Genomic DNA, 57,671 nt, shown 5'->3' on the forward strand with positions numbered 1-57,671 from the left:
AGTGATAAAGTGCTGATGGCGCACATTATGTTGAGTTGTGCTATTAAAACTATTGTCAAAATCACTTCTGCTCAGAGTCACAATGATGGCATCGGTTAATTTATTGTGTAGCTCATTGAAGTAGGCTTTTGCGATATCACTGCTTGCGCCAGATAAAATAATTAGTTGCATTTTTAGCTCAATTCTAAATTTTTTAAAAAATATTTTTTCTCGTTCAACATAAAAAAGTCGCTTAAGAATGGGCCGTTTTTTATTCTTAAACTAAAAAGACAGACATAATTCAACATCTAAAAGCCTTACCAACTGTTTTTTGAACACGCCTTTATTTACACGGATTTTGCCTAAAATATTGGTAAGTCCATTTTACCAATTGAATGGATGAAACATGGTTTGTTAAGGCTAAGCTGCATAATTATTACGCTTTTATGTTTATATATTGGTTATTCTTTTTTACGAACATGTTAGAAAATTCGATCTATTAAATTGACGCTGACAATGATATTAATAGAAAGGATCAGTATTTTGTAGGCGTTTTGCTTAGCAAAATACTGTGCAGTAAGTACTTTCAACTTAGTAAAAGAAAGGAGTATGAGAATGAGTGAACAATACGCTGCACTTCGCGGTAATGTTAGCATGCTTGGACAAATGTTGGGTCAAACGATTAAAGATGCACAAGGACAAGCCATTTTAGATAAAGTAGAAGAAATTCGCGCTTTATCTAAATCGTCACGTAGTGGTAATGAAGCCGACAGACAGGCCCTTATTGATGTACTACACGCTCTCACAGACGAAGAACTATTACCGGTTGCACGCTCATTTAATCATTTTTTGAACCTTGCTAATGTTGCCGAACAATTTCACACTGTGTCACGCTTTAATGATGTTGGCTTTTGCCAACTTAATCCTCTCACTCAAACATTAAAAGCGTTAGCAACTGCGGCAAATCAAGGCCACATTGATGTTAATCATTTAGCCGAAACTCTCTCAAAACTCCACATTAATTTAGTGCTCACCGCGCACCCTACAGAGGTGACGCGTCGTACTATGATTAACAAACACGTTGAGTTAAGTGATTGCTTAGCGTCATTAGAGCGCAAGGACAATCTACCTACAGAGCGTGCAGAACTTCTTAACCGTATAGAGCAGCTAATAAGCCAAGCATGGCATACGGATGATATTCGACGTTCACGCCCGACCCCTATTGATGAAGCAAAATGGGGCTTTGCCGTGATCGAAAACAGTCTATGGCATGCTGTGCCACGTTTTCTGCGTGAATTTACTGATGAGGTTAAATCTGAACTCGATTTAAGCTTACCAATTGATTACAGCCCGATAGAGTTTACATCGTGGATGGGCGGCGACCGTGACGGAAATCCATTTGTCACCGCTGAAGTGACGCAACAAGTGCTTGACCACGGTCGTTGGATGGCCCTCGATTTATATTCTCGTGATATTGAAACCCTGAGTAACGAACTATCAATGTCAGATGCAAGTGATGAGCTTATTGCGCTGGCAGGTCAAGAATTCGAACCATACCGTGCGGTGCTGAAGAACTTAAAAAATCAGATTGCTGAAACAGTTACGCACCTTGGTGCAAAAATTAAGCGTAAACGTACAGATTCTGAGGATTTAATTACCGACATAGCACAAATAAAACATCCCATTGAAGTGTGTTATCGCTCGTTAATTAAAACCAACATGCGAGTGGTTGCTGACGGTTTATTACTTGATGTGTTACGACGCATAAATAGCTTTGGTTTACGCCTAGCTAAGCTAGATGTACGTCAAGATTCGTCGCGCCACAGTGATGTGTTTTCTGAGTTAACACGCTATTTGGGCTTGGGCGATTATCACCAATGGCAAGAGGACGATAAGCAAGCTTTCTTACTTGCTGAGTTAAATTCGCGCAGACCGCTTATTCCTAAGCATTGGAAACCGAGTCCCGATGTTCAAGAAGTGCTAGATACCTTTGATGTTATTGCTGCACAAGATGCGCACACCTTCGGTTTATATATCATTTCTATGGCACGCACTGCGTCTGATGTATTAGCTGTGCAACTGCTTCTAAAAGAAAGTGGTTGTAAGTTTAAATTACCCGTGGCTCCTTTATTCGAAACGTTGGATGACTTAAATGCGGGTAAAGATGTTATCGAATGCCTACTTGATAACACTTGGTATCGTGGTCATATACAAAACCAACAAAATGTTATGATTGGCTATTCAGATTCTGCGAAAGATGCGGGCATGATGGCTGCTGGCTGGGCGCAGTACGAAGCCATGGATAAACTTGTTCAACTTGCTGAGCAACGTGGCATTGAGTTGGTATTGTTCCATGGACGAGGTGGCACCGTGGGACGCGGAGGCGCTCCTGCCGCGCAAGCACTGCGTTCTCAACCACCGGGTTCATTAAAAGGGGGACTGCGTGTTACTGAACAAGGCGAGATGATCCGCTTTAAGTTTGGTCTGCCTGCCGTTGCGCTACAAAGTCTTAATATTTATGCTGGTGCAGTGCTTGAAAGTAATTTGTTACCGCCTCCTGAGCCTAAGAGTGAATGGCGTGATGTGATGCAGCTTATTAGCGCCGAGTCATGTGAGCATTACCGCGATGTGGTTCGTCATGATGAAAACTTTGTTCCCTATTTTAGAATGGCGACGCCAGAGCAAGAGCTTTCAAAATTGCCATTGGGTTCACGCCCTGCGAAACGAAACCCACATGGCGGGGTAGAAAGTTTGCGTGCAATCCCATGGATTTTTGCATGGAGCCAAAACCGCCTAATGTTACCGGCTTGGCTTGGCGCATTAAGAGGTTTACAAGCTGCACTAGATAAGTACGGTATTGAAACCTTGCATGAAATGAGTTTGCAATGGCCATTTTTCCGTGCGCGTTTAGAAATGCTAGAAATGGTATTTAGTAAGGCGGATAGCTGGTTAAGTGCACACTATGATGATGCGTTAGTGACAGATCAATATAAACCGCTCGGTGTGAAGTTACGCCAAGAACTTAATGAAGCAATTGAATTGGTTCAATCATTGAGTCCACAAAAAAGTTTACTTGCTGATCAACCGTGGATCAAAGAGTCTATTGCTTTGCGTAACCCGTACACCGATCCACTCAACTTGTTACAAGTCGAATTACTACGTCGCTCGCGTGAAGCAGATGCTAGTTCAGCGGGTGATATTGATAATGCACTCATGATCACCATGACAGGGATTGCTGCGGGTATGCGTAATACCGGTTAATCACTCTTCATCTACTAATCGTACGTCGATTGGTAAGGTAATTATAAACCGTGCGCCGTGATCAGATGACTCGGCGCATATTTTCCCTTTTAAGTTATACTGCACTGCGTTAAAAACAACATTTAAACCCAGCCCCAAATGCTGGCTACCCATATTGGATGTGTAAAAGGGGGTGAAAATTTCTTTAAGAATTCCGTCTTCAATTCCTACGCCGTTATCTTGATAGATAATATCAACACACTGCGCATTCTGCTTAATTACAATGTCTACTTTGCCTTCATCACGGTCAATAAACCCATGTTCGCAGGAGTTAATCACTAGTGTTTTTAAAACATCACCTAAAATAGAGGGGTAAGACATAATCGTGACATCATCACCACTCACTTCGTAATAAATATGTTTTCCTAGATAGATACTCAGCGGTTCGAGTCGGTCGTGCATATACTCAAGAAGCACAATATTTGACATCGGTTTATCAAGATTAATAGAGACATTGAGCGATTTAAATTCTTCAACAATGCTGGCGAGTCTATTAACACTACTGATCACCAACTCTTTTGCACTGCTGGTATCATTTATAAACTCGTGGAAATGCTTGCTGGTTAAATTCCGGTTTTCAAACTTATCAGATAAGCCCGTTAAGTATTTATCTATTAGCGAGCTGGCTGTCACAATGGTGCCTATCGGGGTATTTAATTGATGCGCCATGCCTGAGACTAATGACGTAAGCGACGCTATTTTTTCGATTTCTATAAGATGGCTTTGCGTATCGTGGAGGCGTTTGAGCGTGGCTGCGAGCTTATGTTTTTGTCTGTTAATACTTCGTATGGCTATAAATGAGCCGATAATAATCAAGAATAGACACATCGAGATGGCAATTGTTAAATCTTGGAATGCTTTTGCTTTGGTTGCTTTTATTTGCTCTGTTTTGGTTAGTTCAGAAATTCTCACTTCTTTTGCAGCTAAATCAGCTTCGGCTAAGGCTTTGGTTAAATTAACACTTGCCTGACGTTTCAAAGCGACCGTTTGTATGTCGTTGTACTGTTTATAAGCTATCAGTGCATTTTGATAATTGTCTTGTTTTTCATAGAGACTTGCCGTGAATTTTGCGACTTCTAGCTGTGTTTCAAAATGCGTATATTTATCAGAATTGAGATCGATTGATGTGATCAAACTAATTGCGAGTTCAATTTTACCTTGTGCTTCATATGTCGCTGTAAGCGCTAAAATAGCACTCATGTATTCACTGCTTACATCATGCTCTTTTATTAAATCAACGGCGTTTAATAACACATTTTCAGAGGCTTCTAAGTCACCTAACAGTCGAAGAATTTTGCCTTTCAGGACTAAACTTATACTTTGGTGTGTGATGTAGTCATGCTTTTCTTGCAAAATGAGTAGCGCATCTAAAACTGCCATCGCTTCATCGTATTTTTTAAGCCCAACCAGTGCAGTCGCAATATTCATTGATGCAAACGATTCGTTGAGTGTTTGATTATTTGTTTGTGCGTAGAGTTTGTAATTTTCAAATGTGGTTAATGCTTCTTTAAAGCGTTCTAATTCTAAGTAGATAAGCGCTATATTGTTTTCGACTTGATAAACAAGAAGTTGATTTCGTTGTCTCGCAAAGGGAATTGCATCGTTGTAGTAGTTGAGGGCTTCTTCGTAAAGGCCAAGTCGTGAATAGATTCCACCAGAAAGGTTGTAATACCCATACATTAAACTCTTTTCACTCAGTCGAGAGACCATGCTTTTGTATTCTACCACTGACTGCATCGCATCTTCGAACTGATTGTTTTCAAATAAAAACCAGGTTTTGTAGTTGGTAATCATAACTCTTTGTTCGAGTGAAAAGTCATCTGTTTCGAGTAAAGAGTTGACTAAATTGAGCCCTTCGGTTGGGGAGTGTGCGTAGCTTTCCCTGATTGTATTGCGTATTTTTTCAAACTCATCTGCTGTTTTAACGTTAGCTTGACCCGCAACGGGGAAGCTAAACACCAGCAGACTAAACAAAAATGTAATGAGTACTCTGGCCATGCATGAACTCAATAGATAAAAAATAAAGTATTAATACCAGAATAGTTCATACGGTCGATTTCGTTCAGGTACAAACTGTATATTTTATTAGTAATGTGAATTATCAGAAAAAACGTATTGTTGGTTAGGAAAAATTACAGGTATCTAACAAGTAAACACAACGTGAAAAATCGCTACAGATATTTAATTATTAGCTAGCACTAAATTATTATTTACTTATCTGGTCTGACCTATTTTATTGCTAGGTGTTGACTCAGTTGTAGATATCAATAAAATAGCGCGGCTTTCTCATTCAGCCTAGATTAAGCCCATTTAAAAATTACCCACAGACTTTTAGAGTAACTTTATGACCAATGTGTCTACTTGCATCACATATGATGCATCGACGTCGCTTGTAATGATGACGTTAAGAGGGATGGCAAGTGCACAGGATGTGATAAATTTTTACCAAATAGCCCATCAATACTCTTTATTGTATGGATCAGATAAAATTTTGGTCGATGTATCCGAGTTAACCCATAACTTTGAGCCTGCAGACTTATTTACCATTATGCCCGTTGTTGCAAACACTTTAAAGCGAGCTGTAATCGCAATTGTGGTCAGTTTTGATGGGTTTATGCATGACCTGTTTGTGCAAAAGGCCAAGCGTTATAACGTGCATGCAGAAAATTTCGAATGTTTTCAAACAGCAAAAAATTGGCTTATAGAACAGTAATCTCAAAATGTGACATACACACCCGGTTTTAATTTAAAGCTGCGACTAATTAGCCTATTAAATCGGGACATAATTGAGCTTTGCACGCCTTAGAGTCTAGTAATTACGGGCATAACCTTTTACACTGTATAGCCAATTAATAATTATAATTTGTTATGACAGCAAGTAGTAAAGAACTGAGCCAAGAAGCGCTAAATTTAGCGTCATTTAGTTTTTCTTTAGAGCAAAAAACAGCGCTTTTTACTCAGTTAAAGCAGCAGCGCGGTATTCTATTTCAGCGCGATATTATTGGTCTGTGTAATGAGCATAAACTCACAGAAACACAGTTACTTAAAGCGTGTGTACCCGTTGCGAGTTTATTTTCTGTTGCGCCTATATCGCAATTTTATGTCGGTGCAATTGCACTGGGTATTAATCAGCAAGGCGAAACTCAGTTCTATTTTGGTGCGAATGTTGAGTTTACCCATCAAGCATTAAGTTTAGTTGTTCATGCAGAGCAGTCAGCGATAAATAATGCCTGGCTAAATGGGGCAAAATCAGTCATTAAAATTGCAATTAGTGATGCGCCGTGTGGTTATTGCCGCCAGTTCATGAATGAGCTAGATACAGCCGATTCGCTTGAGATACTCCTACCAGAAAAGCACTTTAGTTTGCATGACTTACTGCCTAATGCGTTTGGTCCTAAAGACTTAGGTAATGAAATAAGTCTTATGTCGCAGTCAGCGAGTACGCATCAATTTTCAGGTATTTGTAACGCGTGTGATGAAACACTCATTAAAACAGCATTAAATGCCTACGTGCCTTACACGGGGAACTTTAGCGCCGTTAAAATTAGTACGTACCACGATGGTGATTTTTATGGCAGTTACGCAGAAAATGCGGCATATAGCCCCAGTTTGTCACCTTTACAAAGTGCGTTGAGCCAGTTTTATCTTAGTGGATTAAATTTTGACGATCAGACGGTTAAGTCAATCACTTTACTTGAGACAGAGGACGCGAAAAATCAATTAGAGGTGTCGAAAGCAGTGCTGGCAAGCTTTGAAAACCCACCAGCATTTGAATACATTACAGCGGCTTTAATTAAGTAACAGTTTGGCCGCTTCTATGACGACGGCGACCGACTTTTTCTCGATCTCGCCGTGGTCTACATTAGGGATTTCTTGCTTAGTTCTATTTACTAATACGCCAGCTACACAGGCTGCTCTGAGGCCTAAAGCAGCACACATAGTAAAGAGTGTTGCCGATTCCATTTCATAATTCATGACACCAAGTTTTTGCCACTCTTCACAACTACCTTGCAAAGCTCGTGGTACATAACCTGAATAAGTATCGTAGCGTTCTTGTCCAGGATAAAATGTATCACTCGATGCCGTAATACCAATATGATAATTGATGGCTAAGTTATCGCAGGCATTAACCATTGCTTGTGTGGCAAAAAAATCAGAAACCGCAGGGTAACTTAACGGGGCAAAGTGTTGGCTTGCTCCATCTAAACGCACAGACGCTTGGCTAATTAAAATGTCACCTTCGTTAATATGTGGTTGAATGGCTCCGGTTGTCCCAATGCGTAAAAAAGTATCAACACCCAGTTGTGCTAATTCTTCTACAGCGATTGATGTCGAAGGTCCACCAATGCCAGTCGAACATACCACAACGCTGTGGCCATTTAGTTCACCACGATAAACATGAAATTCACGGGTTTTTGCTAAGCATTCAGGGTTATCAAGAAAGGTTGAAATACGCGCTGAGCGGTCAGGATCGCCAGGAACAATTGCCAGAGTGGCACCTTTTAAGTTGTCACGTGAGAGTCCTAAGTGAAATACCTTTTCCATTTTTGAACCTTATTTTTATCTAAAGCGTAATACTTAAATCATCTGCTTGTAAAGTACAGGACAGATGTCCTATTTAAGGTGAAGGTTGCAAGAATCGAACAGATAACCTAAACCTAAAGATGTAATGATAAAAGAGGATATATTATGCCTGCGTCATCTTCTATGAGTAAACATCAACAATTTGCCCGCTGCTTAGAGAGTTCACACGTATCAGCCTCGGCGCCTTTTCACTGGTTGTCTTTGGCGTTTAAAGATATCGCTAATGCACCCATATTAAGTTTAGTTTATGGTTTAGTGTTCACCCTAATACCCGCTACGATTATGTACTTTGTGTATCAATTTGATACCCATCTTGTGATTTTACCGGCTGTTGTTGCCTTTGCATTAATTGGTCCTGCATTTGCGGCAGGCCTATATGATGTTGCTTGGGAGCTTGAAAAAGGGCATAAACCAACTTTATTTCATAGCTTAAAATCAATGTTTAGAAATCCTGCCGGTGAATGGGGATTTGCTTTTTTACTTATGGTGATAATGATTGTGTGGATGCGATTAGCAGCACTTATCCATGCCTTGTATCCAAACGTTGTAAACCCAAGCTTTGAGCAATTGTCGGCATTTTTAACCCTAGGTACGATTGTCGGTGGTATTTTACTAGTCACTGTGTTTGCCATTTCGGCCTTTACGCCGCAAATTATGATGGAGCGTCGTGTGGACTTAATGACAGCGGTCATCTCTTCTATTAACGCCGTTAAAACAAACGCGGCAGCAATGATTGTGTGGGCTGGGTTAATACTTTGCTTGGTATTTGTCGGGTTTATCACTGGCACGGCCGGTTTTATTGTCATTATGCCTTTACTTAGCTATGCAAGCTGGCATGCGTATATTGCGGTGATCAAGACTAAGAAACCGCGAGGTTACGAATAATGAGTATTCACTCTGCATGAATATAAATCTAGTGCAGTAATCTCACCGATTGCTGCACTATTTGACTTTAACTTAACGCATGTTATACCTGCCTCATTAGATTGTTTATTTAATTCATAAGCAAATTCAACTTTTCTGTTTGAGAAAATAAATCTATTAAATTCAATGAGTTGTTTTTTCTAATTTTCATACGCTGTTTAATACTAGGCTTATCTAGTTTTGAACTTTGTGCTAAATGCATAAATTTTTGTTAGCGCATGATTATGCAGATAATTATCAGCGGAGTAGATATGAGTAACACACAAAAAGCATTCCACGAAAAATTAAGTCACTGCCTTTGTCCACCAGGAGACGGTGTTTTTACGGTTAATACAGCTAAAGAGCGTAAAGATGCACTTCGTACCAAGCTTTATGGTCAAACAGAAAATGTTGATGTGCTGTGGAAAGAATCACTCGAGACATTAGCAGACTCTGAGCATAAAGCCGTTATTTTAGGGATTAGTTCAGATTGTGGCGGTGGTATTTTACGTGGGGCCAATTGGGGACCGCTATTTTTACGTTCGACATTAATTGATCAACAGCCTCAAGCACGTGCTTTTGATTTAGGTGATGTGCGTGTTATTCCACATTTATTGCATGATAAATATTTGAACGATGCAACGATTAGTAACTGTCAAAAAGCGTTGTATGCTGACGAAAATAGTGAATATCATGTTTCACCACTTTCTATTACAGAAGACGTATGTGATGGCTTTTATGCACACTACCCAGAAAAAGGGATTTTTGGAATAGGGGGTGACCATTCAATTAGTTACCCGTTAACCAAAGCGTATTTAAAAGCAAAACGCGATGCAGGTAAACGCACTGCTATTATTCATTTTGATGCGCACACCGACCTATTAGTTGAACGACTAGGGATTGATTTGTGTTTTGGTTCGTGGTGCACACATATTCTTGAGTATTTACCCGCTCCGCGTAATTTGATCCAATTTGGTATTCGTTCAAGTGGCAAACCAAAAGCGCATTGGGAATCAACATTCGGTGTGAAACAGCATTGGGCGCATGAAATAATCGAACGCGGCGCAAAAGCGGTTGCAGATGAGGTTATTGCACAACTTAAAGCAGACAATATTGATGAGCTATACGTGAGCTTCGATATAGATGCGCTTGATGAAAGTTTCGCTTCGGCTACCGGTACGCCAGAAGCGGGGGGATTAACCCCTCAGCATGCTCTGGATATTTTGGTGGCGTTAGCCGATGAGTTTCCAATCACAGGGGCTGACATGATGGAAATTGCCCCCTTTACGGACAGTTCGTTGATTGGTCAAACAAGTTCAGAAACAACGTTGAGAGAGGGTGCAAAAATCTCAGCATTTTTAATCGGTGCAATGAATAAATAATACGTTAATAATGCAAGGGCCTGTGTATTAGGCCCTTGTTCTGGTCACAATTGTTAATTCTATTTCAATAATGGCTACATCACGCTATATTGATAGTTAATAATCATATTGTGGTGTTGTTGCTGTATGCGCAATTTACTAATTTTGTCTTTGTTGCTTTTAATATTTCCTTGTTTTGCAGCAATTACAATAGTGACTGAGAACTTACCAAATTTTCACTATCAAAATGAAAAAGGCGAACTTGTTGGTACTGTCGTTGATAAAGTAAAGGCAGCATTAACGCGCAGCGGCGTTAACTACACACTATCGGTTAATCCTTGGTCTGTTTCATACAATGCAGCACTGCGTGACAGTAACACCTGTATCTTCTCTATGGCGAGGCTTCCAGTCAGAGAAGCGCATTTTAAATGGATTTCCAAGCTGTCTAACTTTACCGTCTCGTTTTATAGCTTCAAGCCTGAGCATATCAATATTGCAAATCTGGGTGATGCGAAACGATACCGTATTGCCGTTTTAAAAGACAATTACAGTCATATTTATTTAGCAGAACATGGTTTTAATGAAAAAAACCAACTCATCTTATTAAATAGTTTTGACAACATATACGATATATTAAAAAGCCGTCGTAATAGTATCGATTTAGTGGTGCTCAGCGATGAACAATTTAACTTCGCGCTCCAGCAAGACCCCTCACTCTCGTCATTAAAACCTGTTTATGAAATCCCAGTGGGAAGCCAAGAATTGTATTTTGCATGCAATAAAAATATCAACAATTCAACCTTGGAAAAATTAACCAACGCCTTTGCATTTGACGATAAAAAATAGCACTTGTTGATTGCATTAAAGTCGCTATAATCAGCTGCTTTTTGACCATTCTTGCAAAAGTGTAACGTCTAAAAAGTACTGTGTATTCAAAAGATTGAATGCGATTCTATATTTAGGAGCTGCAATGAGTGATTTACTCATTATTATGTTATTAATTTTGATTAGTGCTTTATTTGCGATGAGTGAGATAGCCATCGCTGCATCACGCAAGATCAAATTGCGCGTTATGGTTGATGAAGGTAGTAAAAAAGCGCAGGCGGTTTTAACACTGCAAGAGCAACCAGGTGCATTTTTTGCGATGATTCAAATTGCGCTGAACGCCATCGCGATTTTAGGCGGGATAGTGGGTGAGCAAGCCTTATCACCTTACATTGAACAAATTTTGGTCATGGTATACCAAGGGCCGTTGCTTAGTCAGATAAGCTTTTTAATCTCGTTTTTTTGTATTACGTCGCTCTTTATCTTATTTGCAGACTTGCTACCCAAACGTTTGGCGATGATCATGCCGGAAGTGGTCGCAGTGAATGTCGTTTCAATCATGCGCTGGGTAACTTTTGCGCTAACACCGTTTGTGATGTTTTTTAATGGCACCACTAATTTTATTCTGCGTGCTTTTAAAGTGCCGGCAGAACGAGAAGACATTGTAACCACAGAAGACATTGTTGCCATGATGGATGCAGGTGCTGAATACGGAAGTTTACAGCAGCAAGAGTATGAGATTATTGGTAATGTATTTGACTTAGAAGCTCGCTTTTTATCGAGTGTGATGACACCGCGAGATCAAATTGTGTTTTTCGATGTGAAAGCCGCTGCGGATGATGTCGCTACAAAAATTATTGAACACCCACACAATCACTTTTTAGTGTGCGATGGCAGTTTAGATAAATTAATTGGTTCGGTTGAATCAAAAGATATTTTGCGTAAGGTACTCAAAGGCCAAAATGCTGACATAGATGAGGAACTGATCAATAAGGATATCTTTTATTTACCTGAAACTCTTAGTTTGTCAGAAGCGTTAAATACTTTTAAAACCGCCGCTGAGCCGTTTGCTGTAGTTGTTAATGAATACGCATTAATGGTTGGCATCGTTACGGTAAAAGATCTTATGAAAGGCTTTATGGGTGATTTGATCAGTCATCAGGGCGAAGAGTTAATTATTCAACGTGATAACACTTCATGGTTAGTGGATGGCCTGACACCTGTGGTTGAGCTTGCTAAAGTGCTAGAGATAGAAGAGTTTCCTGATCAATCACATTATGAAACTATTGCCGGATTCCTTATTTATACGATGAAGCGACTTCCGAAGCGCGCCGAGTTTATACACTTTGGCGGGTTTAAATTTGAAGTGGTTGATGTTGAAGGAGTGAAGGTCGAGCAACTCTTAGTTACTCGAATTTCAGAAGAAAGCAATTAAGGCTGCTCATGCAGCCTTTATTCAAAAGTATCTTTCACTATTGCCTTAGCTTGATGCACCATGTGTACGCCATTTGACCAACACTCAATGGGCTGCAGTGATGCATTATCAAGTAACACCAGATCTGCATCTGCATTGATAGTCACTCTACCTTTATTAATACCAAGCACATCAGCTGGATTTGAGGTAATAGCCATTAATGCGTGTTCAACCGATACACCATATTCTTGAACGGCTTCAACAAACGAGCTATGCAATGTTGATTCTTTACCAACTTCAAGACCTAATAGATTAAAGTTATCATCAAAAATAGGTAAGCTTGCATGACCATCAGAGCTCATGGTGAGCTTAGTCGGTTGTACATTATTTTTAAGGCAGTAAGCCAGTGCCTGCGCGGCTGAATATTCACCATGGGCAAGATCATACTCTGTCGTGCTTGTGGTAAAGTCGATAGTGCCACCCGCTTTGCAAAACGCCACGCCCGCATTGAGTAAAGCAAGATTACGATTCATATGCGTAGGATAAAACTGGCTAAGCGAAATATCAGTTAAGATATCTATCTCATGTAATAAAGATAAGTGACTATCTACTGGACCTACATGAATACTAACCGTGCCTTTTTTACCACTTAACATGCCAGCCACTTTTGCTTCAGCGGCTAGTTCAGCAAGTTGCTGAGCCGTTGGCTGACTACTGCGATGATCAGAAATGGCGACTTCACCGACACCAATAAACTCCTCAATATACATAATGTCATTCGTTATTGAACCAGTGAGTGTTTTAGCAGGTAAGTGATATGAACCTGTATGGCAAAATACGTTTAATCCTCGTTCTTTAAGTGCTTTTGCTTTTGCAATTAAATTACTATGGGTTCGACTACTTGAGTCAGTACCAAGGGCAGCGATAACCGTTGTTGTACCATGCAATGTTGCATCTGTTAGGTTCATTTCAGGTGTTCTGCTAGCAAAACCAGCCTCACCGCCACCACCTGTTATATGGACTAAAGAGTCAACAAACCCCGGAGTTAAAATGCAATTAGATCCATCAACGATGGTAACACCATGATAATTTTCGATATTAATTTCAGGCTGTATATCCACGATTTTTCCGCCCGCGATTAAAACATCTTGGTTTCCAAGCGGCGAAGGAGCGAAAATATCTGCGCCTTTTATAAGTGTTAACATAATTAAATCTTTTACTGATAGTTAATAAAATGTGCGAGAAAAATAAAGCAACTAGCAAGGCCAAATAGCGCTAAGGTAAAACGCCAAATAAAGCTTGCCCACTCACTCCAATCAAGTTTAACAATGCCTAAACAGCCGATGAGGCTTGCTGAGGTGGGAATAAATATATTGGTTAGTCCATCACCTAATTGAAACGCCAGCACTACAATCTGCCGTGAAATATTTAATAGATCACCCAGTGGTGACATTAGCGGCATTGTGATTGCTGCTTGTCCTGAACCTGAAGATACAAAAAAGTTAAACACACTTTGAAATAATAGCATACCCCAAGCGGCGATATAGTCTGGTACAACTGAGATGCTGGTGGCGCTATAGTAAAGCAAAGTATTTAGAGTTGAAGGCGATGTTAAATCGCTACCGCCAAGTATTAAAATAACGCCTTTTGCTAAAGCAACCAAAAGCGCTGCGGGCAGGAGTTCTTGTGCACCCTCTTTAAATGCATTTGCGCTTTCATTTGCTGTTTGTTTTTTAAATAGACTAGCAATAACAGCAGAGGCTACACCTAAGCAGAAGAACTGCGCAGCTAATTCAGGAATATAATACTGCCTTGCCATAACACCCCAAATAACCCAAATAATACCTGCAATAAAGGTTATTAAGATAAGCTTATCTGCGCTGTCTAAGCTAATTGACTTGTTATTTTCTTGAGCACTTAGGTTCTTTGCCGATCTGATTGAATTAGCATATCGGATAGTAAATAGAAGGCCAAATGAGGTAAAAACCAGCCACGCAACCATTCTGAATCCGGCACCAGAAAACACCGGGATCTCTGCAATTGATTGAGCAATTGCGATACTAAATGGGTTCATCCAAGAGGTAGCAAAGCCAATCTGTGTCGCAACATAAGTTGTTAATACAGTTACTTTTGCATCATAACCGAGTTGTTTCATAATGGGGAATAACACAATACAAAAGGCGATGGCTTCTTCACCCATACCAAATACTGCGCCTCCTAATGAAAAAAGCACAAATAGCAAAGGAATGAATATCCACTCTACGTGTTGTGTTTTATTAATCAGCGCCATAATGCCGTTATTAATCGCACCCGTTTTTAAAATAACGCCAAAGGCGCCACCTGTGATTAAAATAAATGCCATTACCCCGATGGCTGCACCATATTTATCACCAGAGACTAAGCCTTCAAACAATACATTGGCTAGACCAATGCCTCCTCCTTCTGCAAAAAGGGCAGGTGGTGTATGTTCTGTTGCTTTTTGATACTGTGATAATTCAACACTGTGACTATCTTGTTCGGCATTAAACACACCGGGTGTTATAAATAAACTGGCTAAATAGGCGATGACTGCGACGCATAACAAAATGATGCTCGCATCAGGCATCGCAAACTGTTTGTTTTTCATAAAGTCACTTAACGATTGTTCGAAGAATGTGAGAAAAGCAAGGTATTGTAGCCCTTGCTGAGAAAGATTAACACTGAGAGCCGCGAGTTTGAGTTATTGATAACACAAACTTAGCAATGTGGGCGACATAGAGCCGCCCACATTAATGTTAAAAGCGATAGCTCAGACTCAACGTATAGCGAGTGCCATATGCATTATGATTGATTGAATCAAACCCGCGGCTTGAGCCATATAGCTTAGGGGGTTCTTTATCGAAGATATTATCAATACGAGCGCGGATTGATAATGCATCATTGACAAAATAGCCAGCTGATAAATCCCATACTAACCAGTCATCAACGTCACGTTTTAACTCCTCGTTAAGCTCGCCAAGCTCTTCTAGTTCGTCTATTTCACGACCACGCAGCCCTTCGATATCATCCTCATAACTACTGGTATAATTGGCACCGAGATTTAAGTAATAACTCTCAGCTTCCCAATCAATAGAAAATCTGCCTACATTTTCAGGGTAGCGATAAGTACCAATTAGTTTTTCGATTGCATCTGAGCCAGGTTTATTTCGCTCAAACTCTAAATAGTGTGTACCATCGAAAGCGAGTGTTAAATTACCTTTTGCAAAATTAAATTGATGATCAAATTTAAAATCGATACCTGCTAATGTCTGGGTGCCAGTATTTTCAAGAGGAATAACATGGTCTCTAAATAATGGCAGGAATAGCTCATCTTCTCGCGGGTTAAACTCACTAATATAGTTTGTGAGGATCTCTGAAAGATTAGCGCCATCACTTTCGATATTGAGTCCAGCATTATCGGTTACTTCACACAGCTGCTCCTCGTACGAAATACCTTGTTGACCTTGTGGTACTAGCCCACAGTGACGAAGAGAAGCATCTGTAATAGCTCTATCTAGCACTGCAGTCATATTGGTATCGATAACTTGTTCGTGATCAAAATGCCAATAATCAACCGTTAAGTTAGTATTTACAGATGGGCTCCATGCAAAGCCAATGCTGAGCGCTTCAGACTCTTCGGCTTTGAGTGCTTGATTACCGAGTTCTAGGCTGTTAACACTGACCTCGGTGCCATCACCCATACAATATAAATCTGCAACAGCCTGATTAGCACCGCAATCGAAGCGTGATTGTGTGGTACGTAATTTTACGCCAGCTTGAGTTAATGAAGGTGCTCTAAACGACGTTGACCAAGAACTTCTAATGATAAGAGAATCTGAAGGACGATAGCTTAAACCAACTTTAGGGTTAAACGTTCCACCAAAGTCATCGTAATGATCGTAACGACCAGCGACTTGCAGTTCTAGCTGCTCAGTGAATGGCACATTCAACTCTAAAAATGCAGCGTACTGAGTACGATCGGCTTCAGACAAGCTAGAGCCGAAACCAAATACATCTACCAAATAACCATTTTCAGGACGGGCTTGTGAGTCTAACGACGGAATATCTTTTAATTCTTCTCGTCTAGTTTCAATACCAAATGCAGCATAAATGGGTAACTCATTAAACGTAAATAAATCGCCATTAAAGTTTAAATCCCAACCATATACTGTACTTTCACCGCTTCTACTTGGGTTTGCCTTTGCAAGATCAAGCACTGCATCATTATTACTATCCCCCTGTAAAAACGGGTTGTAGAACGGCATTAACTTACCTTGTGCACAATTAAGCTGTGTTCCATCGTATGTAGCTAATGATCCGTCAGAGCATAATTCACCAGTGATAGCTGCATGAAATTGGTAGCGGTTATAAATACCATCAATTGCTTGTTGCTCTGACTTAGAACGAGAGAAGGTTACTCCCGACTCCCAACTCCAATCACCAATGTAACCGGCAAGGCTACTGACTAAGCGAAAGTTTTTGGTTTCGACTTCAACCGTTCGTGGTGAATTAAAGCGCGCATCAAATGCAAAGCCATATACATCTCGACCCGCTTGAGTGGTAAATGGATCAATATAAAGCTGGTCCATCAGCTCGTTACTGCCGTCAGCGTTATCATAAATAAATAACGCATCTTCAATAATATAAGGGCCGTCTTCGTCGTTTATTTGATTGATAGGGGCTGGTGATGAATACGCTTTTGATTTAGTTTGGCTATAGAAGAAATCGGTATGCCAATCTAAATCACCTAAGTTGCTGTTAAACATAAAGCCAGTTGATAGGCTTTCAAATGGGGTTTCTAGGTAATCATCTTGGTTAGCATAGTAAGCACAAATTTGCTCCCCATACTCAGTCGTAACAAGTTCTGTTTTACAGTTTGGCGCAGGTAGCTCATTGCCATCTCGACTACTGTAGTAATAAATGTTCGGCGAGTTCTCAAGTTTGGGTAAGTATGAGTAACCATTCACTAAATTTGGGGTTGCGGTATAGCTTCTGTCGGTCGCTTTAAAGGCATTGCGATCGTAAATATCGGCAAATACCGTTAAGTTACTCTCACCTATATTCGTGCCGTAAACTAAGTTAAGTTGTTTCTTACCTTCGTCATGACTGTCAAAACTATTAGTGTAAGAAGTGTTTACTTCAGCTCCTTGAAAGTCATCTTTAAGAATATAGTTAATAACACCAGCGACAGCATCAGCCCCATATATTGCCGATGCACCAGTGGCGAGAATATCAATGCGCTCGATTGCGGCAAGTGGAATTGAGTTCACATCAACAAAATTTTCAGTGCCTGCTGCGAACGAGCTCGGCGCAACACGACGGCCATTAATCAGTGTTAATGTAGCTGAGGGCCCCATACCACGAAGGCTGGCAGCAGATTGACCCGCTGGCGTTGAGGTTGATGTACCACCACTTTCAGATGTCGAAAAGGTACCTGATCCGCCTTTGAATACAGATAAATCTTTTAATAACTCATGAATAGTGTTCGCTCCTGAGCGCTTGATTGCATCTTGGTCAAGCACGGTAAGCGGGATGGTTCCTTCTAGATCAACCCCTTTAATTCGTGATCCTGTTACTTCTACTCGTTCAATTTTTTCTGATTGTTGGTCGTTTTGAGCATACACAGCATGAACTGGGCACAGCACAGCGCTGATTGCTACAGCAATTGATAACTGACGAAACATATTGATTTACCTTTGTCTTATACCAATCCGCAAAAATACTTAATTAAGCGAATTGGTATTAAATACCCACGGCAAAACCGTGACATTTTAAATAATTGTTATAATTTTTTTAGACAGGGCAGTGGGTTATAGACACAACTAGCCCCTCACAGGAAGTGAGGTGTGGCTACTCGTCAAACCACTCCGAAAGGTAGTGTGGAGAGTAGAAATATGTACAAAGCGATAATGCGTTTTTCAACATAATTCCAATCCGTAAGGTCTTTTGACAAAGCTAGTAATACAGTGCTAGCTTACTCGCGTTTTAAATGTTCCTTTTTTTTATAGCAAGCAACAAAAAGCTGTGCAAGTAATTTTCTAATATTTTTTTACAAGAGTGTAACAATATGAACATCCTTAAGGAGCAAAGTGCTAAATACCACATTGGGTTTATTTTTGGGGTATTTAGTGTTGTTTTCGCGTCATTTGGCAGTAAAGTTTATGCAAGTGAGCAACAGCAAACGTTAGTTTTAATTGGTGGGGCATTGACAACCTGCTCAAGTATGAGCCCTAAAAATTGCCTTTCTAATGAACAGATCAGTGGTAAACAAACTAATAAATTTCGATTAAATAATGATGCTTTATCTGCAATAAAGACAAACTGGCCAACAAATAATGAAAAAAATCGCCAGCAAACGCTTAAGGTATTAGCACAGATTGCACGTCAACAGTCTGATGTGAACACTAAAAGTGATATTTTATGGGCATGGCGTGATTTAGATAATACGTTATTGAACGCGTTAACAGATAAAGAGTATAACTTCGTGCTAGATACTCTCGAAGTTCCTGTGTTAACAGCCGATTCTACAAGACAAAAAGAGCAAGTTAGTGTACCGGATAACAATGAAAGTGCAGCAAGTGATATTTTAGACTTTGTGTCTGCTTCGTTAAAAACAACGGATGAATCACCAACCATTTTAGCGGTTACAGCTTCAAGCAGAGACCCTTATGAATCAGCAGATTTTTATGAAGGATTATTAAGCTTTAATGGTGTCGAATCAAAGTGGTTACCTTTAACACCCGCTTTAGCAAGAGCGATTACCAGTAAGCAATGTGAGAATTTAGATGCTTTACGTACTGAGACAATGGCTGTTTTTAACCGTGAGACTATTTACCCTGACCGAATTAAGGCCGAAAAAGCGCTTTGTGATCAAGGGGTAGAGCATTTAGTTAAACTGATTGAAAACGCAACTGGCATTATGTTTAACGGTGGTGATCAGAGCTTAACTAGACAGGTGCTTTTTGATGATAACGGCAAGCAATACCCTTGGACCCATGCAATTTTACAAAGGCCATTACTTGTTGGCACAAGTGCAGGAACAGCCGTGCAAAGTGGTGGTAAGAATGCCTATGGTTCGGTGCCTATGATTTCTAATGGGACTAGTTTAGCAGCATTAAGAGCTGGAGCATTTGCTGTTTCACCACCGAGTGAGCGCTGTAAAAATGAATGTGATAATAGCCTTTCAGCAGATTCATTAACCTATGAAAAACAAGGCGGTCTAGGTAGCTTTACTTACGGGGTTCTAGATACTCATTTTAGCGAGCGCAACAGAACCATGCGTTTGGCTAGATTACTGGCAGATTCAGGGCAAAAACATGGTTTTGGCATTGATGAAACTACGGCGCTTGTATCAATTCGAGCAGGTGAAACTGCATTAATGACGGTGATTGGTAAAAGTGGTGTAGTACATGTTCAATCAGACGCTAAAAACAAAGGAGCAATCAGTTATTGGCCTGCAGGGGCGGTTATTGATGTAACAAAGGATGGTTTTAGTCTTGCGAAGCGAACTGTTGATAATGCACTGCCTAGTATTAAAATTCCGCGATTACCGATGCAGCGTTTTGGTACTATTTTCTCTGATGCTAAATTGCGCTCGCTTGTGCAAGCTATGTGTTTAACTCAAGAGCAACAAGCTGTAGCCCAGCATGATGAGTTTCTACTCGATTTAAATGCTACTGAAGATACGCATTATTACCGTGTTAATAAAAGTAGTACGGGCTGTGCTGTAGAGAATCTAGCCTTTAGTGTTAAATCCTTTTAACACTATAAAGCACTGAAAAAGTAGTAGATTATTTGTTCGTTATTAGTTAGCGTAACACTAATAACGAACAAATCATGGAATGAGTTAATGAAATATAATCTACTACTTTTATTTATTTTTGGCTGTTTGTTTGCTTATTTATTCCAGTAGTAGGGGTTGGCTCAGCTTTAGCGATCCCTAGCGAAATTCTTACACCTCTTTATGATTTGTCACCTAAATTTGCTTTAACAGTGATTGATATTGCTACGTTAGGTATCCCACTAATAGCATTACTTTTTGTGTTCTTATTATTAAGTAAATGCCTCTACCTAAAAGACAAAGCGTATTCATATTTTATATTACTGACACCTTTTTTAGCACTGCATTTATATTTTGCTGTTAACAACTTTTCTGCAAATTTTGATAATACGACTTTGCTTGCAAGTTTGCCTAAGTATCTATTATTAATAATTTTTGTGGGGCTGTTTTCTAATCATAAAAAACCGAACTTTAGTTGATGTAAGTCATACGCGAAAGTTCAACATATAAGCTAATCTCTAATTAATCAGTGAACGAAGTTGGTCATAGAATGAAAAAATTACTGTTATTAACGAGCGGGGGAGATTGTCCAGGACTCAATGGGGTGATCAGAGCTGTGGTTAAAGCAGCCGAACATGATGGAAATTGGCAAGTCTATGGCAGTCGACGCGCTTACTGTGGTGTGTTAGAGACACCGCACGATATTATTCATCTTTCTGATGACGTTGTTGCTGGCATACATGTTCGTGGCGGTACTATTTTAGAGACGGTTAATAAAGGCAACCCTATTGCATTCCCGACAGACATAGAGGGTAAGCGTGTGTTGGTCGACCGATCCAATGAATTAATCAACGTAATTAGTGAACTAGGCTTTGATGCGGTTATTAATATTGGCGGTGATGGGTCCCACAGAGTGTCTCAGCATTTATATGAACGCGGGTTAAACATAATTGGTGTACCAAAAACCATTGATAATGATTTGTTTGGCACTGATTACACCATCGGTTTTCAAACTGCGGTAGACACCGCAACTGAAGCTATCGATCGGTTAATTCCGACGGCTCAAAGTCATAATCGCGTTATTATTACAGAAGTCATGGGGCGAGATGCAGGCTGGATTTGCTTACATTCGGCAATCGCAGCAGGCGCAGAAGTAGCGCTTCTTCCCGAAATTCCTTATTGCATAGATACGATTATTAACAAGCTACAGACTCGTTTCGATAATGGGCATGGCTTCGCTAATATTGTAATTTCTGAGGGCGCAAAACCAATTGAAGGTGAAGTTGTGAGTCACCAGTCTACTGAATTTGGCTACGAAAACCCTGTATTAGGAGGCATTGCAGAGCAATTGGCAATGCATATTAAAGCGCAACTCCCGTTAGATGTTCGTGTGACTGTTTTGGGTCATATTCAACGAGGTGGTACCCCTAATGCATTTGATAGGGTGCTTGGTGCAGAATATGGAGTATTGGCTTTTGAGCTTGTTAAACAAGGTAAATTTGGTTTAATACCGGTTCATAAAAATGGTGAAATTAAACCAATCAGTTTAAAAGAAGCAACATCACAATATCGGGCTATTCCTCTTGAGCATGTACTTATTAAAACAGCCAGAAGTATGGGCATATGCTTAGGTGATACCTAGGAAAATGGCTTGTTCATAAGCCGTGACTTATTTCACTAAATGCTGATTCTAAAATTGTTGTTTTAGCTTTGTTCAAAATTCATCCTAAAAAGCAAGGGTTTTATTTAATGTAAATTAATTTAAAGAGGGTTGATCTGTGTCAATTTTAGTTTAGAATGATCGTTCATTCTAAACTAAGGGTATAAACATGCACCGCTCTCGCATTCCATTTTTTGCAGTGTCAGCACTGGCTGCCGCTGTGCTTTTATCAGGCTGTGGCCAATCAGAACCAGCTCAAGGGCAGATGCAGGCAGCTCAGGCTGTTCCTGTGGGTGTTATTGAGATGCAAAGTAAACCGCTTACGCTAACAAAAGAGTTACCGGGTCGCGTGTCTGCATCACGTATCGCAGAAATCCGTCCACAGGTGAATGGTATTATTCAATCACGCTTATTTGTTGAAGGGGCGGAGGTTGAAAAAGGTCAGGCACTTTATCAAATTGACCCCTCTACATTTGAAGCCCAAGTTGCAACCAGTAAAGCGGCTATTACTAAAGCTGAGGCGAGTATTTCAAACGCAAAAGCGAAGTCTGAACGTTATAAAGAGCTACTCAGTATTAAAGCCGTTAGTCAACAAGACTATGATGAAGCCGATGCTGCTTACAAAGGAGCAAAAGCTGACTTACTAACAGCACAAGCACAATTAAAAACGGCTCAAATTAATTTAAATTACAGCAAAGTATTAGCGCCTATCAGTGGTCAAATTGGTAAATCAAATGTCACCGCAGGGGCGCTTGTTAGTGCAAACCAAGCAACAGCTTTAGCGACGATTACGCAACTTGATCCGATTTTTGTTGATTTAACCCAATCAAGCAGTGAACTTACTCGTCTTAAAAAAGCGATTGCTGCAGGTGAGCTTGATAAAGATGCCGCACTGCACTCTAACGTTGAGCTAAAAATGGAAGACGGAAGTACCTATCAACACAAAGGGGTGCTTAAATTTTCTGAAGTAACCGTTGACCCAAGCACAGGGTCAGTGACCTTGCGTGCAGAATTTCCTAACCCAGAAAAGCTTTTACTCCCAGGTATGTATGTTCGCGCGGTTGTTGTTGAAGGCGTTAAAAGCGATGCAATCTTAGCACCGCAACGAGGTGTTAGCCGCAATACAAAAGGTGAGCCGACAGCGATGGTGGTGAGTAAAGATAACACTGTAGAAGCTCGCGTGCTTAAAACAGACCGCACGGTCGGTTCAAACTGGTTAGTGACTGAGGGACTAAATAACGGCGATAAGCTCATTGTGGAAGGCTTACAAAAAATTCGCCCAGGTGCACCAGTCAATCCAATGCCTGCTGAAACAACAGCAAACAGCCAGTAACGGAGAATCTACATGTCACGATTTTTTATTGATCGGCCTATTTTTGCATGGGTACTTGCCATCGTTGTGATGCTGGCAGGTATTCTTGCAATAAAAAGTTTGCCGGTTGCGCAGTATCCATCAATAGCGCCACCTGCCATTAGCATTCAAGCCAATTACCCAGGTGCGTCTGCCCGTACATTAGAAGATACGGTTACCCAAGTTATAGAACAAAAGATGAAAGGGCTTGATGGCTTGTTGTATATGTCATCAACATCGGAGTCTAATGGTTCAGCAACACTTACATTGACTTTTAGCGCTGATACAGACCCTGATATCGCCCAAGTGCAAGTACAAAACAAACTGTCACTTGCAACGCCACTGTTACCTGAAGAAGTTCAGCGCCAAGGTGTGTCTGTTGCGAAATCGGCACGTAACTTCTTAATGGTTGTCGGTTTTGTTTCTGAAGACGGCAGTATGAATAATATCGACATTGGTGATTATGTTTCATCAAACGTGCTCGATATTATCTCGCGTGTCAATGGCGTGGGTGAGGTTCAGTTATTTGGTTCTCAATATGCAATGCGCATTTGGCTTGACCCATCAAAACTACAAAAATATGCATTAACACCGGCAGATATCAGTGCAGCCATTAGTGCTCAAAACGCACAAGTATCTGCGGGTCAGCTTGGGGCATTACCTGCAGTTGATGGCCAGCAATTAAATGCGACCGTAACGGCACAAAGCCGCCTTCAAACGCCAGAGCAATTTAGAGATATATTCGTTAAAACGAATCCTGATGGTTCAGTTGTGCGCCTAAGCGATGTAGCAAAGGTTGAATTAGGTGGTGAAAACTATGGTGTGGTTGCGCGTTTTAACGGTAAACCAGCATCGGGTTTAGGGGTAAAGCTAGCCAGTGGTGCGAACGCACTTGATACTGCTGATGGTGTTAAAGCGGCACTTGCTGAGCTTGAACCTTTCTTTCCTGAGGGGTTAACGACTGTTGTACCGTATGACACAACGCCTTTTGTCTCTTTATCAATCGAAAAAGTGGTTAGTACGCTAATTGAAGCCGTGGTTTTGGTGTTCTTAGTTATGTATTTATTCTTACAGAACTTTAGAGCGACACTTATTCCAACAATCGCTGTACCGGTTGTATTACTGGGTACCTTTGCGATTTTACAAGTATTTGGTTATTCAATTAATACCTTAACCATGTTCGCTATGGTGTTAGCGATAGGCTTACTTGTTGATGATGCAATCGTTGTCGTTGAAAACGTGGAACGTGTAATGACAGAAGAAAACCTGTCACCGCTTGAAGCAACACGTAAATCAATGGATGAAATTAAAGGGGCCTTGGTGGGGATTGCCATGGTGCTTTCTGCGGTATTCGTTCCTATGGCTTTCTTTGCAGGATCGACGGGCGTTATTTATCGTCAATTCTCAATTACGCTTGTAACAGCAATGAGCTTGTCGGTATTAGTGGCACTTATTCTGACACCAGCACTGTGTGCAACAATGCTAAAGCCAAGCCATGTACACAATGATAAATCACTATTTGGTCGTTTCTTTTTAGGCTTCAACCGAGGTTTCGATAAAACCAATGCGGGTGCGCAAGGGTTTGTTGCACGCATGATTAAGCACAGTAAACGTTACCTACTTTGCTATGGTTTAATTGTCGGCGGCATGGTGTATATTTTCTCGCAATTACCGTCTGCTTTCTTACCAGATGAAGACCAAGGTATATTGTTTAACCAAGTAAGCTTGCCAGCAGGTTCAACCACGGAACAAACGTTAAAAGTTGTTGAAAAAATGGAGCATCACTTCTTGGAAGATCAATCTGAAGCAGTGAAATCTATCTTTACAGTCACAGGTTTTAGCTTTGCGGGATCTGGTCAAAATGCAGCGATTGGCTTTGTTGGTTTAAAACACTGGGATGAACGTCAACGTCCTGATTTATCAGTGGGCGCTGTTGCGGGTAAAGCGATGGGATATTTCTCAACAATCAAAGAAGCGTTTGTGTTCGCGTTTCCACCTCCTGCAGTTGTAGAGCTTGGTACAGCAAACGGCTTTACCTTATTTTTACAAGACCGCGTAGGGCTTGGTCATGATAAGTTACTTGAAGCACGCAATATGTTTTTAGGCATGGCGGCTAAAAACCCGGTGCTTTCAGGTGTTCGCCCTAATGGCCAAGAAGATAAACCAGAGCTTGAACTGGATATTGATTTAGCTAAAGCAGAAGCGCTTGGCTTAACACAAACTGACATTAACAACACGTTATCAACGGCGTGGGGTAGTCGCTATGTAAATGACTTTATTGACCGTGGTCGTGTGAAAAAAGTATATTTGCAAGGGACTCCAGAATCACGCATGGTGCCCGAAGACCTCGATAAATGGTATGTGCGCAATGCAAACGGCGATATGGTGCCATTCACTGCATTTGCCCATTCATATTGGACTTATGGCTCACCACGCTTAGAGCGCTATAACGGCTTCTCGGCGATGGAAATTCAAGGTGCCGCTGCGCCAGGTTACAGTACAGGGCAGGCAATGGTTGAGGTTGAAAAAATAGTGAAACAGCTTCCTCCAGGTGTGGCATTTGAGTGGACCGGTATATCGTATGAAGAGCGTTTAAGTGGGGGTCAGGCACCGTTACTTTATGCATTGTCATTGCTGGTTGTATTTTTATGTCTTGCGGCATTATATGAAAGTTGGTCTGTGCCGGCTGCGGTGATGCTGATTGTTCCACTGGGTGTCTTTGGTGCGGGTGTGGCGTCATTTGTGTTTAATTTATCGAACGACATTTACTTGCAAGTTGGCTTATTAACAACCATAGGTTTAGCCTCTAAAAATGCGATTTTAATTGTTGAATTTGCGATTCATAAAATGGACGAAGGAATGAAGCTTGTTGATGCTGCAATTGCTGCTATTCGCTTACGTTTACGCCCAATCTTTATGACGTCAATGGCGTTCGTATGCGGTGTTTTACCGCTTGCGATAGCATCAAGTGCAGGCTCGGGAGCTCAAAATGCACTCGGTATTGCAGTGATTGGTGGCACACTTGCTTCATCAACAATCGTGGTGTTATTCGTTCCGTTATTCTTTGTGTTAGTTCGTCGCGTATTTCCCGGCAAACAAAAAGTGAATAGTGAGGAGCAAGCATAATGAAACTTAAACTGGTCTCTATTTCAGTCGCTACGTTAGTGCTTTCGGCCTGTAATATGGCCCCTGACCTTGAACAGCGTGAATTACCTGTTGCACCACACTATGCAGATGAAACCAATGCGGGAAATATTAATGACCTGCATTGGCAAGCGTTCTTTAGTAATGCGCAATTACAACAGTTAATTGAATTAACGCTCGAACATAACAAAGACATAAAAACGGCTGCACTTAATGTGCAGCAGGTGAGAGCGATGTATCAAATTGAGGATTCAAATCTGTATCCAAGTATCGATTTGAATGCATCGGGTACACGTCAACGTTTACCCGGGAGCTTAACGGGCACAGGTGAGGCAGCTATCAGTGAGAACTATTCTGCTACCGTGGGGTTAACCGCGTATGAGCTCGATCTTTGGGGAAAGGTTCGTAATCAATCTGAACAAGCTTTGCAAAATCTTTATTCTGCTGAGTATAGTTTATCCAGTGTTCGTATCAGCTTAATTTCTGAGCTGGTTAATGCATGGCTCAATTACGCAACGGATAAAGCACTGTTAGAGCTTGCTAATGACACATTAAAGTCGCAGCAAGAGTCACTTGCGCTTACGCGTAAAACATTTGCGCTTGGTGCAGCATCACAACTTACGTTATCGCAGCTAGAAAGTACGGTTGCGAGAGCGAAAGTAGATATAGCGAATTACCAGCGTTTACTTAAGCGTGATAAAAATGCGTTAGATTTTTTGGTCGGCCAATCAGTCAATGTCGATTTATTGCCTAAGCAAAGTATTGATACCGTACTTAGTATGCCCGAGGTGCCGGTTGGTTTACCGTCGGAGTTGTTAACACAACGTCCTGACATTAAAGCTGCTGAACATGATTTACGTGCTGCAAATGCGAATATTGGTGTTGCTAAAGCGGCTTTTTACCCAAGTATTAGCTTAACAGCCAATGCGGGGACGGCATCAGCAGATTTAAACAATTTATTTGATGCAGGCTCGGGCACGTGGAGCTTTGTGCCTTCTATTAATTTGCCTATCTTTAATATGGGTCGTAACCAAGCAAATTTAGAGGTGGCTGAAACGCAGCAAAAAGTGGCCTTAACGCGTTATGAGCAAACAATTCAACAGGCATTTAAAGAAGTGTCTGACGCATTAGCAGACCGTCAAGGTTATAAGCAACAATTAGCAGCGCTAAATGACCTTTACCAAAGCAATGAGCTGTCTTTTACCTTATCGGATGCACGCTTTCAAAAAGGGGCTGATAGCTATTTACAGGTACTCGATGCGCAGCGCAATTGGTACAGTGCGGGCCAGCAGTTAATTATGGGTAAGCAAGCGTATCTTGCAAGCCAAATTAATTTGTATAAGGCCCTTGGCGGTGGTTGGAATGCACAAGGTGCTGTTCAATAAGCCAGCAATTGCATAGTTTATTTAAGGATTTACACGATCTTAGTTGTTTTGCTTTAGCGCTATGATTAAGATCATGTAAACCTTGTTTAAATTATAGTTAACTATACGGGCGAATAGTGTGGAGAAAACATGACGCAAAAAACCAAAAGACACAGCGATCCTGCGCTCGCAGAAGCTAGACGTAATCAAGTTCTTTGTGCTGCGGCAGATTGTTTTCGTCGCAAAGGTTATCATGGCGCTGGTATGGCTGAAATATCGAAAACAGCCGGTATGAGTGCAGGCCATATTTATAACTATTTTGCCAGTAAAGAAGCCATCATTGAGTCTATTGTCGAACGTGACATGGAAGAAATGTTCTCAATCTTTAGAGAGTTTGCAGACAAGCCAGGAGACCGTGTTTCGGTGTTATTGGATGGCCTTAATAGAGGAGTAGAGCGACACACAGATTTAAATCAAGGCGCCCTTGATTTAGAAATGCTTGCTGAAGCTGCACGCAACGAGAAAATTGCAAACCTTTTAAGAGAATCTGATGCTCATGCGCGTGATTCAATGCGCGAATTATTAATTGGTGAACGAGGTCCTTTACAAGGCACTGCACTGGATGAAATAAACGCACGCATCGAAGTCATGTTTTCAGTGATGGGCGGGTTGTTATTACGCAAAATGCTTAACCCTTCATTAGATACCGAGCAGTTAATAAAGGCATTAAGGCCTACCATGCAGACCTTATTATTGCCTTTCGAATAAAGGCATTTAGCCTTTATTCTCGTTTTTAAAAGCGCTCAATTGACCACTGTAAGGCTATAACAGCAATGGTTAATGAGCCCGCGGGCATCAGCCATTTACGATACCAATCACGATTCCTTAGACTGATTAATACCGGTAAACAGATAGCAAGTATCACAAGCTGACCTACTTCAACGCCTAAATTGAATGCCAGTATGCTCATTAATTGATAATCGCTTGATAAACCCAGTTCCCCTAAGACACTGGCAAAGCCCATTCCATGTAATAAACCAAATGCAAAAGTCACCCAGCCTAATCGAACGATTAATGGCCATATATTGTTTAACGCTGCAAAGAGAACAGAGAGCGCAATACCTAATTCAACCCAACGACTATTGGGTGATACTAATTCAAGGGCCGTGGCTGTCAAAGTAATGGAATGAGCAAGCGTAAAGGCGGTGACTATCCAGGCTGTGTCGACGGCAATTTTTTTCTTTGATTGGATCCCTTGCCACGTATTTTTGTCTCTCACAAGTACGCAGGTTAAAAGCAACGCCACTAAAAATAAAATATGATCAACACCCATCCAAATATGCAAAATACCTTGATACACATATTCAACAAATGTTTGACCATAACTTGTTTGAGAAAAATTAAGCGTTTGTTGCTGGTTATTCCGACTAAACACTCGACTTGTGTTATTGATTGCTGCGATGGCTTTGTGATTAGCATCAATCTGCATTATTGCATTGTAGCTGAGCGTCAGTGCTGATTGTTCAGGACAGTTAATTTGTAACGGAACATCGATATATGCTTGGTTAAAGTGGTTATCAAGTTTAAGTGACCCCTCAGCGCTTACCGTACAGGTGGCACCTGCTTGCTGAGCTGAAATATGATTAAGTAAGTACGACGCTATTGCAGCCTGTTTTGCGCTAATTTCCTGCCAAATAATCACGTTATCTTGGTTTAAATCAAAGGGAATAGCTTGCTCTATGTCTGCAACTGCAACTTGCCATGAGCCAGATAAAGACACGGTGTCGTTGCTGTCGCTTTGTAAGTTAATGTACGCTGTGCTTAGTTGGTGAGCAGACACATTAAAACTAGTAACAACGATTAAGAATGCAATTAAAATTATGTTTTTCATCGTAGTTATGTTCCTAATCGATATCGTTTGCTAATTTGAGTAACTGCTTATCGCTGTCCATTTTCGCGTGTTTCCAGTTAATATTTGCCCAATAGCGTGCTTTAGATTGATTTTCTTCAATTGTTAAATAGTACCAAGCAAGATCGCTGGCATGAAATAGATCTTGGCGTAATTCCCTTAAAACAATGCGCTCTTTTAATTTTAATCGCCATTTATTCGATTGATTATCGACCTTATATTTTTCTGCCTGTGCAAGACGCAGCAAAATGGCATCTTCAAGGTTGGCGCTATCGTCTAATAATGCACTCAGAGTCGATAATACGGTATCTAGATTATTCATTGCCAAGTGTGCATCAGCCCATAACACCACCAAACTCACTGGTGAGTTTTTTAAATTCACAGTCTCAAGATAATCAATTGTTTGCTCAGGCTTATTTAATCTAAAAGCCATCTCGGCAAGTACATGGCGGGTATTTAGACTCATCGTCTCTTTGCGAGCGATCTTTTTTAATGCCTGAAAACTTTCTTCAAGCTTACCCGTTTGACTTTGTGCATCTAAACTACATGTGGTCACAGTTTCAATACTTGCATGGCCAATTAAGTTTAAGCACTCAGACTTTGCGTCGTCGAACTTACCTTGCACCATTAATATGTTTGCTGTTAATAATGCGGCATTCACATGATGAGGACTTAGCTCTTTTACTCTGGCTAAAAAGGCTAAAGCCTCGTCAAATTGATGCTCGCGTTGTAGTACACGCGCATAATAATAAAGAATTTCGGGATCGTGGCTTGTATTGACTTGCTGTTCTAAGTAGCGTTTTAGGAGCCCTTGCTTACTTTCTGTTTGGCCCACGTATTGTGTTTGTTCAAATAACGTTGCAAGCTCTTGAAGTGTCAGGGTAGCAGCAAGAGGGGTGCTTGATGTGGCAATAACGTCGTTATCGTTTGGAATGTAAGGTTCTGCGTGAGCGAATGTGTTTACAAAAATAAACGACCAGATTAAATATTTCATTGTTGCTCCTTATAAAAGCCATCCATGGCCAAATTTCTAAACCTTAGTTTCCAGTAACTAAATCATCGAAGTTTGCTTCAGCACCGGTGTTTAAGAACACACGACCATTGAGGCGTAATGGTTCGTCAGAAGCAGCTTGATTAAATGCAGCACGGCCAATAGCAGCAAAATCAACCTGTAATGCTTCAATGGTAATACTGACAGTGGCAGTTACTTGGCTGTTTACACCGTCACTGACAGCAAATTCGAAGCTATCAGCGCCGGTGGTCTCTGCATTAGGGGTATAGGTATAGCTGCCATCACTTTGCACAACCACACTGCCTAATGTGGGCTCTGATACAAGACTGTAAGTAAGAGCATCACCTTCAGGGTCAGAACCCTCTAGCATGTCTTCGATAACAACCTCTGTTTGCGTTGTTACCATTGCATCAGTTGCACTGGGTGCTTTGTTAACAGGAACAGGCTTCATATTATCTTTGTCATCATTATCACTGTCATTACAGCCTGCAAGAACACCAGCCATAATCATCAGTGTGATTGTAGAGCGTTTTAAATTACGCATCGTAGCTCTCCTTATTTAGAACCAGCAATTGGAGTCGCAAGGTATGGGAAGCTCGCATCCATCATGGTTGCATCTAAAGGGGCACCATCTGTGAACGGTACATTACCTACACTCGCATCGTCTGATGTACATAAGCCTAAGTCGGTGTCAGTGCCATTTACTGGGATTGGGTAACACAAGCGGCCCATTACGACACGCAGTGCAATATCAACCACGTCATCACCTGGACGGCGACCATTAGGGAAACCTGCAAGGTCATCGCCCGCAACACCAAATGCTGATTGTTCAGTTTGCGGTGTTGCCGCAATCGCTGTATTTAGACGCAGCATTTCAGACGGTGTGACTGTGGCTAGTTGGTTTACACCTGGGAAGCCAGTTAAAAATGCAGTGACTAAATCATTACGAGGGAAATTAGTCGGCGCGAGTGTTTCAATATTTGTGCCTAAGGTACTGTTCACGGCATCTTTAAATAAGATGTTAAGCAGCTCAGGCAGTGATGGATGCGTTACATAATCAGCAAATTGACCATCGTCAGCAGGTGCAGAGGTAGAGAAGGTGTCTTTGTCTTTTAAGCCAATAACAAGTTCATTAACCAGTGGACTACCCAAACGTGATACTTGAGTTAATGCACCACCGTTAACCGCTGTTTTAGCAAATGACGCATTTGGATTTAAAATACGCGCTTGCGGAAGACTTGCTGTTGTCCAGCTACCAATCGTGCCATTACCTTCACCTGTCACACAGGCTTTAGGTACTTCAACAGCAATGGCTGTCACATTTTTCATTGCTAGGTCGTCATTATCAGCTGATTGTGTGATGCCACCAGGAAAACCACCGCCATCACCAGCACCCGGAGCACTATCACCTTCGACAGGGACATAATTTACAAGGTCAAAAGTTTTACCTAGGTTAACAACAAATGGGTCTTTACGTTGACCTACAAACACTTTACCCATACCGTCGCAGCCTGGGATTGCCACGCTGTAAATGTACTGGTCAGCGTATTCTTTGTAAGCACTCATTGATGAGAATGTTTTGTTACCAATGTAATCAAGCGGTTTGTAAAATTCATTACTGCTATTCATTGAATTGGTTAGCATTGTTTTAGAGCCAGTACGTTGTGGGCCTTTTACAATGCTCACTGTATATGACTCGCTAAAGTTAACCGCTGCATTATTACCGGCCGCTACACCGCCGACATTCTTTAATGGCACTGCAACCGTGCGTTGATTGCCTTCTGGGCCGACTGTTAAAGCAACACCCATGTTGTCATTAGGTAACATGCTTTTGAAATTAAAAGCAAAGGTCATATCTTCTACAGCATCACCGTCATTATCGATATGAATGCTGTAGGTTGCATCGGGGTCCATTGCAAAATAATTTGGACCGCCGTAAGCATCTTGAAGTGGAATATAGTTTGCGATGAACGTGACATAATCGCCACGGCCTTCTTCGTAACTATTAAACGCGTAAAAGTCTGTTGAGTCTAATGTTGGGAAGCGTGTGATGTTCGGTGCTTCTCGGTGACTAGATGCCTCTGTAGGCAAGCTGAACAGGGTACTACATACTACAATAGCAATTAGAGATGGAGTTACGTTCTTCATGACTTTTCCTTAGTTTTTAAATTAAGTCATAGTTAAATACGGGCGAAGAATTTAATTGGATGCAATAATTTGAAAATTTTTTAACAAAAATGCAAAAAGCCGTGCAATGCACGGCTTTTAGACTTAAAGAATAACCAATTCGGTGGTGTATAAGACCTCGGTCGGGGAGCCATTTGGCGATCCTCCCAAGGGTTCTAAGCTAACAGCTAGGAGTGCAATGTCATTCGCATTAAATTGGGCATTTTTAGGTAGCTCAATTCGGCCTGACTTGGGCAGTAGACCTAAGGATATGGGCGCTTCTTGCCCTTTTAAAATCATCCATAACTCATAATCTTTGTCTGTGCGTGGTATAAGTGCAGTCGATGCTTTAATTGCAAGGCTATCGTCTTGCACATCAATAAACCAAAGTGCAGATTCGGCTTGATTCTTAAAAAGTGCAATTTGTTGCGCTTGCGATGTAACCGACTCATGAGGCTGCCAAATAATAAGCGCAAGGACAATGCTCGCAGCGGTGGCAATAAGCGACCATGCTTGTAGTATCGTTGAGCGTGGCTTTTTGGTTTTTAATTGCAAAGGCACAACGTTAGGGTCGATACGACTGGCAATTTTTTCCCATACGGCTTCATCGGGTGGCACAGACTCAATTGAACTTGCTAAGTTATTGAGATGTTGCTCCCACATCCATGTTGCTTCTCTTGCACGGGTAGAGGTTAACATTAAACGAGCAAAACGGTCGCGAGCGGGGCCTCTTAATGTCCCCAGAACATACTCGGCTGCTAACATATCAATAAGTGTTTGGTTTTCATAATTCATAACGTTAGGCACCTTTGTAGTTGTTGTAACCCACGTCTGATCCAGCTTTTAACTGTGCCAAGAGGGGATGCAATGTGATCAACAAGCTCGTGATGAGTCAACCCTTTATAATAAGCCAAGTGAATTACTTGTCTTTGCTGTGGATCAAGTTGTTCGATACAGTCGACCAACTTTGAATCATCTTCGTAAGCAACTTGAATAGACGTTAAATCTTCTTGTTCTTGCTCATCAGTTAAGCTCTGTTCTTTACGCACTTTGTGGTGGCGTAATAAATCGAGGCAACGGTATCTGACTATGCTTATCATCCATGACATAACTGCCCCTTTTGATACTTGATAGTCACTGGCATTGTGCCAAATTTTTACAAAGGCATCTTGCAATACTTCTTCAGCCTGAGCCCGATTACCCAGCATTTTTAAGCTAATGGCAAATAACTTAGCGCTGGTTGATTTGTACAAACTTGCAAAGGCATTTTTGTCACCTTTCGCTGTTGCACTCAGTAACGCTAATAATTGATCGTTGTCCATAAAGTTCCTGTTTTTCTTGTTGTATAGAAGTAACGGTTTACTCACCGGTTTAGATGCACGAAACATTATTTTTAGAAAAAAGGATGTGAAATCAATGTTAACCCACCTCTTTTCTATTAATTAGGTTAGCAGGGATGTGCTTATTGGCAAATTTATAGGTTTCAAGTTATTCATAATGTGTAAGTTATTCATATGTTATTGAAAAAATGTCCTAAACTTATTTATATATAAATAGTAAATCTGCTAAGTTATTGATTTAAGGTATATCAAAAGGCGTGGTGTACTTTAAACTCTGGAGTGAAACTTGCTATGTATAAATAATTACAATAACAAGGAGTGATTATGTGGGCAGCATCAACCTATTTAGTTTTAGCCGTAGCGTTTATTATTGCTGCGTTGCGTGTAGATACGGTGTACTTTGCGCTATTTTTTTATTGGACAGCGCTTTCATTATTGTTAGTGAGCGCGGCTTATTTTTTTGATATCGCGCGAATATTCCGTAAACGTGAAAATGGCATTATTCCCATGTATATACGGTGGGCGTTTATTCCATTTTTACTTGGCGCACAACTTTATAACGCGTGGTCTAGAAAACACGATAAAGTGCCGCCACTTCAACAAATAAACGAGCATTTGTTTTTGGCTTGTCGATTATTTCCATCTGACATAGACAGTATGAAAGAAATGGGAATCACAGCCGTTTTAGATGTAACCTGTGAGTTTGATGGCTTAGAATGGTCGTCTACTCAAGAAAATATCCGTTATCTAAATATTCCAGTACTTGATCACAGCGTGCCAACACGCGCACAATTAAATCAAGCCATTAATTGGATACATCATCAGATTAAAGAAGACAGACGCGTTGTAGTGCATTGTGCATTAGGACGCGGTCGTTCCGTATTTGTTATGGCTGCTTATTTATTGAGTCAAAACAAAGATGCAGATGTGCACACGATACTTGAGCAAATTAAAGAAACACGTGAGACTGCAAATCTTAATAAACGTCAATTACGTCATTTAATAAGACGTCATAAAGCCGGTGATTTATTAATTAAAAATAAAGCTGTACTTATTGCTAACCCTGTATCGGGCACGAAATTATGGGAATCTAAAAATAAACAAATTACCGCCCGTTTATCACAGTACTACGATTTAACAGTACACACGACAACGGCCGAAATTAGTGGCATTGATTTAGCAAAAGAGGCCATTAAATCACAGCCCGATGTAATCATTGCATGTGGGGGAGATGGCACTGTGACAGAGGTTGCAAGTGTGTTAGTTGATACCCCTTGTAAATTAGGGATCATTCCATTAGGTACAGCAAATGCGTTAGCGCATGTTTTAATGGGCATTCGGTCAAAAATAATTCCTGTCGAACAAGCCTGTGAGCTCATTATTGAAGGGCAGGCGAGTCGTATTGATACCGCACTGTGTAATGGCGAACGTATGCTATTGCTTGTAGGGATAGGTTTTGAGCAAAAGATGATAGAAAAAGCGCATCGTGATGCAAAAAATGAATCGGGGCAATTGGCCTATTTACAAGGTTTTTGGCACGCGCTCGGCGAACATGAAGCACAAGATTACACTGTAAAACTTGATAATAATGAACCGCAGTCAATTCATACCACAAGCCTGATTATCGCCAACGCAGCACCGTTCACCACCCTGTTAGCGCAATCAGCAGGGCAGCCCGACCATAAAGATGGGTTACTAGATGTTAATTGGCTTACTCCAAGTGCAGACTCGAAAGCCAGTACCTTGAGTATTGCTGAATTGGTTTTTTCGAGCATTACTCAGACAAGTTTTGCAATTAACAGCCATCACACAAATGCTAAGCGTGTCTGTGTTACGGCAGAAAATGAATTAAGCTATGTAATTGATGGCGAGGTGAAAACAGCTGATGAAATCGTTGTAGAAATATCACCGAAATCGCTTTCGGTGATAATGGCAGAAGAATAATTATTTTTTAATGCTTTTCCACTGGAAAGTTGCCATATCGTCCTCTTGGGTATTGAAAAACGTATCGACATAAAGTTGCTCTACTTTTTCACGTGCCCAAGGCGTTTTACGTAAAAATTTTAAACTTGATTTTACACTGGGATCATTTTGAAAGCAGCGAACATCGACATGCGCAGCGAGGCCTTCCCAGCCAAATTTTTCTTGTAGCTTAGTGACGATATCGGCAAGTTTTACGCCATGCAAAGGATTATTAGGTTGATTATCCATACTAAATCTTAGGTTACTTATTACCGCGCAATAGTAACCTATCTCGTCACTAGATGCTAATTGACACGAATTGTTTTCGCCTGCTTAGGGTAAATAATATCGCCGTTTTCATTCAATCGATACCACATGAGATCACTATTAGACAGATGGTCTGTTTTTGTAGCGCATATAAGCATGCTGTTCGCTACAGCAATAATCGCACCCTCGGTATAGCGTTTATTTTCATACCAGCATACCTTTGCGTTGGTTAATGCACTGTCACCATCTAGCACCACTAACGGAGTGTCTTTCGCTGTTGCTATATGAGAAAACACTAAAAAAAATAATAAAAAGATTGAGATACGTGTAAGCAAATTTCACCCCGCAGTAGCAGTTTTTAATATCTTCACTAAGCTTAAGTCTATATGCTATAAAAACACAATGATGGAAATAATAAAAAGGTGAACATATGCAATTTGATAAAAATATGATTGACGAATTAACACTCCTCGCTAAATTCCCGCGAAACTCAAAAATGCAAGGTATTAAGATTCATTCTGATGCAGATTCTTCACTGATTGATGCAGCAAAGCGCTTATACGATAAAGGAATTACTGATAGCAGCGATGGAGGCTACCTAACCGATTTAGGTCTTGATTTAATAGAACATGTTACATTGATCCACTCGGCTTTAAAATAGCCACAACTGCTTAGATAAGCCTAAATCCCGCCCACATTTAGCCAGTTTATTATTAGTTTTTTGCTAATAGTCAACTGGCAAATTCACTAAACCATACTATCATTCAGTTTTCATTCATTTAAATTCATTTTATTTAAATAAAGGGACTCGTGATGAAAACGAATAAACTCAAACTTGCACTTCTAAGCAGTACAATTACTTTATTATTAGCTGGCTGTGGTTCGGACAATGATGAAAATGAACCTGAAGTCGTCGACACTCCCCCCGTCATTCAACTTGATAGCACTGCGAGTGTAAAAGAGGGTGAAAGCATAGAATTATCAGCAACGGTTACCGATGATAACGCGAGTATTAGCTACAACTGGGTACAAGATTCAGGCCCGAATATTACGCTAACGGGAGCAAACACAAACTCTATCAGCTTTATTGCGCCAGCACTTGATAACGACACAGAAGCTATGTTTACGCTTACGGCTACAGACTCAGCAGGCCAAGCTACATCAAAATCAATTACGGTGAGTTTGTTGAATAATGTTGCCCCTAAGGTCTCTGCAGACTTTGGCTCTGCACAAGAAAAGTCGATGGCGACACTCTCAGTAAATGCGACTGATGACGATGGCAGTATTAGCAGTTATAACTGGGAGCAAACAGCAGGGCCCACAGTTACGTTGAGCAGTGCGACTGAACAACAAGTGTCATTTACTTTACCAAGTGTTGCCGAAGATACCGAGCTTAAATTCAAAGTAACAGTTACAGATGATTCAGGCGATAGTACCGAATTAGAACAAAGTTTCATTATAGCGAGTATCGATAACACGTATACCTTAGCGGGTTCAATTACGGGTGATAAGTTTAGTAATGCGACCGTCAATGCAACTTTACTCGGTACTAATTACACACAAACGAGCGATGCTAACGGTGATTTTACGTTTACGTTTACTGTTGACGATGATGAAACGAATCTGTTTAGTCGTATTAATGCTATATCTGCGACTAATTCGAGTCTTGAATACAGTGCATTTGTTTCCGATTTAACTGCCAATGCCCAAGTACAAGCAGCACCCAAAATTAAGGCTAATTTTGCCCATGGTGATGAAGGCGCTAATACGGTAAGTTTAAGCGCTGTTTCTACGGCGTTAGTTGCGCTTATTACAGCGGCAAATGAGGGGATACCACCGGCTGACCTTGAAAGCTTTTCATTGGTAGAAAAAGGGGTTGATCCAGATGTGTTGATTGAAGCTGCAGCCGTCGTGAAATATGCGACCGAAAATGAAGTGACCCTTCCAGAAGGAACGGAAAATTTAATTGATCTTATTGAAAACCCAGACGCTTATAACGAGTTTGTCGCCGCTGTTGAGCAATCAAACCCAGGCGCAATCGAAAATGAAGTTGCAAAAATAATAGCAGATCCAGAGCTAACCCCACCTGTCGATGAATCATCTCTACCTGCTTACTATGTAAGAACATACCCTACAGCAACAGGGTTCCTTTCACGTGGTGGCCAGCAATACACATTTGAAGAAAACGGTATGGGCAAATATGTTCATAGTAGTGGCGCTGTTAATTACAATTGGGCACTTACTGAAGGTGTGATCACACTTGATTTTACTAGTGGTCAGGGCATTATCGGGTTCCTTTCTGTTGATGTCGGCGTTGCTGGGCTTTCTCAGCAACAAGTTGATGATCTTTTCAATGCAGGGATTTATCAAGTTGAAGTCACCTACTCACCTCAAACAGCGACACTTAAAAGGATTGTCGAAGGTGAGAGCATTGATAGTTATCGCTTAACAATGTCACAAACGGCTCAAATGACACCTATTTACTTGGGCGAAAATGTGATTGAAACACCTGAATTTAGCGTTTCAAATGAATCAGATGTCTCAATGAGAAAGCCATATTCAGGCTCTGACCTTGCGTTTAAAGCTGAAGATATGGGAGGCACTTGGGCAATACAACATTATCAAAGTGATAGTGATGATGGGGTTGTCGGATTTGTTTTAGACCCATACGTTTTTTCTGCTGATAATACGGGTAAATTACAAGATGCAGAGACAGCACTTCAATGGCAAATCGAAGAAGGTGTGCTTAAAGTTACTTTCCCTGATCAGCGATATCAAAAAAGCCGAATTATTGACCAGTTAGATGGTGATTTACAATTACTGAATGTTGCATACTCCGCAGAGGGCGCTGTTATCGCAACTGAAGTTATGTATGGCTTTAAGGTTGACGAAACGAGTGCAGCCGCCGTTGATGTAACAAATGAGCCCAGCAATTTCTGGCAGACTATGATAAATCAGTGGACAAAAGCAAACTGGAAAGATGGCAAACTAGAGTTTTATTTCGAAGGTAACAGCGATAATGGCTTTAATGTGTTTGGCTTTCAGTTAACAAAAACGGATAGTCGCCGTTTAAATCTAGTCAATGGCACCGAGCAAGATTATACCTTAGATGGCGTAAATGTAGGTTGGATGCAAGAATCTAGAGACGTCACGATTAATTATTTTGGTAATTTTTCATGCAGTGATGATATGTCTAAACCATGTCGCAAACGTGAATGGGAGATATTAAAATCTCAACCGGGTGTTGCCGGTGAACGATTATATGTAAAAGAAAAAGACTATTATTTGTTAGATGAAAATGGTTGGTACAATAGCCAAGGTGCGCCTTCTTTAGTGATTGCTCCACGGATTAATATCTATGAAACAATTCCTGAAAATTATTGGATGCCAGAGACGATGAAGTCGAGTGGATCACCTAGCTTGTTTAATACAACCAGCAGTTCAACAAACTATACGATACTTTCACCTAATAAAGATAAATCATCCGTTAACTAATCCTTGCAGCAAAAGGCCCGATTAAATCGGGCCTTTTAATTTATATTGAATCGGGTTGATTCTGCGGGGCTGCATCAATAAATGCATCAAGTGTATTACAGTGTTCATACACTGCGGCGATTTTTGGATATTTTTTCATATCAACGTTAAAACGCAGTGCATTAAATACTTGAGGCACTAAACAGACATCAGCTAAGGTTGGCTCATTCCCTACACAAAAACGATTACCCTCATCTAACATTTTTTCTATGCTGTCGAATCCGACCTCAACCCAATGCTTATACCAGGTGTTCTTAGCCTCATCATCGACACCAAGATCATTGGCTAAGTATTTTAAAACGCGTAAGTTATCAATTGGATGAATATCACAGGCTACGGCATAACAAAGGTTACGGATCTGTGCTTTTTGCCATGCATCACCCGTCAGTAAAGGGACTTCTGTATGGGTTTCTTCAAGCCATTCTAAAATAGCTAATGATTGCGCTAAAACCCCGTGTTCGGTTTCTAACGCTGGCAAAAGGCCTTGTGGGTTTTTTGCCAAATAGGCGTCGCTTTGCTGTTCCGATTTTAATAGATTTACGGTTACAAGTTCATGATCAATGTTTTTTAAATTAAGGGCGATACGAACGCGGTACGCCGCCGATGAACGAAAATAGCTATAAAGTTTCATTATACGTCCTGTTTACCTGTAAAGTGTTTTTTAATAGTTCGCCAACAATCTGTGTAGTTTGCTTGACGCTCTTTACCTTCAAGGGCATATTTTGTTGGTGAAATAACGTAACGTGATTCAAACATAAATGCGAGTGTATTTTCATAGCGTTGTGGCTGTAAATCTGCATTCGACGCTTTTTCAAATACATCAGCTTCAGGTCCATGTGGTGACATACAATTATGTAGACTTGAGCCGCCCGGTACAAAACCGTGCTCTTTGGCATCGTAAACACCTTCAATTAAGCCCATAAATTCACTCATAATATTGCGATGATAATAGGGTGGGCGGAAAGTGTTTTCTGCTACCATCCATCGTGGAGGGAAAATAGCAAAATCTATATTTGCGACACCCTCAGTACCTGAAGGTGACGTAAGGACAGTAAAAATTGATGGATCTGGGTGATCATAGCTTACGGTGTTCATGACATTGAAACGCGCTAAATCATATTTATAGGGTGCACTATTACCCGTCCATGCGACCACATCGAGTGGTGAATGACCTATATCACAACGGAACATGTTACCGTTAAATTTCGCAACTAATTCAAAGTGACCTTCGATATCTTCAAATGCAGCAACAGGGTAGTGGAAGTCACGGTCATTAGCGTAACCGTTTGCACCAACTGGACCACGCTCAGGCAATATGTACGCATGGCCATAGTTTTCACAAATATAACCCCGCGCAGTCTCCGTTAATAAATCAACTGCAAACTTAATGCCTCGTGGAATAACGGCAATTTCACCGGCACGCACTGTTAATTTGCCGCACTCAGTTCTAAGCAGTAGTTCGCCTTGTTGAGGAACAAACAACATCTCGCCATCTGCATTGTAAAAGTAACGGTTATCCATAGACTTGTTAGCAACATAAATATGAATACCAATACCTGTTTGTGCATTTGCGCTGCCATTTGCCGCCATTGTGACTAGACCGTCGATAAAGTCAGTCGGTTCTGTTGGAAAATCAATTGGATCCCAACGTAGCATCGTCGGTGGTGTTGGTACTTCGGTGATTGGTGCAGTGCGAATTAAACCATTATCAATTGCTGTATAGTCGCCTTGAACAACCGAAGGACGAATACGATAAAACCATGTTCTGCGATTATCTGCACGCGGAGCTGTAAAAGCCGTTGTGCTAAATTGCTCAGCGTATAAATCGTAGTTTACTTTTTGTGGGCTGAACTGACCAATTGGTAATGCACCCGGCAGTGCTTCGGTTTCAAATTCATTACCAAAGCCTGTCATATATTGTAATTCGTTGTTATTCATCACTAGACTCCTGAAAGGTTTTAGGTAAGATACTCTCATGTGAGAGTAAATTCAAATAGGATAGAATTTAACTCTGTAAATATTTTTTGACAGTAAAAAAGCCATGACAAAAGAGATGAAAGCGACATTTGATTTAAACAGTTTTCTGCCCTACACACTCAACAATATTGCAACGCAAATGAGTGAACAATTTAGTGAGCTATATCAAAGCCAATTTGACTTAACCGTGCCACAATGGCGCATTATTGCCAATCTAGCCCAATACGGTCAGCTAAGTGCAAAATCGTTATGTGATTTAGCACACATGGATAAGTCTACGGTATCAAGAGCGGTTAAACGCTTATTAGAAAGAGACATTATAAGCGCCCAATCTGATCCACTCGATAAAAGAGCAACCTTACTGTCATTAACACGTGATGGCAGCGATATGGTCGAAAAAATTAGTCCGGTGGCATTAGATTGGCAAGCAGAGATGCTAAAAGACATAGATGAACATGAATATGAAAACTTTATCTCAACGCTGAATAAAGTTTACGATAGCCTCAATAAAAATGTTTAATTCTGTAATCTTAGCGCTGCTACATATTGATTTAGTTAATCGATACGGATATGATAATCGATATCATTTACAATTAGAAATTTGGATGCTCTCCCTATGAAATTAGCGTTAAACACAATGAAGACTTTTGGCCTTAGCCTTGTATTAGCATCAGCATTTATTACGCAACCAGTATTGGCAAATGGCCCAATTGGCGAGCACGTTAATCACCTTAAAGCAAACTTAAAAGATTATTCTGATGATGTTGAGTGGATGATAGCAAAAGTGGATGCTTTAGTGACAGAGTATGAAAAAAATGGCGCTAAGGCTGTTAAAAGCGATGATTTAATTGAGTATTGGGAATCAGTGAAGTTTCACAGTGCCATCGAAACTAATTACGTTCCAGTTTATGCATCTATTTGGCAAAGCATTTATGGTATTAAAATGGCCATCGATGATAAAAAACCTGCAAGTGAAGTACGTCAACACCAGCAGGCACTAGATGCGGCTCTATGGCAGGGGCTAGGGGCTGTTAAATTAGCCGCTGATTTTCAACAAAAAGGCTTGTTGAAAGCGGTAAAAGCAACGGCCTCTGAAAACATGACGCAAAGCGCCACTATTGATGAAATTAAACATAAATTAGACCGCGTTGTCGCAAAATATGCCGAGCGTTTAAGCGACGAAGCGACTCAAATTGTACACGATACTTACCTTCACTTATTTGAAGGCGTAGAAGGTACTCTTATTGAAAAAGACGCAAAACTTGTGGAAGTACTTGAAAAAGATTTTAACGTCACACTTCCAAAAGCCATTTCAGACAAAAAAGACGTTGACCAAGTTAGAAATGTGGTTATTGATATGCAAGAAAAACTTGATCGCGCTAAAGTGCTATTAGAACAAGCTGAAAAGTCACGTAAGGATGTATTTTAGTGAAACGCAGAACCTTTATTCAAGGGCTGGCTGCGTTAGGGGTAGTGGGCAGCATGCCATTACCTCTTTCTCGTGCTTTTGCCGCAAGCCCAGTAAGCCCAATTTCAGTGAATGACCTACCAGCCCTAGAGGGCGATCTGACTTTATACCTAGGCCGTGGTGAAGGTGGTTTATACGAAAACGTATTGAAATCAATCGAAAAGAAAAATCCAAAACTTAACCTATCAATTCGTCGCGGGCCGACAGCAGCGCTTGGAAATATGATTGTTGCTGAAGCAAAAGCAGGCGTGAAACGGGCTGATTTATTTTGGGCTGTGGACTCAGGTGCAATTGGTTTAATTACTGATGCGGGACTCGCCAAACCGTTACCAGGCGATTTAGAATCGCAATTACAGCCGCAATTTCGCTACCCAGGTTGGGCACCCGTGACAGGGCGTATCCGCACCTTACCCTATAACACGAAGCGCCTCACCAAAGAGCAAATTCCAGATAGCATTATGGCGATAGCCGATAGCGATTTATCAATTGGCTGGGCACCCGCCTATGCATCATTCCAGTCATTTGTTACTGCAATGCGCATTCTTGAAGGCGATGATAAAACTGCTAAGTGGCTTAAAAAAGTCCAGAAACGTTCTAAAACGTATGCCGGTGAATTAGGTGTGGTGATGGCTGTTGAGCGTGGTGAGGTTGATATTGGTTTTGCTAATCACTATTACACACTTAGATTAAAGTCGGGCAAACCTGATGCAAATCTCGATCTTGCCTTCACAAATCAAGACGCGGGTTGCTTAGTTAATGCCTCGGGTGTTCTTTCATTAACTGATAACCCGAATGCAATGAACTTTATGCGCTATTTATTAAGTGCAGAAGTACAAAGCTACCTTGCTCGCGAAGCCTATGAAATTCCGCTTATTCAAGGGATTGAACAGCCTTCTGGCTTACCTGCTTTATCAGCAATATCACCACCGAAAGTTGATTTAACACAATTGGCAGATTTAAGGCCAACACTTGACCTTATGCGAAGTAGCGGTGTTCTATAATGCGCATACCTGCTTCATATCCTATGGCGCTGCTTGCAGCGCTTTTGGCGTTAGCGCCAGTTTATATTCTGATCACCTTAGCCAGTGATGCAACAGCTATTTTTGATAGTCATAATTTAAAAATTCTTGGTAACACCTTATCCCTCATGGTGTTAACCGTAATAGGTTCAATTTTAATTGGGGTTCCTCTGGCATTTATTAGTGCCTATGTGCAGCTTCCTTTTAAGAAGCTTTGGCTGGTGTTGTTTGCAGCGCCGCTTGCAATACCAAGCTATATCGGTGCATTTACGCTCTACGCAGCGTTTGGTCCAGGTGGTGAGATAAACCAGCTATTAGGGTTTGAAACCCCACCTATGTATGGATTAACAGGTGCAGCGATTGTGATGACGCTGTATACCTTTCCATTTGTAATGCTGACTACACGTTCATCATTGCTCAGTCTTGATGCAAGCATGGTTAACGCTGCACGCACCTTGGGTATGTCGATGACAATGAGTGTGTTTAGAGTCATATTACCGCGAGTAGTTAATGGGATTGCGGCCGGCTCTTTACTGGTCGCTCTGTATACGTTGTCGGACTTTGGTACGCCAGCTATGATGCGACTTGATACGTTTACCCGTGTGATTTATGTCGAATATAACGCGTTTGGTTTAAGTCGCGCGGCAATGTTATCACTGCAACTAATGGTAATTGTCGGCTTTTTATTGTTTATGGAGTCGCAAATAAAAACGGCCTCAGAGCGTCATGGTCGGCCATTAATGTTATTTCCAACGAATGGTCAAAAGTGCATGATGCTAGTAACTTTTGCACCCATTTTGATTTTGGCGATTTGCTTACCGCTCGGTATTTTTTGTGTGTGGTTAGCGCGTGATGGCTTTGCTAATTTTGACTTCGGTATTGCATGGAACTCAGCGTACGCCTCGGGGCTAGCTGCCATTGTTGCTGTAATAGTTGCTGTGCCCGTAGCGCATGCCGCACTGACCGGTAAAGCGGGACGTATTATGGAGCGCGTGACTTATTTTGGTTTTGGTATACCGGGTATCGTAATGGGAACTGCGCTGGTTTATGGTGGATTGCAATTACCAATGTTGTATCAAACTCTTGCTTTATTAGTCATTGCGTATGTATTACGTTTTTTACCGCTAGCAGTTGGTTCTGTACGCACCAGTACTGAGCACTTAGATTCAAGCTTGGTTAAGTCTGCAAGGGTGTTAGGAGCAAGTCCTCGTGAAGCATTTTTACGCATTACCTTGCCTTTAAGCTTACGTGGTATTATTGCCGGGGCTGCGCTTGTTTTCTTAGAATCGATGCGTGAGCTTGAGGCTACTTTGTTACTTGGCCCAACAGGGTTTGAAACCTTATCTACGTATTTATGGCGTGTTTATGAAGCGGGCTATTTTGGTCGCGCAGCGATTCCAGGTTTGCTTCTTGTCGTGATATCAGCGTGTGGTTTAGCTATAATGCTGTCCGGTGAAAAACGCAGTCAATTAGAACATTAAGGATCAGTTTAATGCTATCAGTTAGTAAGCTGTCTATCGATTATGGTAGCAATCGAGTGGTAAGTGATCTTAACTTGTCACTAGGCAAAAGTGAGATCCTCATGCTAGTTGGACCAACTGGCTGTGGTAAAAGTACAATATTACAAGCACTCGCAGGGCTTATCCCTATCAGCGAGGGTGAAATTAACTTAGGTTCGTGGCGTGCAACGCCAAAACAAAAAGTTCCGCCTGAAAAGCGTAAAGTGGGTATGGTGTTTCAAGACTTTGCGTTATTTCCGCATTTAACAGTGCAAGAAAATATTTGTTTTAGACTGACAGATTCAGCTAAAGGAGATCATTGGATTGCATTATTGGGTCTTGAAAAGTTTCGCAACAAGAAACCGACCACGTTATCAGGTGGTCAGAAGCAACGTGTTGCACTGGCACGTACACTTGCGCATGAACCAGATTTTGTTTTATTGGATGAACCCTTATCAAACCTTGACGCGGCATTAAAAGATACGTTGCGATGGGATATTCGCAATGCATTGAAAAAAGCGGGTGTTCCCGCTATTTGGGTTACGCATGATCAAGAAGAAGCATTATCTATTGGTGATAGAGTTGGTGTATTGAAAGAAGGGGTTATTCAACAACTCGACACACCAGAACGTTGTTTTAGTTTACCTAGTAATCGTTTTGTTGCTCGTTTCCTTGGTGAGGCAAGTTTTATTTCTGGAAAGTCGTTAGGTGATATCGCAACAACTGACCTAGGGAATGCACCTATTATTAAAATAGATCATGACTCAGCCGATGTTGATGTACTTTTGCGCCCTGATGATGTTCATCTTATTCAAAATGCCAGTTCAACCAATGGTAAGGTGACATGGGTGCGCTATGAAGGTGGCAGCCGTTTGTGTGCAGTGAAACTTGCATGTGATACGGTTGTGACAAGTCGCGTAAGCCACGAAGTGATTGTCCGCCCAGATGATGAAGTTCATGTGTCAATCAACACCACTCATCCCCTTGCAGTCTATGCAGTTTAAATAAATCATTTATGCAGGTCTTTAAGGCCTGCAACTTCTCTTTTCTATTCTATTTAATACTCATTCGCACCCATACTTAATCATTTTGATGGGTTAAACCGGTTGCTACTTAGGTAAAGATTTGTGATTTACCACTGCATGGATGCAGGAGGCAGTGCAATGCAGGAGCAATTGCCGAGAACACCTAAATAACGAAACTTTTGCCTTGTTATCAACGAGGCTTGTTGCCTCAGAATAGCCCATTTAATTAAGCGTAATGGTATAAGCTAATTGGTCTAAGCTTCTTTTACGCTCTTCAATTTATAAATTAGCAACTAGCAAGAATAACGTTTAAAACGTAAAAAGCCCGCCAGTAGGGGCGGGCTTTGTTTTATAACAAGACTAACTTGTTATTAGAATGTGTAACGAACGCCTAACTTGATTCTATAAGTTGAATCTTCTGCTTCGAATGAGTAACCATCTTCAACAGGTGAACCGAAAATGTATTTACCTGTAGTAGGGTCAATGTCCATTTGAATCACTTCACTCGTGTTATTTGATTGCGTGTAAACTTTACCTTTTGACGAATCAATCAGGTTTAATAAATTATCAATTACGAAATAAACTTCACCGCGGTGATCTTTAGTAAAGCCTGGTACTTCTTGAGAAACATATAAATCCATTGTTGTAACCCAAGGTGATTTAGCATTGTTTTTGTTTACAACACTTCCAGCTGAACCAGATAAGCCTAGTTGTTCAAAGTATTCAAGTACTTGAGCTTCAGTTACACCGTCTGAATACATTACATTAGGATCATTAGCTGTTGGTACGTAAACAGGGTAGTTACCACCGTAAGTTTCAAATCCAGAAGGTTGTATCAAGTCTTGATTAAAGTTTCCACCACCTGGTAATGAAACTAAGTCAACAATTTGGCTATAGGCACTACCAGAGCGTCTTTCAAAGAACAGATTAAAGTTAGTTTTGTAGTTTTCGATAAACTCAGCTGTATAACCAAGGTTTAATACAAATCTATGTTCTGTTTCATATGGTGATGTACCAATTTGAGTTTGTTGGTGATCGCCAAAATGGCCATATCGATAGTTACTTGCTGCTGTAGAAGAAGCTCCTGGATTACCATCAGTGATATCTTGATGCGTATAAGATGCATCGAAGCTGACGCCATTATCCCAAGTTTTTGAAATACCCGTGCTTAAAATTATAGAGCGACCTTCTTTATCTGCATTTGTAAGCATAATATTAAGCTCTGAGGTATCATAAAAAGGGAGCGAGCCATCACTTGTGCTACCAACAACATCACCTTCTTGTAGTAATGAAGCGTTTATCCACTCTGGAGAATTTTCTTTCTTCGTGTATATAGCTGTTGACGTCCAAGCAAAGCCATCACCTAAATATGGGATATCAAGCTCAACATCTGCATTTAGCATGTAAGTCCATTGAGATGGCATTTCAAAATCTGGATCAATTAGATTTGCAACAGAACCTTCTGTGCTAACGTTGATTGCATCAATGGCATCTTGTGTAGGATTGTTCAAGATTGTATTTGGTGCAGTAAAATCTTCGTTTTGATATGTCTGCTTACTGATACCATCATTTGAATATGAGTTAGAAATCCATACATTTGGGTTACCACCAGAATAACGACCTACACTTCCTCGTAATGTAACATCGTCATTTAGGTAATAAGTAAAACCTGCTCGAGGTAAGAAAATATCCAAGCCATCTAAGTTTGTTGTATTATCATAACCTGTCGTGTCTTCAAGTTTTGCATTATAGATAGGCTTATCATCAGAGCCTAATCTCTCATAACGTAAACCTGCAGATAATTTCAGGTTATCACTATAGTCCCATGTATCATTAATGTATAAAGCGATATCTTTTCTTGAGAACTTAGCAGTTACTTTACTTGGATCATTGCCAGTGCCATTAATATACTTATAACGCGAAACAACTCTATTCTCGAAATCTTCTATGCTATCAAAAGTTATAACCCCTTTTGATGCTGGTAAGAACTGATTCTCAATATCAAGTACATCATATTTTAAACCAAAATCGATACTATGTTCTTCGTACAGATATGTACCATCAAATTTAACAGTAAATAAATCGTTACTTAAAGAGTTAGAATGGCGATATTCATCAGAGCCAAATGCAATGCTTCCTGTTTTTCCGTCACCATCTACATCTAGGTTTCTTATAGTAATATCACCTAAACCTAAATCTCCATTTAATGAAGCTTGAGATGTTTCAACCGACTTCTTAGTTAAACTAAACTGTGTTGAAAAGTCGTCAGACCAATCTGAATATAGAGTCGTACTGTAGTTATCAAGTTCTTCGGCTTTGTTATACCAATGTGTACTTAGTCGTAATTCACGACTACTACTTGTCATATTGTTAGTGTTATTACCTTCATTGTGCATGTAAATAAAATTAGCACGATGATAATCATTGATATTCCAATCAACTTTTGCGATGTATTTTTCATCTTCTAGTTGAGGTTGAAGATCAGTTGTACCAATAAAATCAACTCCATATACATCATTGGCAATTTTTTGAACTGCTTCTAAATCAGCTAAGGTAGCTGTAGTTTTATTTGAACCAATAGATGAAGCACCAGGACCAAATTCTAACTGTTGAGGTGATTCAAACTTCTCATAGGCACCAAAGAAGAATAATGTATCCTTAATTAATGGAGCACCAAATGACGCACCATAATTCTTCTCTTCAAAATCAAGTTCAATATCTTGACCATTGTCTTTTGGTGTACCTGCCCAGTCACTGCTTAGTTTCTCGTAAAAAACGCTGCCATGAACTTCATTTGTACCCGATTTAAATACGGCGTCAACATTACCACCCGTAAAACCGCTTGATTTTGCGTTTACTGGTGCGACAGAAACTGATACTTGGTCTAATGCATCTAAAGGGAATGGGTTACGTTGAGTAGGATAACCATTACCATTAAGGCCAAAGTCATCATTTAATGGGATACCATCTACCGTTATAGAGTTAGTACGTGGATTAGAACCCGCAATTGACATTGAGCTTGAACTACCAGGTTGAACAACCACTAGAGGATTGTTACGAACAATATCTTTTATATCACGACCAATACTAGGTGTGTTTTTAATCGTTTCAGAGCCATAATATGAATCATTCGCTGAAGAATTAAAAAATACAGGTGAACCAGTTACAACAATTGATTCCATATTTGTTGTTGATAAAGCTTGATCTAAACGTCGAGTTTCGCCTAAAGATAAGTATATATTATCAAGCTCTACATCTTGATAAACATCAGAGTCAATAGTTATTTTGTAAGGACCCCCAACACGTAAACCTGTCGCGTTAAATGTACCAGACTCATTAGTTGATACAACTCTTTTTGTACCCGTTGGCTCATGAATAATCACAAGTTTAGTATTAGCAGCTGGATTACCGCTAGGGCCTGATATTTGTCCTTTAATTGATGACGATGTGTCATTTGCTAACGCTGCACCACTTACACCAACACATGCTGCAATAGCAAGTGACAGGGCTGTTTTGCGGAGTTGGATTTTCATTATGTTATTTCCCGTGTTAAAGGTTATGTTTCATTTATAGTTTGCTGTCAGTTGGCATCTTTAGTGCCTTTACTAACGGTTTTGCTGATTTATCAAACAACGAATTTAATAAACCGGCTAATCTGATCCCACCTTGTTGTAGGCGAGTTTTTATAACTGGTACATTTTTATAGATATAACTATAACTTATGTTTGTTTCATTTTCTTTATAGATTGATTTTGCAATATTATGAGATTCTATTAACCAATCGCTTGGAGAGCTTGAGAGGTAATCTGCTATAAGTTCTTCATTTTTTGTGTCTATAAATTGCGCAAATTCACTATAGGACAAGTTTTCGTTTTCAATTAACTTTGTGTCCCATAAGCTATGTAAATTGGTATTTTGACCGAAGAATGTGACAGAAATATTATTTCCGCCGCGGTCTTCGCCTCTACCTGCATGAAAAGGTTGGTGACTATCGCCGACCAAATGAACTAAAAAGCGCAAAGCGAACTGCTTTTCAGCAATAGATGCATTGTCATTTTTTAATACTGTAATTGAGTATTCAATGCCTTCTAAAATATCTGTAACAGAGTCTTTATTATGGTGTGCGTGTTCATCGTACTTTGGCTTAGCATCACCTTCATCAAAGTTTATGTAATGCCAGCGTGATGATTTCTTTTGCCAGAATGTTTCAGGTGCTGAGCGCATTTCATCGGCCCAGGTAGCAATTTGAGGTAATGATTCACCGTCTAATAAGGGAGTTAAAGCCTGGCGAGTGGTGTCGGTAATATGGTTTGCAGCTACTTCACCTACAATACGGTGGCCGTTTTGCCCCCATGCGTGAGAAGGTGAGCTCATTGACATAGATAAAATGCCAGTTGATATGAGCAACATTGTTTTTGTTTTTTGTAACATTGAGTCAGTGTCCGAATAAATGCGTTATTAAGCACGATTCCATAATGTCAATTCTCCTGAATTTCAGCTGAAATAGAAAGGACTCAATAAGATTCATAATTTCTTGTTCATAAATTCATAAAATCAATAGGTTACAATGTTTAAGTAAAGTTACCTATTGCAATGAGTAAGAATAATTGTTCAAATAGAGACAACAGTGCGTTGTTGGCTATTAAAATTGAATTTGAAAACAATACTAATAAAAAAATCATCGATTGTTACATTTTTGTTTCTGTCTCTTATTTTGTTTTTTTGCATCGGAACGATGCAGAGTAAAGCACCGATTTCTGATATTGACGCTTTCATAGAAACTTCGTATCAATGTGCAACAAAGTCAGATGTTAATCTAAATGAACTTGTTGTTTATTCATCAGGTAAAGTGCTTGCTGAGGACGTTGCGAAAGTACTGTGTAGTGATGACACTATTAGTAAGCAATATGGAACGGTCACTTCTTACTGGGGCTATAAAACCTCAGACACAATCGAGTTTTTAGGTAAAGGAATTGCTGATCTTATTCTCGCTAAAGAGAATCTTATAAATGCGTTTATGGCAGAATCGACCTATAACTACCAAGCTGTAGTTGGGTTTCCAAATTACACCGCTTATTTAATTTCAAGTACTGAAAAACCACGTGTAGAGAAAAGTTACTTTCTTGATAAACGTATTGGCCTGTTAGATTATCCGACAAGTCGTTCTGGCCATATACTACCGAAGCAATTATTCAAAAAGTTAGATATTAACCTTGAGAATTTAAACATTGTTTATGCCAGCTCTCATTTTGAACTGAGGGAATTACTTGCCAGTGGTCAGGTCGATTTGATTTCTTCATATTGGCAAGATTCGGATCAAGCAAAGTTTTCCGCAAATTATATTACCCCGATTAGCGATAATATTAGTGGTAGTCGCTGGTACTTAAAAATGGAAAATGAAAATACTGATCTACTTTGCGCTGTGCAATTACGCTTAACAGAATTAGCGCGCAGCCAGAATTCACACTACTTCAATCATGTAGAATCATTTTGGGAATGTGATGCTGAAAAGCAAATAAAACTCAGTACAGGGGAAAACAATGCTGCCAACTAGAGTAAAGTTTGCCTATGCAGTGGTTTTCTGTGTCGCAAGTATTATGATGTTTGCGAGTTATATTTCTGCAAAATATAGTGATAACCGTGCGAATAATGCGTTAACAATCGTTAAAATAGAAAATCGCATTGCACTTGACCTGAACTACTTAAATTTACCCGATGACTTTCTTAAGCATTCGGGTAGTAAAGACATGGTGCTTAATTATATTGAGCAGTTAAATAGCCAGTTATCTGCCTCTGATGTGTTTGTTTACTCTATTGAGGGAATTTCAGAATACCCTGCGCGTGCAGATTTAATTGTGAAACAATTACACACACCACAAAAATCTCTCCGTGTTAGTTTTGTCGTAGACTCCTCAATATTTGAAAAAAATGACATTGTTGTATTGATTTTAGTTTGTGGATTTGCAGGATTGTTTACCTATTTACTCTTTTTGAGTGAGCGCACTAAGATCAAAATTGCGAAACATACCCCTGATGTTGAAAAACATACTCAATTGCAACCAAAACTGATTGTTGACCTTAAAAGTAAAACATTGTCAGCAAATTGCGACACAGAAAAAACCGTTGCCTTAGCGAATAAGCCGCTGTGTTTTTATTTGGCCCTAGTTGAGTTTTGTGTTGAAAACCCAGACGTCATACTTAATCAAAATAAAGATGTTCCCGAAGAGTTGTTAGCACTGGCTAATAAGTATTTTTACCGGTTAGTAGAACTTGGTCACACCATACGCAAACGACCAAATTTCACGAATAGTTTAGAAAAAACATTAAGTGAAATACGCGCGGCCCTTGATGAGGTTTGGCAGGAACTCCCAGAAATTAAAGACACCTATTATCCACCTAAAGCACATGGGGAAGGGTCTCGCTCTCGTCTACACCATTATGGTTTAAAGGGCATTACGCTAGATGACATTGAAGTCATTGGAAAATAACAATCACAAAGTAGCTTATAAGAAATAAAAAAGGGAAGTGCATATTACTGACTTCCCTTGCTTTATGTACTTTAACCCCTAATTAGGCGCGTAATCAGCCGCTTTTAGAGGACTTTTCTGTTCGAAGTAACGTTTCAATGCCTGTGCATCGGTATCATCAGTACTAACGAATCCGGCTTTTTTGGTAAGCGTTGGGTAACCATCACCGCCTGAGGCATTGTAGCTATTGATACTCATACGGTAGGTTTTAGCCATTTCAATTGGCGCACCATTAATTTTAACATCGGATAACTGATTGTTTTCGCGTTTAAAACTAAGCTTATGATATTGTAAATACGCACCTGAGTCGGGTGGGAATGATGTCACAACGTCAAGGTAATCAAACAGGTCTTTACCTGTTATATCAATGTACGTAATTCTATTTTTAAACGGGTGTACTTTTAAAATATCTTTGTAGCTTACATCACCTGCGTGAATACTATCTCGGATACCACCGCCACTAATTATGCCAAAGTCAGCTCCGACAGATTGCATTTGTGCTGCAATAATCACGCGAGCTAGGTTTACTTGTTGATAACGCACTTTATTACGATCTCCTTCTAGTTTGCTATCAACTTCACCTATTTTCCCTGCAATTTGGGCTGCGCCTTTTTCTTGGTATACAGCAAGCATGTTTTTGAGTGACTTATCGGGCTCTATATAATCACCTGCTAGCTGTTTTTTACCCTCTTTATTTTCAACATATAAGTTAACAGGAATAAGTGAATAGTTAAGGAGAGTCAATTCGTCACCTTCTAGTTTAAATTCGGCTTTACCAACATATTTACCCCATTCATGGGCCTGCATAATCCATGTCCCATTTTGTTGGTCTGGTTTACAGGCTTTTCCTGGTGCAAAATTAACATCTGCGACATTCTCTTCTGACATACACACAGGCTCTTGAGAGTGCCCGCCTACGATAATATCAATCATACCCTTCGGTAAATTGCGCGCCATTGTCACGTCGCCGGGTGCATTAATACCATAGTTTGCATCGACATAATGGCCCATATGCGTAACAGCAATTGTAATATCGGGATTATATTGTGCCTCTATTTTAGGGGCTAAGCGGGTTGTCACAGTGACCGGATCTTGAAAATCTAGGCCGCCAATGTATTGCGGATTACCAATCTTTGCCGTATCCGTGGTTGTTAAACCAATGACGGCTATTTTAAGGCCATTTTTTTCGAATACTTCGTAAGCCTGATAGGCCGTTTTTCCGGTTTCTTTTTCAAAAATATTGGCAGATAAGAATGGAAAGTTTGACCACTGTTGCTGTTTATCTAAAACAGCTAATGGGTTATCAAACTCATGGTTTCCAATTGCCATTGCATCATAACCAATTGCAGACATTCCTTTAAAATCTGGTTCAGCGTGCTGTAAGTCAGATTCAGGAATACCAGTATTAATATCGCCACCAGACAATAATAATACGGCGTGTCCATTGTTGACTGCTTCTGCTTTTAATCGATCAATAAGGGCCTTACGAGCAGCCATGCCGTATTCACCTTGTTCATTGTGCCAAAAACGGCCATGGTTATCGTTCGTGTGGAGAAGTGTTAGGTATTGAACACTATCAGTATGATTAGAAGAGCTACTACATGCAGTGAGTGTGACAAGTAGTGAAGATAAAATAAAAAAGCGCATAATATGTTGCCTGATAAAAGCATGAGGTTAATTATGCGCTTAGTTTAAACGACTGAGGTTTAAATTAAATGACTTTTATACGTTTTTATTGCTCATTTGTGTGTTTAATTGTCCCGTCGCCGCTAATTGTCTACGTTGTAACTCTTGTTCAGCATAATGGGATTTTTGGTGGTTATTACCAACCATCCAGTTAAGGAAGCTTGCTGGGAGCTTACTGTATGGCTCACCTTGGTGTAAGCCAAAATCGCAGATTGCGGTTTCTTCATTAGCCATAGTGGTGTTCCTATGTGTTCATTGTTGTCGTGTAGATACTAACAAACTCAGTGTATTTGATAAGACGATTTTGCTTTTAAAAGCAATTTTTATATAACTAAAATGAATACGCGATGTAAATAAGTGTAACTAAGTTGTGATTGATTTGATGTGTTTTGTGTAACTGTTTGGTCTGCTATTTTACGACAGCTGTTTTTTGTTTAGTCTCTTGGCAGTTTTATAATAAAAATTATCAGGAATGATTAATAATGAAAAAGCACTTGGTATCTTCATTGTTATTTGCTGCGTGTTTCCAAGCAAATGCAACGGTTGTAGAAATGCAAACCGATCACGGCACTATTACTATCAACTTATATGATCAACAAACACCGGTAACAGTTGAAAACTTCTTAAGCTACGTTGGTGATGGCGCGTATGATGGCAGTGTTATTCATCGCTCTGTAGATAACTTTGTTTTGCAAGGCGGTGGCTTTAGTTATGACACTGACTTTAAAGAGATTGAAACGAAGCCTGCAATAAAAAACGAACCTGAGTTATCAAATGTGAAAGGCACAATAGCGATGGCCAAACAAGGCGGCAATGCGAATAGTGCAACAAGCCAATGGTTTTTTAACTTAAAAGATAACAGCGCGAATTTAGACGTACAAAATGGTGGTTTTACTGTGTTCGGTGAAATTACAGCAGATAGCCAACAGGCAATTGATGCAATTACGTCTTTGGTGCATTGTGGTGAAATTCCTGTTGTAGGCCTTAATAAAGATCAGTGTCCTGATACGACATCGGGTTTTAATGCTGAGGACTTAGTGACGATTAACAGTGTTATTATCGTAAATGACGACCCTAACTCATCTGCATCGCTGCAACCTAAAGAAAACACCTTAATTGACAATGTTGATTCTGGGGATGGGACCAGTGGCGGAAGTTCAGGGAGCATTGCATGGCTGCTATCTCTTCTTGCCTTTGCAGGCGTGAGTCGCTTTAAAAAATAAACACCTATTTCGGTAAGGCGTTTAATTCGCCTTACCGAGTATGGACGCTAAAAAACGCGAGTTAAAATGATCACCCACATAGATAGCATTACTAAACTGCTAATAACAAAACTGTAATAACGCACTTTTAACGTATTTGATGTTAAATGAATATAACTGTGCACAACACGCAGCAAAACATAACCCCACGCTAATGCCACAAACATATAACCTACCGCATTTAACTGTAAGGCTGTTAAACAGGCAATAAAGAACAACACAGGCATTTCGAATTGATTAATAAAATTTCGATCTGCGACACGCACATCTGAGCCGGCTTTTTCGAGCTCCATGGTAAGAAAATCTTTCATTTCAATTGTTTTTTGCTTTGCAGCACGAAAACGGCGTTTACCCATTATGAACATAATAATGAACGTAAGTAAGACCTGTGTGAACATTGCTACAATTAGCCACTTTTCCATAGTTCATCCTTTGTTATAGTTATAGTTGTAAAGTTTAAGTCGTTAGTTCTGCTTTTTTCACAATGTGTTACAAACTTTTAGGGTTGTTACGCTAAAAAGCATTGAATTGCGACCTATGAAAACTCATGATAAATAATAATTAATGTAATATCTAATGGATACAATAAAATGACAAAAATAATAGGGCTTAGTGCGATTGCATTTGCAGTATTAGCAGGCTGTTCTTCTACTTCTACACCACCGAGTGTTAATACCAGCCTGATCCCAGACTCGTTGGTTGTTAGCCCAAACGATAGCCGTGAATACAAAACACTTAAATTAGACAACGAAATAGATGTTATTTTAATTTCAGATCCTAGTGTTGAAAAATCAGCGGCAGCCTTAAGTGTGGGTGTTGGTCTTTTGCATGACCCTATGTCACAACAGGGGATGGCACATTATTTAGAGCACATGCTATTTTTAGGAACCGATCGTTACCCGGATACTAAAGGGTATAGTGACTTTATGACTAAAAACGGTGGGGCACATAATGCTTATACGTGGTTAGATATTACCAACTACATGTTTAAAGTGAATAATGATGCATACGATGAAGCATTAGACCGTTTTGCAGATTTCTTTAAATCACCCAAGCTATATCCTGAGTACACCGATAAAGAAAAAAATGCAGTAAATGCGGAATGGTCAATGCGCCGCGAAATGGATTTTTTTGGGCAATTTAAGTTAGCGCGTAAAATGATGGGTTCACACCCAGCTAATCGTTTCTTAATCGGAAACCTCGAAACTTTAGGGGATAAAGAAGGCAGTAACTTACATCAGCAAACAGTTGAGTTTTATAATAAGTACTATTCATCTAACATCATGAAAGTTGCAATGATTTCTAATCGTCCGCTTGCTGAAATGGAAGCTAAAG

General features: G+C 40.3%; 46 protein-coding genes (2 of these 46 running past the window's edge). 25 read left to right on the forward strand and 21 right to left on the reverse strand.

What is annotated here, in order from left to right; translation table 11 throughout:
* Positions 1-171, reverse strand: the beginning of a protein-coding gene (locus tag ACSSVW_RS02180) for an SDR family NAD(P)-dependent oxidoreductase (protein WP_454178750.1). 576 nt of this gene lie to the left of the window's left edge; 171 of the gene's 747 nt are visible here — the first part of the coding sequence; it begins with the start codon at positions 169-171; its stop codon lies off the left edge, out of view.
* Positions 172-594: 423 nt separating this feature from the next.
* Here ACSSVW_RS02180 and ppc point away from each other — a divergent pair, with 423 nt between their 5' ends.
* Positions 595-3,240, forward strand: a complete 2,646-nt coding sequence (gene ppc, locus ACSSVW_RS02185; RefSeq protein ID WP_074989136.1) for a phosphoenolpyruvate carboxylase — start codon at positions 595-597, stop codon at positions 3,238-3,240.
* Here the strand turns inward: ppc and ACSSVW_RS02190 are convergent, their stop codons facing one another.
* The gene (locus tag ACSSVW_RS02190; protein ID WP_454178751.1) at positions 3,241-5,277 is read right to left on the reverse strand and encodes a tetratricopeptide repeat-containing sensor histidine kinase; all 2,037 of its coding nucleotides are present in this window, start codon (positions 5,275-5,277) and stop codon (positions 3,241-3,243) included. It lies immediately after the preceding gene.
* A gap of 397 nt (positions 5,278-5,674) precedes the next feature.
* Between ACSSVW_RS02190 and ACSSVW_RS02195 the strand changes: the two genes are divergently transcribed.
* Together ACSSVW_RS02195 and cdd are read left to right on the forward strand one after the other, a co-directional pair.
* On the forward strand, positions 5,675-5,992 hold the full coding sequence (locus ACSSVW_RS02195) for a hypothetical protein (RefSeq protein ID WP_227006865.1): 318 nt from the start codon (positions 5,675-5,677) through the stop codon (positions 5,990-5,992).
* A gap of 155 nt (positions 5,993-6,147) precedes the next feature.
* Entirely contained in the window at positions 6,148-7,080 is a 933-nt protein-coding gene (cdd, locus tag ACSSVW_RS02200; protein ID WP_454178752.1) for a cytidine deaminase, read from the forward strand.
* Here cdd and udp read toward each other — a convergent pair.
* Positions 7,069-7,824: a uridine phosphorylase gene (gene udp / locus ACSSVW_RS02205; protein WP_454178753.1), complete on the reverse strand. Its 756-nt coding sequence runs from the start codon at positions 7,822-7,824 to the stop codon at positions 7,069-7,071. The genes cdd and udp overlap by 12 nt on opposite strands.
* A 144-nt stretch (positions 7,825-7,968) precedes the next feature.
* On the opposite strand from udp, the gene ACSSVW_RS02210 reads away from it, so the two are divergent.
* The 4 genes from ACSSVW_RS02210 to ACSSVW_RS02225 all read left to right on the forward strand — a co-directional run bounded on the left by ACSSVW_RS02210 (position 7,969) and on the right by ACSSVW_RS02225 (position 12,387).
* Positions 7,969-8,748 carry a DUF2189 domain-containing protein gene (locus ACSSVW_RS02210; protein ID WP_036972774.1) on the forward strand — a complete coding sequence of 260 codons (780 nt, stop codon included), beginning with the start codon at positions 7,969-7,971 and terminating at the stop codon, positions 8,746-8,748.
* 290 nt (positions 8,749-9,038) lie between these two features.
* On the forward strand, positions 9,039-10,148 hold the full coding sequence (locus ACSSVW_RS02215; RefSeq protein WP_036972773.1) for an arginase family protein: 1,110 nt from the start codon (positions 9,039-9,041) through the stop codon (positions 10,146-10,148).
* A 126-nt stretch (positions 10,149-10,274) separates the two neighbouring features.
* Entirely contained in the window at positions 10,275-10,973 is a 699-nt protein-coding gene (locus tag ACSSVW_RS02220) for a substrate-binding periplasmic protein (protein ID WP_421420551.1), read from the forward strand.
* Positions 10,974-11,097: 124 nt separating this feature from the next.
* Entirely contained in the window at positions 11,098-12,387 is a 1,290-nt protein-coding gene (locus tag ACSSVW_RS02225) for a hemolysin family protein (protein WP_421420552.1), read from the forward strand.
* A 17-nt stretch (positions 12,388-12,404) separates the two neighbouring features.
* Here the strand turns inward: ACSSVW_RS02225 and iadA are convergent, their stop codons facing one another.
* The 3 genes from iadA to ACSSVW_RS02240 all read right to left on the reverse strand — a co-directional run bounded on the left by iadA (position 12,405) and on the right by ACSSVW_RS02240 (position 18,068).
* Positions 12,405-13,571, reverse strand: coding sequence for a beta-aspartyl-peptidase (iadA, locus tag ACSSVW_RS02230; protein ID WP_454178754.1), 1,167 nt, complete (start codon positions 13,569-13,571; stop codon positions 12,405-12,407).
* An 11-nt stretch (positions 13,572-13,582) separates the two neighbouring features.
* Complete coding sequence (yfcC, locus tag ACSSVW_RS02235) at positions 13,583-14,992, reverse strand: putative basic amino acid antiporter YfcC (RefSeq protein ID WP_281547083.1); 1,410 nt, start codon at positions 14,990-14,992, stop codon at positions 13,583-13,585.
* 148 nt (positions 14,993-15,140) lie between these two features.
* Positions 15,141-18,068, reverse strand: a complete 2,928-nt coding sequence (locus ACSSVW_RS02240) for a TonB-dependent receptor domain-containing protein (RefSeq protein WP_454178755.1) — start codon at positions 18,066-18,068, stop codon at positions 15,141-15,143.
* Positions 18,069-18,451: 383 nt separating this feature from the next.
* On the opposite strand from ACSSVW_RS02240, the gene ACSSVW_RS02245 reads away from it, so the two are divergent.
* From ACSSVW_RS02245 to ACSSVW_RS02270, 6 genes are all read left to right on the forward strand, one after another.
* Positions 18,452-20,146 (forward strand): cyanophycinase, encoded by a 1,695-nt coding sequence (locus tag ACSSVW_RS02245; RefSeq protein ID WP_421420555.1) that lies wholly within the window; start codon positions 18,452-18,454, stop codon positions 20,144-20,146.
* Between the two features lie 568 nt (positions 20,147-20,714).
* A complete protein-coding gene (locus ACSSVW_RS02250) occupies positions 20,715-21,806 on the forward strand; it encodes a 6-phosphofructokinase (protein ID WP_421420556.1) in 1,092 nt (363 codons plus the stop codon).
* Positions 21,807-21,993: 187 nt separating this feature from the next.
* A complete protein-coding gene (locus ACSSVW_RS02255; RefSeq protein WP_421420558.1) occupies positions 21,994-23,157 on the forward strand; it encodes an efflux RND transporter periplasmic adaptor subunit in 1,164 nt (387 codons plus the stop codon).
* A 12-nt stretch (positions 23,158-23,169) separates the two neighbouring features.
* Positions 23,170-26,301 carry an efflux RND transporter permease subunit gene (locus ACSSVW_RS02260; protein WP_036972767.1) on the forward strand — a complete coding sequence of 1,044 codons (3,132 nt, stop codon included), beginning with the start codon at positions 23,170-23,172 and terminating at the stop codon, positions 26,299-26,301.
* The gene (locus ACSSVW_RS02265) at positions 26,301-27,704 is read left to right on the forward strand and encodes an efflux transporter outer membrane subunit (protein ID WP_065979144.1); all 1,404 of its coding nucleotides are present in this window, start codon (positions 26,301-26,303) and stop codon (positions 27,702-27,704) included. The genes ACSSVW_RS02260 and ACSSVW_RS02265 overlap by 1 nt, the downstream gene beginning before the upstream one ends.
* Positions 27,705-27,833: 129 nt before the next feature.
* Entirely contained in the window at positions 27,834-28,451 is a 618-nt protein-coding gene (locus ACSSVW_RS02270; RefSeq protein ID WP_065979145.1) for a TetR/AcrR family transcriptional regulator, read from the forward strand.
* A gap of 25 nt (positions 28,452-28,476) precedes the next feature.
* Here ACSSVW_RS02270 and ACSSVW_RS02275 read toward each other — a convergent pair whose 3' ends face one another.
* The 6 genes from ACSSVW_RS02275 to ACSSVW_RS02300 all read right to left on the reverse strand — a co-directional run bounded on the left by ACSSVW_RS02275 (position 28,477) and on the right by ACSSVW_RS02300 (position 34,092).
* Complete coding sequence (locus ACSSVW_RS02275; protein ID WP_074989142.1) at positions 28,477-29,574, reverse strand: HupE/UreJ family protein; 1,098 nt, start codon at positions 29,572-29,574, stop codon at positions 28,477-28,479.
* Between the two features lie 13 nt (positions 29,575-29,587).
* Positions 29,588-30,586: a tetratricopeptide repeat protein gene (locus ACSSVW_RS02280; RefSeq protein WP_454178756.1), complete on the reverse strand. Its 999-nt coding sequence runs from the start codon at positions 30,584-30,586 to the stop codon at positions 29,588-29,590.
* Positions 30,587-30,629: 43 nt separating this feature from the next.
* Positions 30,630-31,148, reverse strand: a complete 519-nt coding sequence (locus ACSSVW_RS02285) for an Ig-like domain-containing protein (protein ID WP_454178757.1) — start codon at positions 31,146-31,148, stop codon at positions 30,630-30,632.
* An 11-nt stretch (positions 31,149-31,159) separates the two neighbouring features.
* Positions 31,160-32,752 carry a DUF4331 domain-containing protein gene (locus ACSSVW_RS02290; protein WP_065979149.1) on the reverse strand — a complete coding sequence of 531 codons (1,593 nt, stop codon included), beginning with the start codon at positions 32,750-32,752 and terminating at the stop codon, positions 31,160-31,162.
* A 123-nt stretch (positions 32,753-32,875) separates the two neighbouring features.
* Positions 32,876-33,565: an anti-sigma factor gene (locus ACSSVW_RS02295; protein ID WP_036972750.1), complete on the reverse strand. Its 690-nt coding sequence runs from the start codon at positions 33,563-33,565 to the stop codon at positions 32,876-32,878.
* On the reverse strand, positions 33,562-34,092 hold the full coding sequence (locus ACSSVW_RS02300) for a sigma-70 family RNA polymerase sigma factor (protein ID WP_036972749.1): 531 nt from the start codon (positions 34,090-34,092) through the stop codon (positions 33,562-33,564). The genes ACSSVW_RS02295 and ACSSVW_RS02300 overlap by 4 nt, the downstream gene beginning before the upstream one ends.
* A 342-nt stretch (positions 34,093-34,434) precedes the next feature.
* On the opposite strand from ACSSVW_RS02300, the gene ACSSVW_RS02305 reads away from it, so the two are divergent.
* A complete protein-coding gene (locus ACSSVW_RS02305; RefSeq protein WP_421420567.1) occupies positions 34,435-36,054 on the forward strand; it encodes a diacylglycerol kinase family protein in 1,620 nt (539 codons plus the stop codon).
* Here ACSSVW_RS02305 and ACSSVW_RS02310 read toward each other — a convergent pair whose 3' ends face one another.
* Positions 36,055-36,321, reverse strand: a complete 267-nt coding sequence (locus tag ACSSVW_RS02310; protein ID WP_036972744.1) for a VF530 family protein — start codon at positions 36,319-36,321, stop codon at positions 36,055-36,057.
* 56 nt (positions 36,322-36,377) lie between these two features.
* Entirely contained in the window at positions 36,378-36,674 is a 297-nt protein-coding gene (locus ACSSVW_RS02315; RefSeq protein ID WP_051501899.1) for a DUF1496 domain-containing protein, read from the reverse strand.
* Between the two features lie 95 nt (positions 36,675-36,769).
* Between ACSSVW_RS02315 and ACSSVW_RS02320 the strand changes: the two genes are divergently transcribed.
* Positions 36,770-37,000, forward strand: a complete 231-nt coding sequence (locus ACSSVW_RS02320; protein WP_036972742.1) for a TIGR02647 family protein — start codon at positions 36,770-36,772, stop codon at positions 36,998-37,000.
* A gap of 152 nt (positions 37,001-37,152) precedes the next feature.
* The gene (locus ACSSVW_RS02325; RefSeq protein WP_454178758.1) at positions 37,153-39,834 is read left to right on the forward strand and encodes a PKD domain-containing protein; all 2,682 of its coding nucleotides are present in this window, start codon (positions 37,153-37,155) and stop codon (positions 39,832-39,834) included.
* 40 nt (positions 39,835-39,874) lie between these two features.
* Here ACSSVW_RS02325 and maiA read toward each other — a convergent pair whose 3' ends face one another.
* Both maiA and hmgA read right to left on the reverse strand, forming a co-directional pair.
* Positions 39,875-40,504, reverse strand: a complete 630-nt coding sequence (gene maiA / locus ACSSVW_RS02330; RefSeq protein ID WP_180311845.1) for a maleylacetoacetate isomerase — start codon at positions 40,502-40,504, stop codon at positions 39,875-39,877.
* Entirely contained in the window at positions 40,504-41,811 is a 1,308-nt protein-coding gene (hmgA, locus tag ACSSVW_RS02335; RefSeq protein ID WP_036972736.1) for a homogentisate 1,2-dioxygenase, read from the reverse strand. Before hmgA ends, maiA begins: the two co-directional genes overlap by 1 nt.
* 103 nt (positions 41,812-41,914) lie before the next feature.
* Between hmgA and ACSSVW_RS02340 the strand changes: the two genes are divergently transcribed.
* The 5 genes from ACSSVW_RS02340 (at position 41,915) to ACSSVW_RS02360 (ending at position 46,840) form a co-directional block, all read left to right on the forward strand.
* A complete protein-coding gene (locus tag ACSSVW_RS02340; protein ID WP_230236330.1) occupies positions 41,915-42,370 on the forward strand; it encodes a MarR family winged helix-turn-helix transcriptional regulator in 456 nt (151 codons plus the stop codon).
* A gap of 96 nt (positions 42,371-42,466) precedes the next feature.
* Complete coding sequence (locus ACSSVW_RS02345) at positions 42,467-43,279, forward strand: hypothetical protein (RefSeq protein WP_454178759.1); 813 nt, start codon at positions 42,467-42,469, stop codon at positions 43,277-43,279.
* Positions 43,279-44,319 carry an extracellular solute-binding protein gene (locus tag ACSSVW_RS02350; protein WP_118844956.1) on the forward strand — a complete coding sequence of 347 codons (1,041 nt, stop codon included), beginning with the start codon at positions 43,279-43,281 and terminating at the stop codon, positions 44,317-44,319. Before ACSSVW_RS02345 ends, ACSSVW_RS02350 begins: the two co-directional genes overlap by 1 nt.
* Entirely contained in the window at positions 44,319-45,818 is a 1,500-nt protein-coding gene (locus tag ACSSVW_RS02355; RefSeq protein ID WP_454178760.1) for an ABC transporter permease, read from the forward strand. Before ACSSVW_RS02350 ends, ACSSVW_RS02355 begins: the two co-directional genes overlap by 1 nt.
* Before the next feature lie 11 nt (positions 45,819-45,829).
* Complete coding sequence (locus ACSSVW_RS02360) at positions 45,830-46,840, forward strand: ABC transporter ATP-binding protein (protein ID WP_454178761.1); 1,011 nt, start codon at positions 45,830-45,832, stop codon at positions 46,838-46,840.
* Positions 46,841-47,232: 392 nt separating this feature from the next.
* On the opposite strand, the gene ACSSVW_RS02365 is transcribed toward ACSSVW_RS02360, so the two are convergent.
* Positions 47,233-50,394, reverse strand: coding sequence for a TonB-dependent receptor (locus tag ACSSVW_RS02365; protein WP_454178762.1), 3,162 nt, complete (start codon positions 50,392-50,394; stop codon positions 47,233-47,235).
* Positions 50,395-50,428: 34 nt separating this feature from the next.
* Positions 50,429-51,292: a S1/P1 nuclease gene (locus ACSSVW_RS02370; RefSeq protein ID WP_180311843.1), complete on the reverse strand. Its 864-nt coding sequence runs from the start codon at positions 51,290-51,292 to the stop codon at positions 50,429-50,431.
* A 217-nt stretch (positions 51,293-51,509) separates the two neighbouring features.
* Between ACSSVW_RS02370 and ACSSVW_RS02375 the strand changes: the two genes are divergently transcribed.
* Positions 51,510-52,415 carry a hypothetical protein gene (locus ACSSVW_RS02375; protein WP_454178763.1) on the forward strand — a complete coding sequence of 302 codons (906 nt, stop codon included), beginning with the start codon at positions 51,510-51,512 and terminating at the stop codon, positions 52,413-52,415.
* Complete coding sequence (locus ACSSVW_RS02380) at positions 52,402-53,349, forward strand: hypothetical protein (protein ID WP_454178764.1); 948 nt, start codon at positions 52,402-52,404, stop codon at positions 53,347-53,349. The genes ACSSVW_RS02375 and ACSSVW_RS02380 overlap by 14 nt, the downstream gene beginning before the upstream one ends.
* A 78-nt stretch (positions 53,350-53,427) precedes the next feature.
* Here ACSSVW_RS02380 and ushA read toward each other — a convergent pair whose 3' ends face one another.
* Positions 53,428-55,035: a bifunctional UDP-sugar hydrolase/5'-nucleotidase UshA gene (gene ushA / locus ACSSVW_RS02385; RefSeq protein WP_454178765.1), complete on the reverse strand. Its 1,608-nt coding sequence runs from the start codon at positions 55,033-55,035 to the stop codon at positions 53,428-53,430.
* A gap of 75 nt (positions 55,036-55,110) precedes the next feature.
* The gene (locus tag ACSSVW_RS02390) at positions 55,111-55,308 is read right to left on the reverse strand and encodes a hypothetical protein (protein WP_065979160.1); all 198 of its coding nucleotides are present in this window, start codon (positions 55,306-55,308) and stop codon (positions 55,111-55,113) included.
* Between the two features lie 248 nt (positions 55,309-55,556).
* Between ACSSVW_RS02390 and ACSSVW_RS02395 the strand changes: the two genes are divergently transcribed.
* Entirely contained in the window at positions 55,557-56,297 is a 741-nt protein-coding gene (locus ACSSVW_RS02395; RefSeq protein ID WP_454178766.1) for a peptidylprolyl isomerase, read from the forward strand.
* Between the two features lie 47 nt (positions 56,298-56,344).
* On the opposite strand, the gene ACSSVW_RS02400 is transcribed toward ACSSVW_RS02395, so the two are convergent.
* Positions 56,345-56,758 (reverse strand): MAPEG family protein, encoded by a 414-nt coding sequence (locus tag ACSSVW_RS02400; protein ID WP_454178767.1) that lies wholly within the window; start codon positions 56,756-56,758, stop codon positions 56,345-56,347.
* 168 nt (positions 56,759-56,926) lie between these two features.
* Between ACSSVW_RS02400 and ACSSVW_RS02405 the strand changes: the two genes are divergently transcribed.
* Positions 56,927-57,671, forward strand: partial view of an insulinase family protein gene (locus ACSSVW_RS02405; RefSeq protein WP_454178768.1) — the 5' end (the start) only. It continues 2,135 nt past the right edge of the window; the window shows 745 of its 2,880 coding nt (coding positions 1-745); it begins with the start codon at positions 56,927-56,929; its stop codon lies off the right edge, out of view.

It is taken from the genome of Pseudoalteromonas sp. MBR-15, from assembly GCF_053628915.1.

What these genes read in the sequence shown, in the direction of transcription:
- iadA (WP_454178754.1), bottom strand. Translation starts at nt 13,571, where the DNA reads ATGTTAACACTTATAAAAGGCGCAGATATTTTCGCTCCTTCGCCGCTT.
- yfcC (WP_281547083.1), bottom strand. Translation starts at nt 14,992, where the DNA reads ATGAAAAACAAACAGTTTGCGATGCCTGATGCGAGCATCATTTTGTTA.
- maiA (WP_180311845.1), bottom strand. Translation starts at nt 40,504, where the DNA reads ATGAAACTTTATAGCTATTTTCGTTCATCGGCGGCGTACCGCGTTCGT.
- ACSSVW_RS02360 (WP_454178761.1), top strand. Translation starts at nt 45,830, where the DNA reads ATGCTATCAGTTAGTAAGCTGTCTATCGATTATGGTAGCAATCGAGTG.
- ACSSVW_RS02395 (WP_454178766.1), top strand. Translation starts at nt 55,557, where the DNA reads ATGAAAAAGCACTTGGTATCTTCATTGTTATTTGCTGCGTGTTTCCAA.
- ACSSVW_RS02220 (WP_421420551.1), top strand. Translation starts at nt 10,275, where the DNA reads ATGCGCAATTTACTAATTTTGTCTTTGTTGCTTTTAATATTTCCTTGT.
- ACSSVW_RS02305 (WP_421420567.1), top strand. Translation starts at nt 34,435, where the DNA reads ATGTGGGCAGCATCAACCTATTTAGTTTTAGCCGTAGCGTTTATTATT.
- ACSSVW_RS02225 (WP_421420552.1), top strand. Translation starts at nt 11,098, where the DNA reads ATGAGTGATTTACTCATTATTATGTTATTAATTTTGATTAGTGCTTTA.
- ACSSVW_RS02320 (WP_036972742.1), top strand. Translation starts at nt 36,770, where the DNA reads ATGCAATTTGATAAAAATATGATTGACGAATTAACACTCCTCGCTAAA.
- ACSSVW_RS02325 (WP_454178758.1), top strand. Translation starts at nt 37,153, where the DNA reads ATGAAAACGAATAAACTCAAACTTGCACTTCTAAGCAGTACAATTACT.
- ACSSVW_RS02400 (WP_454178767.1), bottom strand. Translation starts at nt 56,758, where the DNA reads ATGGAAAAGTGGCTAATTGTAGCAATGTTCACACAGGTCTTACTTACG.
- ushA (WP_454178765.1), bottom strand. Translation starts at nt 55,035, where the DNA reads ATGCGCTTTTTTATTTTATCTTCACTACTTGTCACACTCACTGCATGT.
- ACSSVW_RS02340 (WP_230236330.1), top strand. Translation starts at nt 41,915, where the DNA reads ATGACAAAAGAGATGAAAGCGACATTTGATTTAAACAGTTTTCTGCCC.
- ACSSVW_RS02215 (WP_036972773.1), top strand. Translation starts at nt 9,039, where the DNA reads ATGAGTAACACACAAAAAGCATTCCACGAAAAATTAAGTCACTGCCTT.
- ACSSVW_RS02380 (WP_454178764.1), top strand. Translation starts at nt 52,402, where the DNA reads ATGCTGCCAACTAGAGTAAAGTTTGCCTATGCAGTGGTTTTCTGTGTC.
- ACSSVW_RS02270 (WP_065979145.1), top strand. Translation starts at nt 27,834, where the DNA reads ATGACGCAAAAAACCAAAAGACACAGCGATCCTGCGCTCGCAGAAGCT.
- ACSSVW_RS02250 (WP_421420556.1), top strand. Translation starts at nt 20,715, where the DNA reads ATGAAAAAATTACTGTTATTAACGAGCGGGGGAGATTGTCCAGGACTC.
- ACSSVW_RS02260 (WP_036972767.1), top strand. Translation starts at nt 23,170, where the DNA reads ATGTCACGATTTTTTATTGATCGGCCTATTTTTGCATGGGTACTTGCC.
- ACSSVW_RS02345 (WP_454178759.1), top strand. Translation starts at nt 42,467, where the DNA reads ATGAAATTAGCGTTAAACACAATGAAGACTTTTGGCCTTAGCCTTGTA.
- ACSSVW_RS02295 (WP_036972750.1), bottom strand. Translation starts at nt 33,565, where the DNA reads ATGAATTATGAAAACCAAACACTTATTGATATGTTAGCAGCCGAGTAT.
- ACSSVW_RS02240 (WP_454178755.1), bottom strand. Translation starts at nt 18,068, where the DNA reads ATGTTTCGTCAGTTATCAATTGCTGTAGCAATCAGCGCTGTGCTGTGC.
- ACSSVW_RS02210 (WP_036972774.1), top strand. Translation starts at nt 7,969, where the DNA reads ATGCCTGCGTCATCTTCTATGAGTAAACATCAACAATTTGCCCGCTGC.
- ACSSVW_RS02390 (WP_065979160.1), bottom strand. Translation starts at nt 55,308, where the DNA reads ATGGCTAATGAAGAAACCGCAATCTGCGATTTTGGCTTACACCAAGGT.
- cdd (WP_454178752.1), top strand. Translation starts at nt 6,148, where the DNA reads ATGACAGCAAGTAGTAAAGAACTGAGCCAAGAAGCGCTAAATTTAGCG.
- ACSSVW_RS02280 (WP_454178756.1), bottom strand. Translation starts at nt 30,586, where the DNA reads ATGAAATATTTAATCTGGTCGTTTATTTTTGTAAACACATTCGCTCAC.
- ACSSVW_RS02275 (WP_074989142.1), bottom strand. Translation starts at nt 29,574, where the DNA reads ATGAAAAACATAATTTTAATTGCATTCTTAATCGTTGTTACTAGTTTT.
- ACSSVW_RS02265 (WP_065979144.1), top strand. Translation starts at nt 26,301, where the DNA reads ATGAAACTTAAACTGGTCTCTATTTCAGTCGCTACGTTAGTGCTTTCG.
- udp (WP_454178753.1), bottom strand. Translation starts at nt 7,824, where the DNA reads ATGGAAAAGGTATTTCACTTAGGACTCTCACGTGACAACTTAAAAGGT.
- ACSSVW_RS02255 (WP_421420558.1), top strand. Translation starts at nt 21,994, where the DNA reads ATGCACCGCTCTCGCATTCCATTTTTTGCAGTGTCAGCACTGGCTGCC.
- ACSSVW_RS02365 (WP_454178762.1), bottom strand. Translation starts at nt 50,394, where the DNA reads ATGAAAATCCAACTCCGCAAAACAGCCCTGTCACTTGCTATTGCAGCA.
- ACSSVW_RS02245 (WP_421420555.1), top strand. Translation starts at nt 18,452, where the DNA reads ATGAACATCCTTAAGGAGCAAAGTGCTAAATACCACATTGGGTTTATT.
- ACSSVW_RS02370 (WP_180311843.1), bottom strand. Translation starts at nt 51,292, where the DNA reads ATGTTACAAAAAACAAAAACAATGTTGCTCATATCAACTGGCATTTTA.
- hmgA (WP_036972736.1), bottom strand. Translation starts at nt 41,811, where the DNA reads ATGAATAACAACGAATTACAATATATGACAGGCTTTGGTAATGAATTT.
- ACSSVW_RS02310 (WP_036972744.1), bottom strand. Translation starts at nt 36,321, where the DNA reads ATGGATAATCAACCTAATAATCCTTTGCATGGCGTAAAACTTGCCGAT.
- ACSSVW_RS02300 (WP_036972749.1), bottom strand. Translation starts at nt 34,092, where the DNA reads ATGGACAACGATCAATTATTAGCGTTACTGAGTGCAACAGCGAAAGGT.
- ACSSVW_RS02290 (WP_065979149.1), bottom strand. Translation starts at nt 32,752, where the DNA reads ATGAAGAACGTAACTCCATCTCTAATTGCTATTGTAGTATGTAGTACC.
- ACSSVW_RS02285 (WP_454178757.1), bottom strand. Translation starts at nt 31,148, where the DNA reads ATGCGTAATTTAAAACGCTCTACAATCACACTGATGATTATGGCTGGT.
- ACSSVW_RS02355 (WP_454178760.1), top strand. Translation starts at nt 44,319, where the DNA reads ATGCGCATACCTGCTTCATATCCTATGGCGCTGCTTGCAGCGCTTTTG.
- ACSSVW_RS02190 (WP_454178751.1), bottom strand. Translation starts at nt 5,277, where the DNA reads ATGGCCAGAGTACTCATTACATTTTTGTTTAGTCTGCTGGTGTTTAGC.
- ACSSVW_RS02195 (WP_227006865.1), top strand. Translation starts at nt 5,675, where the DNA reads ATGATGACGTTAAGAGGGATGGCAAGTGCACAGGATGTGATAAATTTT.
- ppc (WP_074989136.1), top strand. Translation starts at nt 595, where the DNA reads ATGAGTGAACAATACGCTGCACTTCGCGGTAATGTTAGCATGCTTGGA.